The organism is Mycolicibacterium llatzerense (assembly GCF_025331195.1).
Lineage (GTDB): Bacteria > Actinomycetota > Actinomycetes > Mycobacteriales > Mycobacteriaceae > Mycobacterium > Mycobacterium llatzerense.
In genome coordinates this window covers 742,844-797,743 of record NZ_LXOV01000012.1, presented here as the reverse complement: position 1 = coordinate 797,743, position 54,900 = coordinate 742,844, and the positions used below count along the sequence as shown (strand labels likewise).

At 66.4% G+C, this 54,900-nt stretch carries 59 protein-coding genes and 4 tRNA genes (2 of these 63 only partly in view); 35 read left to right on the top strand and 28 right to left on the bottom strand.

Translation table 11 applies throughout. From position 1 onward, the window contains the following. The 3 genes in view from A7G45_RS18745 to A7G45_RS18735 are tightly spaced (at most 36 nt apart) and all read left to right on the top strand, a layout consistent with a single transcriptional unit that may run on beyond the window. Positions 1-2,137, top strand: partial view of a DEAD/DEAH box helicase gene (locus A7G45_RS18745; RefSeq protein ID WP_260939327.1) — the 3' portion only. The gene continues 695 nt to the left of window position 1, outside the view; the window shows 2,137 of its 2,832 coding nt (coding positions 696-2,832); the start codon falls outside the window, past its left edge; it ends in the stop codon at positions 2,135-2,137. Between the two features lie 36 nt (positions 2,138-2,173). Next, on the top strand, positions 2,174-2,491 hold the full coding sequence (locus A7G45_RS18740) for a transposase (RefSeq protein WP_260932170.1): 318 nt from the start codon (positions 2,174-2,176) through the stop codon (positions 2,489-2,491). Continuing rightward, a complete protein-coding gene (locus A7G45_RS18735) occupies positions 2,488-3,381 on the top strand; it encodes an IS3 family transposase (RefSeq protein ID WP_260932168.1) in 894 nt (297 codons plus the stop codon). Before A7G45_RS18740 ends, A7G45_RS18735 begins: the two co-directional genes overlap by 4 nt. A gap of 809 nt (positions 3,382-4,190) precedes the next feature. On the opposite strand, the gene A7G45_RS18730 is transcribed toward A7G45_RS18735, so the two are convergent. Continuing rightward, positions 4,191-4,817 carry a type I restriction-modification system subunit M N-terminal domain-containing protein gene (locus tag A7G45_RS18730; protein WP_407667537.1) on the bottom strand — a complete coding sequence of 209 codons (627 nt, stop codon included), beginning with the start codon at positions 4,815-4,817 and terminating at the stop codon, positions 4,191-4,193. Positions 4,818-4,886: 69 nt separating this feature from the next. Here A7G45_RS18730 and A7G45_RS18725 point away from each other — a divergent pair, with 69 nt between their 5' ends. Continuing rightward, positions 4,887-5,912: a lecithin retinol acyltransferase family protein gene (locus A7G45_RS18725; RefSeq protein WP_260939324.1), complete on the top strand. Its 1,026-nt coding sequence runs from the start codon at positions 4,887-4,889 to the stop codon at positions 5,910-5,912. A 4-nt stretch (positions 5,913-5,916) separates the two neighbouring features. On the opposite strand, the gene A7G45_RS18720 is transcribed toward A7G45_RS18725, so the two are convergent. After that, on the bottom strand, positions 5,917-6,933 hold the full coding sequence (locus A7G45_RS18720; RefSeq protein ID WP_260939322.1) for a hypothetical protein: 1,017 nt from the start codon (positions 6,931-6,933) through the stop codon (positions 5,917-5,919). Between the two features lie 227 nt (positions 6,934-7,160). On the opposite strand from A7G45_RS18720, the gene A7G45_RS18715 reads away from it, so the two are divergent. Then, positions 7,161-7,448, top strand: a complete 288-nt coding sequence (locus A7G45_RS18715) for a type II toxin-antitoxin system Phd/YefM family antitoxin (RefSeq protein WP_260939319.1) — start codon at positions 7,161-7,163, stop codon at positions 7,446-7,448. A 26-nt stretch (positions 7,449-7,474) separates the two neighbouring features. Further along, positions 7,475-7,885 carry a PIN domain-containing protein gene (locus A7G45_RS18710; RefSeq protein WP_260939317.1) on the top strand — a complete coding sequence of 137 codons (411 nt, stop codon included), beginning with the start codon at positions 7,475-7,477 and terminating at the stop codon, positions 7,883-7,885. Between the two features lie 13 nt (positions 7,886-7,898). Here the strand turns inward: A7G45_RS18710 and A7G45_RS18705 are convergent, their stop codons facing one another. Beyond that, on the bottom strand, positions 7,899-8,756 hold the full coding sequence (locus A7G45_RS18705) for a hypothetical protein (protein WP_260939315.1): 858 nt from the start codon (positions 8,754-8,756) through the stop codon (positions 7,899-7,901). A 108-nt stretch (positions 8,757-8,864) separates the two neighbouring features. Here A7G45_RS18705 and A7G45_RS18700 point away from each other — a divergent pair, with 108 nt between their 5' ends. Then, positions 8,865-9,794, top strand: coding sequence for an alpha/beta fold hydrolase (locus tag A7G45_RS18700; RefSeq protein ID WP_260939313.1), 930 nt, complete (start codon positions 8,865-8,867; stop codon positions 9,792-9,794). A 67-nt stretch (positions 9,795-9,861) separates the two neighbouring features. Then, a complete protein-coding gene (locus A7G45_RS18695; RefSeq protein ID WP_260939311.1) occupies positions 9,862-10,314 on the top strand; it encodes a lipoprotein LpqH in 453 nt (150 codons plus the stop codon). Between the two features lie 70 nt (positions 10,315-10,384). Here the strand turns inward: A7G45_RS18695 and A7G45_RS18690 are convergent, their stop codons facing one another. Both A7G45_RS18690 and A7G45_RS18685 read right to left on the bottom strand, forming a co-directional pair. Further along, on the bottom strand, positions 10,385-11,632 hold the full coding sequence (locus tag A7G45_RS18690) for an HRDC domain-containing protein (RefSeq protein WP_260939308.1): 1,248 nt from the start codon (positions 11,630-11,632) through the stop codon (positions 10,385-10,387). A gap of 4 nt (positions 11,633-11,636) precedes the next feature. Then, positions 11,637-12,173: a DUF3000 domain-containing protein gene (locus A7G45_RS18685; protein WP_231575647.1), complete on the bottom strand. Its 537-nt coding sequence runs from the start codon at positions 12,171-12,173 to the stop codon at positions 11,637-11,639. A gap of 161 nt (positions 12,174-12,334) precedes the next feature. Between A7G45_RS18685 and hemE the strand changes: the two genes are divergently transcribed. Genes hemE through hemQ form a run of 3 tightly spaced genes read left to right on the top strand, consistent with a single transcriptional unit; the run spans position 12,335 to position 15,470 of the window. Further along, complete coding sequence (gene hemE / locus A7G45_RS18680; RefSeq protein ID WP_260939304.1) at positions 12,335-13,384, top strand: uroporphyrinogen decarboxylase; 1,050 nt, start codon at positions 12,335-12,337, stop codon at positions 13,382-13,384. An 8-nt stretch (positions 13,385-13,392) separates the two neighbouring features. After that, on the top strand, positions 13,393-14,754 hold the full coding sequence (locus A7G45_RS18675; protein WP_260939301.1) for a protoporphyrinogen oxidase: 1,362 nt from the start codon (positions 13,393-13,395) through the stop codon (positions 14,752-14,754). Between the two features lie 14 nt (positions 14,755-14,768). Further along, on the top strand, positions 14,769-15,470 hold the full coding sequence (hemQ, locus tag A7G45_RS18670) for a hydrogen peroxide-dependent heme synthase (protein WP_043399282.1): 702 nt from the start codon (positions 14,769-14,771) through the stop codon (positions 15,468-15,470). Positions 15,471-15,475: 5 nt separating this feature from the next. Here the strand turns inward: hemQ and A7G45_RS18665 are convergent, their stop codons facing one another. The 6 genes from A7G45_RS18665 to A7G45_RS18640 form a co-directional block, all read right to left on the bottom strand. Beyond that, entirely contained in the window at positions 15,476-15,934 is a 459-nt protein-coding gene (locus tag A7G45_RS18665; RefSeq protein ID WP_260939297.1) for a DUF1003 domain-containing protein, read from the bottom strand. Between the two features lie 65 nt (positions 15,935-15,999). Continuing rightward, positions 16,000-17,079 (bottom strand): VIT1/CCC1 transporter family protein, encoded by a 1,080-nt coding sequence (locus tag A7G45_RS18660; RefSeq protein ID WP_260939295.1) that lies wholly within the window; start codon positions 17,077-17,079, stop codon positions 16,000-16,002. 3 nt (positions 17,080-17,082) lie between these two features. Then, complete coding sequence (gene msrB, locus A7G45_RS18655) at positions 17,083-17,499, bottom strand: peptide-methionine (R)-S-oxide reductase MsrB (RefSeq protein ID WP_043399277.1); 417 nt, start codon at positions 17,497-17,499, stop codon at positions 17,083-17,085. Further along, complete coding sequence (aftC, locus tag A7G45_RS18650) at positions 17,496-18,791, bottom strand: arabinofuranan 3-O-arabinosyltransferase (RefSeq protein WP_071285397.1); 1,296 nt, start codon at positions 18,789-18,791, stop codon at positions 17,496-17,498. The genes msrB and aftC overlap by 4 nt, the downstream gene beginning before the upstream one ends. 35 nt (positions 18,792-18,826) lie before the next feature. Then, the gene (locus A7G45_RS18645; RefSeq protein WP_260939293.1) at positions 18,827-20,395 is read right to left on the bottom strand and encodes an alpha/beta fold hydrolase; all 1,569 of its coding nucleotides are present in this window, start codon (positions 20,393-20,395) and stop codon (positions 18,827-18,829) included. Positions 20,396-20,431: 36 nt separating this feature from the next. Further along, on the bottom strand, positions 20,432-21,232 hold the full coding sequence (locus tag A7G45_RS18640) for a pyrimidine reductase family protein (RefSeq protein ID WP_133761873.1): 801 nt from the start codon (positions 21,230-21,232) through the stop codon (positions 20,432-20,434). A 25-nt stretch (positions 21,233-21,257) separates the two neighbouring features. Here A7G45_RS18640 and zapE point away from each other — a divergent pair, with 25 nt between their 5' ends. Then, positions 21,258-22,301, top strand: coding sequence for a cell division protein ZapE (gene zapE / locus A7G45_RS18635; RefSeq protein ID WP_043399266.1), 1,044 nt, complete (start codon positions 21,258-21,260; stop codon positions 22,299-22,301). A 3-nt stretch (positions 22,302-22,304) separates the two neighbouring features. On the opposite strand, the gene A7G45_RS18630 is transcribed toward zapE, so the two are convergent. The 6 genes from A7G45_RS18630 to A7G45_RS18605 all read right to left on the bottom strand — a co-directional run bounded on the left by A7G45_RS18630 (position 22,305) and on the right by A7G45_RS18605 (position 26,048). Continuing rightward, on the bottom strand, positions 22,305-22,835 hold the full coding sequence (locus tag A7G45_RS18630; RefSeq protein WP_260939292.1) for a GNAT family N-acetyltransferase: 531 nt from the start codon (positions 22,833-22,835) through the stop codon (positions 22,305-22,307). Between the two features lie 77 nt (positions 22,836-22,912). Next, complete coding sequence (locus A7G45_RS18625) at positions 22,913-23,461, bottom strand: hypothetical protein (RefSeq protein WP_133761876.1); 549 nt, start codon at positions 23,459-23,461, stop codon at positions 22,913-22,915. Positions 23,462-23,584: 123 nt separating this feature from the next. Continuing rightward, positions 23,585-24,355, bottom strand: a complete 771-nt coding sequence (locus A7G45_RS18620) for a Clp protease N-terminal domain-containing protein (protein ID WP_260939290.1) — start codon at positions 24,353-24,355, stop codon at positions 23,585-23,587. A 52-nt stretch (positions 24,356-24,407) separates the two neighbouring features. Then, positions 24,408-25,061, bottom strand: coding sequence for a DedA family protein (locus tag A7G45_RS18615; protein ID WP_260939287.1), 654 nt, complete (start codon positions 25,059-25,061; stop codon positions 24,408-24,410). Positions 25,062-25,079: 18 nt separating this feature from the next. Further along, a complete protein-coding gene (locus tag A7G45_RS18610; RefSeq protein ID WP_260939284.1) occupies positions 25,080-25,601 on the bottom strand; it encodes an Rv1352/Rv1906c domain-containing protein in 522 nt (173 codons plus the stop codon). Between the two features lie 111 nt (positions 25,602-25,712). Then, positions 25,713-26,048: a hypothetical protein gene (locus A7G45_RS18605; RefSeq protein ID WP_260939281.1), complete on the bottom strand. Its 336-nt coding sequence runs from the start codon at positions 26,046-26,048 to the stop codon at positions 25,713-25,715. A 531-nt stretch (positions 26,049-26,579) separates the two neighbouring features. On the opposite strand from A7G45_RS18605, the gene A7G45_RS18600 reads away from it, so the two are divergent. Genes A7G45_RS18600 through A7G45_RS18590 form a run of 3 tightly spaced genes read left to right on the top strand, consistent with a single transcriptional unit; the run spans position 26,580 to position 27,922 of the window. After that, positions 26,580-27,176: a TetR/AcrR family transcriptional regulator gene (locus tag A7G45_RS18600; RefSeq protein WP_260939280.1), complete on the top strand. Its 597-nt coding sequence runs from the start codon at positions 26,580-26,582 to the stop codon at positions 27,174-27,176. Next, positions 27,173-27,652, top strand: coding sequence for a DUF6653 family protein (locus tag A7G45_RS18595; RefSeq protein ID WP_260939278.1), 480 nt, complete (start codon positions 27,173-27,175; stop codon positions 27,650-27,652). Before A7G45_RS18600 ends, A7G45_RS18595 begins: the two co-directional genes overlap by 4 nt. A gap of 57 nt (positions 27,653-27,709) precedes the next feature. Beyond that, positions 27,710-27,922, top strand: coding sequence for a three-helix bundle dimerization domain-containing protein (locus A7G45_RS18590; RefSeq protein WP_260939276.1), 213 nt, complete (start codon positions 27,710-27,712; stop codon positions 27,920-27,922). A gap of 22 nt (positions 27,923-27,944) precedes the next feature. On the opposite strand, the gene A7G45_RS18585 is transcribed toward A7G45_RS18590, so the two are convergent. The 4 genes from A7G45_RS18585 to A7G45_RS18570 form a co-directional block, all read right to left on the bottom strand. Continuing rightward, positions 27,945-28,136, bottom strand: coding sequence for an excalibur calcium-binding domain-containing protein (locus A7G45_RS18585; protein WP_043986251.1), 192 nt, complete (start codon positions 28,134-28,136; stop codon positions 27,945-27,947). Between the two features lie 212 nt (positions 28,137-28,348). Next, positions 28,349-28,423, bottom strand: a tRNA-Val gene (locus A7G45_RS18580). A gap of 14 nt (positions 28,424-28,437) precedes the next feature. Beyond that, positions 28,438-28,511, bottom strand: a tRNA-Cys gene (locus A7G45_RS18575). 27 nt (positions 28,512-28,538) lie between these two features. Continuing rightward, positions 28,539-28,611: transfer RNA gene (locus A7G45_RS18570), tRNA-Gly, on the bottom strand. Positions 28,612-28,900: 289 nt separating this feature from the next. Here A7G45_RS18570 and A7G45_RS18565 point away from each other — a divergent pair. Next, a tRNA-Val gene (locus tag A7G45_RS18565) sits at positions 28,901-28,975 on the top strand. A gap of 127 nt (positions 28,976-29,102) precedes the next feature. Here the strand turns inward: A7G45_RS18565 and A7G45_RS18560 are convergent. Continuing rightward, entirely contained in the window at positions 29,103-30,245 is a 1,143-nt protein-coding gene (locus A7G45_RS18560; RefSeq protein WP_260939274.1) for a hypothetical protein, read from the bottom strand. A 67-nt stretch (positions 30,246-30,312) separates the two neighbouring features. Then, the gene (locus A7G45_RS18555; protein WP_260939272.1) at positions 30,313-31,050 is read right to left on the bottom strand and encodes a GNAT family N-acetyltransferase; all 738 of its coding nucleotides are present in this window, start codon (positions 31,048-31,050) and stop codon (positions 30,313-30,315) included. 154 nt (positions 31,051-31,204) lie between these two features. On the opposite strand from A7G45_RS18555, the gene A7G45_RS18550 reads away from it, so the two are divergent. Beyond that, the gene (locus A7G45_RS18550; protein WP_260939269.1) at positions 31,205-32,719 is read left to right on the top strand and encodes a PPE family protein; all 1,515 of its coding nucleotides are present in this window, start codon (positions 31,205-31,207) and stop codon (positions 32,717-32,719) included. An 86-nt stretch (positions 32,720-32,805) separates the two neighbouring features. On the opposite strand, the gene A7G45_RS18545 is transcribed toward A7G45_RS18550, so the two are convergent. Beyond that, complete coding sequence (locus tag A7G45_RS18545) at positions 32,806-34,203, bottom strand: type II NADH:quinone oxidoreductase NdhA (RefSeq protein WP_260939266.1); 1,398 nt, start codon at positions 34,201-34,203, stop codon at positions 32,806-32,808. A gap of 92 nt (positions 34,204-34,295) precedes the next feature. Then, the gene (locus A7G45_RS18540; protein WP_260939265.1) at positions 34,296-34,742 is read right to left on the bottom strand and encodes a hypothetical protein; all 447 of its coding nucleotides are present in this window, start codon (positions 34,740-34,742) and stop codon (positions 34,296-34,298) included. Between the two features lie 45 nt (positions 34,743-34,787). Here A7G45_RS18540 and A7G45_RS18535 point away from each other — a divergent pair, with 45 nt between their 5' ends. Further along, positions 34,788-35,561 (top strand): transporter substrate-binding domain-containing protein, encoded by a 774-nt coding sequence (locus A7G45_RS18535; protein ID WP_260939264.1) that lies wholly within the window; start codon positions 34,788-34,790, stop codon positions 35,559-35,561. 4 nt (positions 35,562-35,565) lie between these two features. On the opposite strand, the gene stpK7 is transcribed toward A7G45_RS18535, so the two are convergent. Further along, entirely contained in the window at positions 35,566-37,344 is a 1,779-nt protein-coding gene (stpK7, locus tag A7G45_RS18530; RefSeq protein ID WP_260939263.1) for a serine/threonine protein kinase StpK7, read from the bottom strand. A 371-nt stretch (positions 37,345-37,715) separates the two neighbouring features. Between stpK7 and A7G45_RS18525 the strand changes: the two genes are divergently transcribed. Beyond that, positions 37,716-38,954 (top strand): HNH endonuclease, encoded by a 1,239-nt coding sequence (locus tag A7G45_RS18525; RefSeq protein ID WP_260939262.1) that lies wholly within the window; start codon positions 37,716-37,718, stop codon positions 38,952-38,954. Between the two features lie 54 nt (positions 38,955-39,008). Here the strand turns inward: A7G45_RS18525 and A7G45_RS18520 are convergent, their stop codons facing one another. Then, positions 39,009-39,506: a DUF1990 domain-containing protein gene (locus tag A7G45_RS18520; RefSeq protein WP_260939261.1), complete on the bottom strand. Its 498-nt coding sequence runs from the start codon at positions 39,504-39,506 to the stop codon at positions 39,009-39,011. Between the two features lie 33 nt (positions 39,507-39,539). Between A7G45_RS18520 and A7G45_RS18515 the strand changes: the two genes are divergently transcribed. From A7G45_RS18515 to pdxT, 10 genes are all read left to right on the top strand, one after another. Continuing rightward, positions 39,540-40,151 carry a PaaI family thioesterase gene (locus A7G45_RS18515; RefSeq protein WP_260939260.1) on the top strand — a complete coding sequence of 204 codons (612 nt, stop codon included), beginning with the start codon at positions 39,540-39,542 and terminating at the stop codon, positions 40,149-40,151. A gap of 78 nt (positions 40,152-40,229) precedes the next feature. Next, complete coding sequence (gene thrS / locus A7G45_RS18510) at positions 40,230-42,290, top strand: threonine--tRNA ligase (RefSeq protein ID WP_260939259.1); 2,061 nt, start codon at positions 40,230-40,232, stop codon at positions 42,288-42,290. Further along, complete coding sequence (locus A7G45_RS18505) at positions 42,287-42,895, top strand: ATP adenylyltransferase (RefSeq protein ID WP_043986261.1); 609 nt, start codon at positions 42,287-42,289, stop codon at positions 42,893-42,895. The genes thrS and A7G45_RS18505 overlap by 4 nt, the downstream gene beginning before the upstream one ends. After that, complete coding sequence (gene pgsA, locus A7G45_RS18500) at positions 42,892-43,551, top strand: phosphatidylinositol phosphate synthase (protein ID WP_260939257.1); 660 nt, start codon at positions 42,892-42,894, stop codon at positions 43,549-43,551. Before A7G45_RS18505 ends, pgsA begins: the two co-directional genes overlap by 4 nt. Beyond that, a complete protein-coding gene (locus A7G45_RS18495; protein WP_260939255.1) occupies positions 43,548-44,501 on the top strand; it encodes a phosphatidylinositol mannoside acyltransferase in 954 nt (317 codons plus the stop codon). The genes pgsA and A7G45_RS18495 overlap by 4 nt, the downstream gene beginning before the upstream one ends. Then, a complete protein-coding gene (locus tag A7G45_RS18490; RefSeq protein ID WP_260939254.1) occupies positions 44,501-45,631 on the top strand; it encodes a glycosyltransferase family 4 protein in 1,131 nt (376 codons plus the stop codon). The genes A7G45_RS18495 and A7G45_RS18490 overlap by 1 nt, the downstream gene beginning before the upstream one ends. Before the next feature lie 22 nt (positions 45,632-45,653). Beyond that, positions 45,654-46,694 (top strand): NUDIX hydrolase, encoded by a 1,041-nt coding sequence (locus tag A7G45_RS18485; protein ID WP_260939252.1) that lies wholly within the window; start codon positions 45,654-45,656, stop codon positions 46,692-46,694. Positions 46,695-46,763: 69 nt separating this feature from the next. After that, on the top strand, positions 46,764-47,669 hold the full coding sequence (pdxS, locus tag A7G45_RS18480; protein WP_260939250.1) for a pyridoxal 5'-phosphate synthase lyase subunit PdxS: 906 nt from the start codon (positions 46,764-46,766) through the stop codon (positions 47,667-47,669). A gap of 9 nt (positions 47,670-47,678) precedes the next feature. Next, the gene (gene tesB, locus A7G45_RS18475; protein ID WP_260939249.1) at positions 47,679-48,524 is read left to right on the top strand and encodes an acyl-CoA thioesterase II; all 846 of its coding nucleotides are present in this window, start codon (positions 47,679-47,681) and stop codon (positions 48,522-48,524) included. After that, on the top strand, positions 48,521-49,105 hold the full coding sequence (gene pdxT / locus A7G45_RS18470; protein ID WP_260939248.1) for a pyridoxal 5'-phosphate synthase glutaminase subunit PdxT: 585 nt from the start codon (positions 48,521-48,523) through the stop codon (positions 49,103-49,105). The genes tesB and pdxT overlap by 4 nt, the downstream gene beginning before the upstream one ends. 45 nt (positions 49,106-49,150) lie before the next feature. Here pdxT and A7G45_RS18465 read toward each other — a convergent pair whose 3' ends face one another. Beyond that, the gene (locus A7G45_RS18465) at positions 49,151-50,356 is read right to left on the bottom strand and encodes an esterase/lipase family protein (protein WP_260939247.1); all 1,206 of its coding nucleotides are present in this window, start codon (positions 50,354-50,356) and stop codon (positions 49,151-49,153) included. Positions 50,357-50,505: 149 nt separating this feature from the next. Here A7G45_RS18465 and A7G45_RS18460 point away from each other — a divergent pair, with 149 nt between their 5' ends. The 6 genes from A7G45_RS18460 to ruvB all read left to right on the top strand — a co-directional run. Then, positions 50,506-52,476 (top strand): ArnT family glycosyltransferase, encoded by a 1,971-nt coding sequence (locus tag A7G45_RS18460; RefSeq protein ID WP_260939246.1) that lies wholly within the window; start codon positions 50,506-50,508, stop codon positions 52,474-52,476. A gap of 95 nt (positions 52,477-52,571) precedes the next feature. Next, positions 52,572-53,327: a YebC/PmpR family DNA-binding transcriptional regulator gene (locus A7G45_RS18455; protein ID WP_043399196.1), complete on the top strand. Its 756-nt coding sequence runs from the start codon at positions 52,572-52,574 to the stop codon at positions 53,325-53,327. 11 nt (positions 53,328-53,338) lie between these two features. Next, the gene (locus tag A7G45_RS18450) at positions 53,339-53,656 is read left to right on the top strand and encodes a hypothetical protein (RefSeq protein ID WP_260939245.1); all 318 of its coding nucleotides are present in this window, start codon (positions 53,339-53,341) and stop codon (positions 53,654-53,656) included. A 77-nt stretch (positions 53,657-53,733) separates the two neighbouring features. Further along, complete coding sequence (gene ruvC, locus A7G45_RS18445; RefSeq protein WP_043399186.1) at positions 53,734-54,291, top strand: crossover junction endodeoxyribonuclease RuvC; 558 nt, start codon at positions 53,734-53,736, stop codon at positions 54,289-54,291. Continuing rightward, positions 54,288-54,875, top strand: a complete 588-nt coding sequence (ruvA, locus tag A7G45_RS18440; protein WP_260939244.1) for a Holliday junction branch migration protein RuvA — start codon at positions 54,288-54,290, stop codon at positions 54,873-54,875. The genes ruvC and ruvA overlap by 4 nt, the downstream gene beginning before the upstream one ends. After that, positions 54,872-54,900, top strand: the 5' portion of a protein-coding gene (ruvB, locus tag A7G45_RS18435) for a Holliday junction branch migration DNA helicase RuvB (protein ID WP_043399180.1). It continues 1,030 nt past the right edge of the window; 29 of the gene's 1,059 nt are visible here — the first part of the coding sequence; it begins with the start codon at positions 54,872-54,874; its stop codon lies beyond the right edge, outside the window. The genes ruvA and ruvB overlap by 4 nt, the downstream gene beginning before the upstream one ends.

The following is a 54,900-nucleotide window of genomic DNA, read 5'->3' as shown; positions in this document are numbered from 1 at the left end:
GGACAAGCTGCTCAGTATCGCTCCTGACGAGCAGCCAGACACGCGAGATATTGAAGAGCCACCCACGATGGGAGTGGATACCGTCGTCGCAAGGTACTTGCGCGTCGCCCCCCGCTTGGTCGCGGCAGAGGGTCTGGCGGAAGCGACGATTGGCTTGGACTTGTTCCCCCATCAACGCCAAGTCGCCGAACGCCTGGCCGGTTTATATCCACGCTCGTGGCTACTAGCCGACGAGGTCGGCCTGGGAAAGACAATTAGCGCGGGCATTTCGTTACGGCGCCTCCTGCTCGAAGGACGGGTCCGTCGAGCTCTGATCCTGGCACCCGCGAACGTCTGTCGGCAGTGGCAAGACGAGCTCTTTGAAAAATTCGGCTTATGGGTTCCGCGACTGGACTCAAACAAGGTCTATGGGGCCCATCCGTCGGATGTTCACAGCGTCGGCGTCAACCCCTACGCTGAACACCCACTCCTGATTGCCTCGAGCCATCTCGCCCGCCGACCAGAGCACCAGCGACTTATTCTTGACGCTGGCACCTATGACCTTATCGTGGTTGACGAAGCGCACCACGCTAGACGAACCCACCTGGCGGAGAACCGATATCGCCCCGGTCGCATGCTGGAGTTACTCGATCAACTGACTGACCAGGGCGCTACCCGAGCGCTATGGCTGTTGACAGCCACGCCAATGCAGATGGACCCGGTCGAGCTCCGAGACTTGCTCGTACACATTGGACTTCAAGGGACGCTATCCGACCGCGATGCCTTTAACCGATTCTTCCGCGAGTTAGCTAAAGACGACGCAGCGCGCATCGCGTGGGACTGGCTCGACCAAGCCTTGCGCGAGACCGGCCACCTGCCGCGCACCGCCGCCGATCAGGCCCTGCTGGACAACATCAGAAGTTCTGTGGGAACCATCGCAACCGCAAGGATCGAGCGTTTCGGCACCGGACAACTCCCGGCGTCAGAAATCGTTAGTGGGCTCGATACCAAGGGAATTGATGCGCTCCGGACTTGGATTCGTAACCTCGGACCGGTTGGTCAGCTCGTCACGCGCCATAGCCGACGCACCCTCAAGATCTATCGCGAGCAGGGACTGTTGTCAGAGAAGCTCGCCGACCGCGAACCCTTGCCGGTCGTCATTCCGTTCGACGGCGACGAGCAGGATCTCTACGACCAGCTCGACGAACTCATTGATCGCCTCATGCTCGCGCACGGCACCACCAAGGGCGCAGGCTTCGTCCTGACTGTCTACCGACGGCGACTGACTTCATCGTGGGCGGCGATTCGTAAGACCTTGACTCGCCGTTTGGACCACGAAGAGCTGTTGCTTGATGACGACCTCTTAGACGAAGCGGACGATGAGGAAATCCCAACAACCACAACGGGAACGATCAACCAAGCACAAGCGCTTCCGCTAACCGCCGAAGAGATCAATGAAATTCGCGGCTACGTCGAGCGTATGAACTTCGTGACTGACTCCAAGTTCAATCGACTGCTCACGGATTTGAACGAGTCCCGCGACGTAGGTCGGTCCACCATCGTGTTCACGCAATTCGCGGACACCCTTGAAGATCTACGCGAACGGCTCAGCGGGGCATACCAGTACCAGATGGCAACATTTACCGGCGCTGGCGGGAGAATCTTCCGCGAACTCGATGGCTGGGTTGACATCTCCAAACGCGATCTCGTTGAAGAAGTCCGCGCTAGACGCATCACCGTCCTACTTGCCACCGACGCAGCCAGCGAGGGTCTAAACCTCCAAACCTGCAGTTATCTAATCAATTACGACATGCCCTGGAACCCAATGCGCGTCGAACAACGCATCGGTCGAATCGACCGACTCGGACAGCAAGCTTCGGTTGTAAAAATCCGAAGTTACTTCATCCCCAACACCGTGGAAGAAGCCGTATACCAAGCTCTCGCCGACCGTATCGACGTATTCAGCGGTCTGCTAGGAAGCCTGCAGCCCATCCTCGGCGCCGCAGAGCAAGCATTCCGCCGAATCTTTCAGGCACCGAGAAGCGAACGCCTCGCAGCGCAACAGCAAGAAGTCAAACAGCTGATTCACCGCCTGGACCACGGCGATAGCCACGGATTGGACACACTGGGAGGTTCCCCAGTTTCAGTGGACACCTGAGATAGCGGGACGGTGTCCTGCTGGAAGGATGTCGATATGTCGCGGACGCGTCGGTCGTTCACACCGGAGTTCAAGGTGGAGGCTGCTCGTCGGGTGATTGACAGGGGCCGGCCGGTCTCGGAGGTGGCCCGCGAACTGAACCTGCACGAGAGTCTGCTGGGCAAGTGGGTGCGTCAGGAGAGGGTCCGCGACGGGGTGGCCAGCGATGCCCGCCATGGGCCGCCAGAAGGCGATCTGACGGCCCGTGAACGCGCCGAATTGGTGCGGCTGCGTGCGGAACTGGCCGAGAAGGACCGAGATATCGCCTTCTTGAAAAAAGTATCGGCGTACTTTGCGGCACAGCAACATCGGTGAGTCGGTTTGAGCTCATCGCCGCGGAGTGCGCCGACCACGACATCGCCACACTGACCGAGCTCCTCGACGTCTCACGCTCGGGCTATTACGCCTGGGAAGCACGGCAGCGACGCACCGAACCCACGCCGCGGCAGCAGTGGCGCCGCGATCTCGAGGTCAAGATCCTGGCCCACTGGCAAGAATCCCGACGCACTTACGGTTCACCACGGATCACCGCCGACCTGCACGCCGCTGGGGTCTCGGTGTCGGTCAACACCGTCGCGGCGATCATGGCCGAGATGGGCATCGAAGGCATCAGCCCGCGCACCTTCAAGGTCAAAACCACAGTCGTCGACCCGGCGGCGTCTTTCCCACCCGACCGGGTGGGCCGGGTCTTCGATCAAGGCCGCCTCGATGCGGTATGGACCTCCGACATCACCTATCTGACCTGCGGTGAAGGCGATGCCTACCTGTGCGCGATCCGCGACGAGCACTCGCGACGGGTGCTGGGCTGGTCGGTGGCTGACCACATGCGCACTGAGCTCGTCGAGCAGGCGGTGGACGCGGCGGTGTTCACCCGCGGCGGGTCGGTGGCCGGCACCATCTTGCACTCGGACCGGGGCAGTCAATACACCAGTCACGACTTGGCCACAGTCTGCTCCGATCACGGCCTGCGCCGCTCTATGGGGGCCACCGGCATATGTTGGGACAACGCCGGGTCCGAATCACTGTGGTCGACGGTCAAGCACGAGTACTACAAGCGGCATGCCTTCACAACGTATGCGAATCTTGCTGCGGGACTTGACAATTACCTTCGCTACTACAACCATGACAGGCGGCATAGTTCACTGGGAATGATCTCACCTATCGACTTCGAGATCACCGCACGGATCAATCAGCAATCAAGCTAACCGTGTCCACTTTTTCAGGGGAACCCCACTGGCAGAAGACCCTCTGCCGCTGCCCGTCTACCCGCCATCGCCAGTCACGCACGCGGATCTGAGGGACGTACTGGTCGATCGGTTCGCCGCGGTCCTCGACGACGTAAACCGGCCTGTCACCTGGACGCCATCCCGCGCGTCTCGCGACCCCCAGTCATGGACTGCCTTGGCCACATACGGTCACCCGCGGCTCAACCCGGTCCTAGACAAACACGCCGGCGAACACCTACCCGACGACAGTGCACTTGTTCTCTCGCCAGGGAACGAGGGCCCCGTAGCAGCGGTTCGAGCGGATCGGACACCGCCAGCGTTAATCACTAGCCTTGCCGACGTCGATCAACTAGGCCCCCCAACAGCTCGTGGTGAAGCCGAAACACTGGCTGCATCAGTGGCTTCCGCGACCAGAGAGTACCGCCGCAGTTATGAGGAGCAACTGGCTGCACTACAACAGAGGCAATCTATCGATAACTTGCGTCAACGGTTCACTTCCTTAGTGCGCGAGACAATCGGCGTCGGCTGCGCGGCCTCGCGGCATGACGGCGGTGGCGGAGCTGACCCCATCACTATCTGGTACAGCCTGGGCTCTGACAGCACCAGCCCTTGGGCATATGCGAGAGCGATGCAAGACCGGCTTGGAGTTCCACTCGGGCAACTCATCTCCGGTGATCTCGGCTCGGATCTTGACCCGATCCCACCTCAACGCTGGACACAAGTAAAGCAGCGCAACGGTGAGAAACTCGGGAAATTGATCAGCGAGTTCACGAAGTGAGCGACCGGAGTCACGCTGCTGCGATTCTGCGACCTAGTTCCAGGAGAGTGTCTCGTGAGACATCCAGATTGCGCATAAAGAACGGGTCGCAGATCTCGTCCGTTGGCCCTGGCGCGGTCATCTTCACCATCAGCTCGATGATGTGGCGCGGTGTGCGGAACTGCCCATTCACGCCGGCCGATGCGATCTTGGACAGCAGGTACTCGTACAGGTCGCCGTTGGTATCGCGGTCGGCCATGGGGATGTCGTCGAGCATGTCGACGACCTTCGACAGCAGCGCCGGGGTCGGGATCGTGAAGCGGGCGTCACGCATGTGCTCCGAATACGTCGACCCGTCACCGCCGAGTGCCCGCAGGAACGGGAACACCCCGTCGGCGATGAGGCCGTACATGACGCCGGGCTCGTCGTTCTTGAACCGCGACCACCGCAGGTCCTGCTGATCGGGCCCGAACCGCAGCCCGTCGGACGTGCCCGTTCGCCGAGCTTTGTTCTCGGCGAGAGTCTCCAGATCGTCGAGACGGCGGATGAACAGCAGGTAGGTGATCTGCTCGATCACCTCGATCGGGTTGGAAATCCCACCAGACCAGAACGCATCCCAGACGCGGTCGACCTTGCTCTTCAACTCACCGGTGATCACGGCGCTCCCTCACTCCCCATTCGAACCTGAACAGGACTGTATATACGAGGCCACCGACAACCGCGGAGCATGGGCACGTGGCGCGAGACTGCCGGGGATGTCTGTTCCCTGTGCGATGATCCCGGCACTACGTCCGTTGACACCAGCGAGGATCGAATGGCTCGAGGCGACCACATTTGGGTGACAAGGCCTTTGGGCTACACACACCACGGCATCGACTGCGGTGATGGGACGGTCATTCATTTCACGGGAGAGCCTGGCAAAAAATCCGACGCCTCGGTGTCGCGCACGACGATGGATGAGTTCGCCCTCGATTCGATTGTTCACCTTCGTGAGTACAGCGACAGCGATACACCTGACGTCGTGATCGAACGTGCCGAGTCGAAGCTCGGCAGCCGGGACTACAACGTCGCCACAAACAACTGCGAGCATTTTTCCACTTGGTGCTGCACGGGGCGCACGGCAAGTCAGCAGGTCCGTATGGTGTCCTCATTGACGACGACGGGCGCAGCTGCAGCGACGTCGCTGGGTGCCACGGCAGGTGTAGTCGGGGCGGTTGGCTCGGTCGCTGGTGTCAGCGGTGCCGGGATCATGTCTGGCCTCGCCTCCGCAGGCGGTCTTATCGGCGGCGGGGCGGCGATGGGTCCGGTCGCCTTGGCGTTGGGCCCCGCGGCGGTTTCGATCGGTGCTGTCCAGGTCGGGCTACGCAAGGACGAGAGTCTGCCCGATGAAGAGAACGATGCGCGTCGCGACGGACGCATCGCGTCGGTAGCGGGTGCCGTGGCGGCCGGTGCCGGCGGACTGGCTGCCGTGTCAGCTGCAGGCGTAGCCGGCACAAGTGCAGTGGGGATTTCCAGCGGCCTGGCGGCGATTGGCGGACTCGTCGGCGGCGGCATGGTTGCGGGCACGGTCGCTGTAGCGGCTGCGCCCGCGGTCATTGCTGCGGCGGCAGGGTTCGGAGCGTACGTGGCATCGCGGAAACTTCGCGGGATCAAGCCCACCAAATGGATGCCTTCGGCTCGCGGGGAGTTGAGTGGTTCCGCAGGCGGGGCGTCGGACTCACCCGACGAAGCGTCCTCGGACCTGACGGAGTAGCCAGCTACTCGGTCAGCCACTTCCACGCGCGGTCGAGAAAGTCGTCGTCCGACTTGGACTTACGTTTGGCCTTGGAGTCCAAAGCTTTCGGCGGAGCATCTGCTTCGTGGAGCGGCTCGGCATGCTCCTGGCTGAGTGAGCCTCTGATCTCTATGTACGCGGCAGCGAGTGCGTTGGTCTTGTCCAGTGACGGCGATGGCTCCTGTGGTCGCGCCGCTTCCACGCCGTACAACTGAGCAGCCAGCCGACTCCGGACATCGTCGCGTTGCTCGGCAATGCGTGCCTGGTCGCGCTCGTCCCGCAGTGATTGGTCAATCTGCTCAGCCTTCTCGGCGCATTCTCGGAGGGCCTTTACCCGCGACCGCGACCGGAACTGCAGCTGCTTGACCTTGGTTCGTGCAACGTCGACCATGTCGATATCGGCTGGAGTGGGATCGGGGAGATTGCTGGATTCTTCGATCAGTCGATTGAGTTCCACAGTGGCTCTGGAGTTTTCGCGGATCATGGCCAGATCCTCCGTGAAGTCGAGGTCCTCTGGGTTGCCGAGCCAGCCAGTTGAGGCAGCTTCGGAACGCTTGATCCGACCGATAGCCGCCTGCGCTCCGTCGAGCATGGCCACGCCATTCGGCCCGAGCTCCTTGGTCAGTGCGGCGCGTTCGAGTTCGTGGCGTGACTGCTTTGTCGCCACTGCGGCCTTAAGTGTGCTCTGGTCGCCATCCCTGGTCCGACGGCTCATCACACCGTGCGTGATCACCAGTCCGATTGCCGACACACCGAGTGTTGGCAGCAGTCCAGCGCCGTCGGTGGCGATCCCGACCCCGATCACCGCGATAAAGGCAACAATCCACACGCCGGCCATGATCTGGAACTGACTCAAAGTTTGCTCGACGTCGAAGTTCTGTCCGCGCTTCTTTCGATCCAGTGCGGACGCGATAGCGGTCAGTGCCGAGGCGCCTGCGATGAAGGCAATGAGCGCTAGGACGACGATCACGACCGCAATCACTACGACGAGGCGAAACATTCCGGCGTCCTTTTCTGGTTGGTTGCTGTGGATGCTAGTTGAGCTGGCCGACATGTCTGGCCGAGCGATGCGCAGCGGGGGAGTTGCGTGGACGCAGACAAGCGACTGGGTCAGTGGTGTGGCCGCGGCAGCGAATCCGGGACTCAAGAGGGTGCGCCGTAGCTGGTGTTTCATTGGCTCAAGCGCAAGCTTATTGCCTGGTGTTGTACGTGTACGTACAATTTGTCATGCCCACGATCAGCGCGAGCACCGCGCGCGAGACCCTTCCGGCGCAGCTCGATCGCGTAGAGAGGGGGGAAGAGGTCGCGATCACCCGGCACGGGCGCGTCGTCGCCGTGCTGGTGAGTCCTGATGTGCTCAAGGCGCGCCGCGCTTCGGGGGTCTGGAATGAAGCCGATCGCATCGATGAGCTGCTCCAGACGGCCCGATCGGAGCCACTCCGCGGTCCGGCGCTTGAACCTGATCGTGCGGACGAACTCGTCAAGGCGGTGCGCCGCGGTCGTAGCGGTCGATGAGACCAAAGACCGCCTTCGACGCCGATGTGTTGATCTACGCGGCGGCCAAAGACCATCCACTTGGCATCAGGGTTGCCGCGCTGTTCGCCGATGCCGATGCCGATGCCGACGAAACGGTAGGTGTCGGCTCCGTTCTGCTGCTTACTGAGGTCCTGGCGAAGCCGATGCGGGATGACCCGGACTCTGATGAATGCGCAGCACTCGTGAGCCTGCTGAGTCGACTGGAGCTACGGCCATTTGACGCGCCCACCGCACGCGTGTCCCTCGCGTTCGCGGTGTCCTATGGTCTGCGCGCTGCGGACGCGGCGCACCTGGCAACCGCAGTCGCAGCGGGGGCTGATCGCTTTCTGACCAACAACCGCAAGGACTTTCCGCAGTCAATCGCGGAGATCGACATCGTGTATCCCGACGAGTTGCCGGCCGACGAACGTACATGACGTTGGACTTGCGCTAGTCCCCGTCCTCACTGTCGACCTTGCCCCTGATCTCCGCGTATGCCTCGGCAAGAGCGGTGATCTTGTCCACCGACGACGACGGCGTCTCCGACGGCGCCGCGTCGATGCCGTACAGCTTGGCGGCCATGCGGCTGCGGACGTCGTCGCGCTTTTCGGCGAGTTGTGCCCGCGCGCGATCGTCGCGCAGCGACTGGTCGATCTCCTCGGCCTTGTCGGCACACATCCGCAGGTCGCTGACCCGCTGCCGGGACCGGGCATCCAGTTGCCGCGCCTTCGTCCGGGCGTCGTCCAGCATCGCGAGATCGTCTGAGTCGGGGTCGGCAAGTTCGCTGAGCTCTTTGATCAGGCCGTTGAGTTCTATTGTGGCTCGGCAATTTTCGCGGATCGCCGTCAGGTCGCTGGTGAAGTCGAGGTCGTTGCCGAGCCAGCCGCCCGTCGCGGCTTCCGAACGCTCGATCCGATCAATGGCTGCCTGCGCGCCGTCGAGCATCGCGACACCGTCGACTCCGAACTCTTCAGCAAGCCGGGCGTGTTCGGTTTCTTGTGGTGACAGTTCGCGCATGGTCGAAGCGCCGGCTCGACCGCCGATCACGATGTGCGTGATCAACAACCCGATGGCCGCGATGCCAAGGGCGGGCACGAGTGCGATGCCCTCCGTCGCGATGCCGACCGCGATCACCACGACGAAAGACACCAGCCAGGCCTTGGTCATCACGGAGCCACGAGATGGCCGGCCCGGCACTTTCCGGTCGGCCGAGGAGGTGAAGGCCGCCCCGAACGCGGCGCCTCCGACAACCATGACGACGGCGAGGATGACAGTCACGACCACGAGCGGTAGGAGGAGCCGAATCATCCCGATGTCCTTCTCTGATTGATGCTGTCAATCGTAGTTCGGCGGGCCAACTTGCCTCGTTGACGCGGTGCAGGGGCGTCACCATCCCGGCACGCCTAGGCTCAACTCATGCATGCCGAACTCGAAGCCTGGAAGTCCGCCGGCCAGTATTTCGACTACCTCGGATTCGACATCTTCTACCGTCAGGACGGCCTGGAGCTCGGCACTGGTCCGGTGCTCCTGCTCATCCACGGCTACCCGTTCAATTCCTGGGACTGGTCCCTGATCTGGCCGACGCTGGTCGACAAGTTCACGGTGATCGCGCCGGACATGATCGGCATGGGCTTCTCAGCCAAGCCGTCGGCGTACCAGTACTCGGTGCACGACCACGCCGATATGCACGAGGCGCTACTGGCCCATCTCGGCGTGCAGACCGCCCACATCCTGGCCCACGACATCGGGGACTCGGTGTGTCAGGAGCTGCTGGCCCGCAACCGGTTCGGCGATCAGTCGTACGGCAGCCTGAACATCGAATCGATCACCTGGCTCAACGGCGGACTGTTCGTCGAGTCGTACACCCCGCGGCTGCTGCAGAAGGCATTGTCGCGAACTCCGTTGGGCGACATCATCAGTCCGTTGCAGGGCACCCCGTTGTCGAGGCGGCTGGCCGACCCGACCATCAACGAGATGTTTGGCGTCAACACGAAACCGTCGAAGGAACTGATGGACAAGTTCCACGAAATCCTCGACTACAACGACGGCAAGAAGGTCATGCACCAGGTCGGACGCTTCATCAACGATCGCTACACCTACCGCAACCGCTGGGTGCGTGCCATGCGTGAGACGACGATCCCGATGCGGCTGATCGACGGCCCGTCCGACCCGAACTCCGGTGCCCACATGGCCAAGCGCTACCGCGAGGTCATCCCGAACCCTGACGTGGTGATGCTGGCCGACGACATCGCGCACTGGCCTCAGATCGAGGCGCCCGAGGCGGTACTCGAGCACTTCCTGGAGTTCGTCACCCCGATGCTGTGGCGGCCGATCGACCACCGTTGACCCGGCGTCCAGGGCGACGACACGCACTTTGCACGCGCACGTAAGAGCCAGCTGGTTCACTTGCCACATGCGCGTCCACCGCCCGGATCTGGTGGCGCTGCTCGCTGTCCTGTTGATCAGTGCGTGCGACGCGGGCACGCCGACCGTCACGTCGATCGTGTTCGACGGCGAGGCGCACACGATCGACACCGGCAAGGTGGTCTGCACCCGGCAACTCGCCGGCGGCGGCTTGGTCATCCTGGCCCAGGGCAAGACGGGTCAGCTGGTTCGGATCCAGCTCACCCAGGTCGGCCGCGTCGTCGTGCAGAAGGTGGGCTTGCGGGACGGCGACGTGACGGGTTTCATCGCCGACCCGCAAGAGGTCACCGGAATCAAAGTCGACGACACCTACACCGTCAGCGGGCGCATGCCGCCGAATCCGGGTGAGTCCCAATGGCATACGTTCAGAATCCAGACCACCTGCCCCGGCTACCAGGACGCGCATCCGCATGACACCGTCCCGGCGATCGGTGCCCCGTGATTGGTTGAGCCTGCGCCAGGGGTGCGACCTTCTTGAACTCTTGCGCCCTGGGTACAGGGTGAACGCACACCTAACCCAACGCAGTAGCCAAGACCGGGCCACAGAGCTCGCGCTGCCACGGGCGGGCGCCGGCGGCAGCCAGGAACTCCTCGACCGCAGCAGGGACGTCAGTCACGGGCTGCCAATCCCAGCACAGCCGCCGCACGGTCTCCGGCGTCACCAAGTTCTCGGAAGGCACCGAAACCTCTTCGGACAGTTCGGAGAGCCCGCCGCGGCACGCTTCCAGCCGCTCGAACGCCTCGGGTTTGCGACGCGACCACCGGGCCGGTGGCGGCAGCCCGTTGTTCGGCTCCGAAGCGGGGGGATCGGCCTCGCGGGCCCGGGCCAGCGCGTCGAGCCACACCTGTGCACTGCGCTTCTGCCGCGAGCCGCCGAAAATCGGTAGCGCCGTGAGCTTTTCGATGGTGTCGGGATTGGCGACGGCGGCCGAGATGATCGCCGAGTCGGGCAGGATGCGGCCGGGCGCGATGTCCCGCCGCTGCGCGATCAAGTCGCGGGTCTGCCACAGCTCGCGCACCGCGGCCAGCGCCTGGCCGTTGCGAACCTTGTGGATGCCCGACGTCCGCCGCCACCGGTCGCGCCGGGTCGGGCTGGGTTCGACGGTCCGCATGTGCTCGAATTCCTGTGCGGCCCATCCGGTCTTGCCCTGCGACTCCAGCTCCGCAGCCACTGCGGCGCGCAACTCCAGCAGCACCTCGACGTCCAGCGCTGCGTAGTTCAGCCAGTCCGCGGGCAACGGGCGCTTGGACCAGTCGGCGGCGCCGTGGCCCTTCTTCAAGCCCAGACCAAGAAGCCGCTGCACCATGGCCGCCAGGTTGACTCGGTCATAGCCGGCCAGCCGGCCGCCCAATTCGGTGTCGTACAGCGACGGCGGCGTCATGCCCAGCTCGGCCAGGCACGGCAGATCCTGGTCGGCCGCGTGCAGAATCCACTCGTCGGAATTCACGACCTCGGCCACCGGCGCCAGCGCCTTCAGCGGGTCGATGCCGTGGCTGACGGGGTCGATCAGCACCGTGCCCGCACCGGCGCGGCGAATCTGGATCAGGTAGGCCCGGTTGGAGTACCGGAAGCCAGATGCCCGCTCGGCGTCGATGGCGAACGCGCCGTGCCCGGACGCCAAAAGCTCGCCGGCACGGGCGATGTCGCTCGCATAGATGGCAACAGCGGGCACGCCGTCGGCGGGCGCCAGCAGGGGAGTGACGTCGGGATCGTCGGCAACTTCGTCGGCGACGGTCCCGTCAGGATCAGGTTCAGTCATGCGGTCACGCGCGCGTGCGCGAACCCAGATCGGTCACGCCGGCAGGCGGCAAGCCGGCGGCGTGTTCGAGCACCTCGCAGAAGGCCTGCACGTGCGGTCCCAGCTCCAGTGACGTCGCGGTCCACGACGCGCGCAGCTCGAGCTGGTGGGCCCGCGGCGGGCCGGAGATGTCGCCGTAGCGCACCGACGTCGTCGCGGTGACGGTGCCGCCCAATGCGGTGACGCCGTCGGCGTGCGACTCGAGCGCATCGACCAGCCAGCTCCACGCCACCTCGGGCAGCAGCGGGTCGACGGCTTCAGTGGAGTCCAGGTCGGCCTGGATGTAGGCGACGAGACGCATGGTGCCGTCCCATGCTTCAGCGCCTTCGGGATCGTGCAGCAGGATCAGACGTCCGAAGGCATCGCCCTCCGAGCTCTCCGGGACGACGGAGGCGTCAGGATGACGTACCTCTGCGCCCAGCGCGTAGCTGAAGGGAGCCAGCCGCTGCGGCGGACGGATCGGGCCGAGTTCGATCTCCTGGCGCACGGTGGCGGCGTTCATTGCCGCAACAGCAGTGCGGAACTGGGCCGGCTCGGCGGAGGTCACATTCTGGGACGCTAGCCCGATCCGGCCGGTCGCGTAAGCAGGCGCGCCGATAGCCCAACATTTGGCTGCACGACAGGGTATAAGCGATCGATCCGGGCATGGCAGCATTAGCAGTGATGAGCACCCGTCGTGAACTGCCGCAATCGCCCTATCTGGCTGCCGCCAACGGCCGCACCCCGGACCGGACCCCGGTGTGGATGATGCGGCAGGCCGGCCGGTCCCTGCCCGAGTACCGCGCCCTGCGCGCCACCCACACCATGCTCTCGGCGTGTTTCAACCCCGAGCTGGTCTGCGAGATCACCATGCAGCCGGTGCGCCGCCACGGCGTCGACGCCGCCATTTTGTTCTCGGACATCGTGGTGCCGCTCAAGGCCGCCGGGATCGATCTGGACATCGTGCCCGACGTCGGCCCGGTGATCGCCAACCCGATCCGCACCCCGGACGACGTCGAGGGCATCAAGCCGCTCGAACCGCATCAGGTGGCGCCGGTCGCGGAGGCCATCGGTCTGCTCACCAAGGAACTGGGTGACGTGCCGCTGATCGGTTTCGCGGGCGCACCGTTCACGCTGGCGTCGTACCTCGTGGAGGGCGGTCCGAGCCGCAACCACGAGAAGACCAAGGCCATGATGCTCGGCGAATCCGCGACGTGGCACGACCTGATGGAGAAGCTGACCGACCTCACCATCGAGTTCCTGCGCGCGCAGCTGGCCGCCGGCGTCGACGCGATCCAGCTGTTCGACTCCTGGGCCGGCACCCTGTCGCTTGCCGACTACCGGGACTACGTGTTCCCGCACAGCTCCCGCATCTTCGCCTCGCTGAAAGACGAAGGCGTCCCGATGACGCACTTCGGCGTCGGCACCGCCGAGCTGCTGGGTGCCATGGGCGAGGCCGGGGCGACGGTCGTCGGCGTCGACTGGCGCACGAACCTCGTCGATGCCGCGGGTCGGGTCGGCCCGGGCAAGGCGCTGCAGGGCAACCTCGATCCGGTCGTGCTGCTGGCCGGCTGGCGCGTGGTCGACGACGCCGTCCGCCAGGTCGTCGCGGACGGGCGCCGGGCCGTGGAGGCTGGTGCCGCCGGGCACATCTTCAACCTGGGTCACGGCGTGCTGCCGTCGACCGATCCCGGTGTGGTCACCGAAGCGGTGGCGCTGGCCCACTCGCTGTGAGTCTGTAGATGAGCAAGACGTATTGCGTTGTCGGCGGCGGCATTTCGGGTCTGGTCGCGGCGTACCGGCTGCGCCAGGCCGACCCGGCGGCACGCATCACCGTCTTCGATCCGGCGGACCGGCTGGGTGGTGTGCTCCGCACCGAACGGCTCGCCGGCCAGTCCATGGACGTCGGCGCCGAGGCCTTCGTGGCCCGTCGGCCCGAGGTCACGTCACTGCTGCAAGAACTGGGCCTGCGGCAGATCGGTACCACCGGTGTCCGTCCGCTGATCTGCAGCGGCGGCCGCCTGCACCCGATGCCCGACGGCACCATGCAGGGCATCCCCGGGCCGGGCGCCAACCTGCGTGGGCTGGTCGACGACGCGACGCTGGCCCAGATCGCGAGCGAGCCGACCCGGCCGCTGCACTGGCAGCTCGACGCCGACCCCAACGTCGCGCAACTGGTCGGTGATCGGTTCGGCACCCAGGTGGTGACCCGGTCCGTCGACCCGCTGTTGGCCGGCGTCTATGCCGGCTCGGCCAAGACCATCGGCATTCGCTCAGCCATCCCGGCACTGGCCGCCGCGCTGGATCGCGGTGCCCCGAGCCTGACCGCCGCCGTCGCCTCGGTGCTGTCGGCGGCCCCACAGACAAGCACGCCGAGCCCTTCGGTCTTCGGTGCCGTCGACGGCGGCTACACCGTCCTGGTCGACGAACTGGTGCGGCGCACCGCGGCCCAGTGGGCGCAGGTCGCCGTCGAAGGGCTGACCCCGGTCGGCCGCGCCTGGCAACTGCGCGACGACGAAGGCAAGTACTGGTCGGCCGACGCGGTGGTGCTGGCGCTGCCGGCACCACGAGTGGCCAAGCTGCTCGCCGACATCGCGCCGGGCAGTGCGGCGATGGCCCGGCTGATCCCGGTCGCTTCGGCGGCAGTCGTCGCCCTGGCGCTGCCGGGTGGCACGCCGCTGCCGCAGCAGTCGGGGGTCCTGATGGCCGCGGGAGAATCGTTGCACGCCAAGGCGATCACCCTCACGTCGCGCAAGTGGGGCCGCGGCGGCAACGTGGAGTTGCTGCGGCTGTCGTTCGGCCGGTTCGGTGACGACCTCGCGCGCAACGTCGGCGACGACCGGCTGCTGGCGTGGTCGCTGGAGGACCTGCGGACGCTGTTCGGCATCACTGCCGAGCCGGTGGATTACCTGGTGCAGCGCTGGATCGACGCCATGCCGCAGTACGGTCCGGGCCACCTCGAGCTGGTCGAGGAGTTGCGGGCCGGCCTGCCCGCGGGGCTGGCCGTCGCGGGTGGGTATCTGGATGGGATCGGGGTGCCGGCGTGCGTCGCGTCGGGAACCCGGGCGGCCCATGAGGTGGTCGGCGGCGGCCTTCCGCGATAAGGCACGATAGAGCCATGGCCAAGCTCGACTACGACGCCCTCAACGCGGTGACCAGGTACATGATGATCTCGGTCTTCGCCGTGCAGCCGGATGAGCTGCCCGCGGACGAGAAGTCGCGGGCCGCCATCGCCGCGGACACCGCCGCGTACCTCAAGAAGCGCGAGGACGCGGGCGTCGTGGTCCGCGGGCTCTACGACGTCGCGGGCTTCCGGGCCGACGCCGACTTCATGATGTGGACCCACGCCGAACGCGTCGAGGACCTGCAGGCCACCTACACCGGCTTCCGTCGTACCGCGCTCGGCGCCGCCACCGAACCGGTGTGGAGCGTCGTCGCGCTGCACCGTCCGGCCGAGTTCAACAAGAGCCACCTGCCGGCGTTCATCGCGGGCGAAGACCCGGGCGACTACGTCTGCGTCTACCCGTTCGTGCGGTCGCTGGACTGGTACCTGCTGGCCGACGAGGACCGCCGCCGGATGCTCGTCGAGCACGGCATGGCCGGCCGCGAATACCCCGACGTGCGCGCCAACACCGTCCCGGCGTTCGCGCTCGGCGACTACGAGTGGATCCTGGCCTTCGAAGGTCCGGACCTGGCCCGCATCGTCGAGCTGATGTGGAAGCTGCGCTACACCGACGCGCGCCGCCACGTCCGCGAGGAGACCCCGTTCTTCACCGGTCCGCGGGTCGGCATCGAGCAGTTGGTCGCCAACCTTCCGTAGCGGCTCTAGCCGGTATCGCCGGCCTTGCCGTCGCTTGCCGCCATGATTCGGCGGTGCAATTCCGTTGTGAGTACGTGGATTTGACGGGTCAGGTCGGTGTTGGTCTTCAGTTCGAGTTCTTGTGTCTCGAAGTCGTGATCGGCCTTGACTCGCTGGAATTCGGCCTGCCGGTTCTGCCCGATCATCACGAACGTCGACAGGAAGATCGCCTCGAGGGAGACCACCAGGGTCAGCGTGGGCCACGGGTTGCGTTCGAAGAAGATCATCCACGCCGCGAACACCACGGCGTGGATGTAGACGAAGCTCATCGACCCGGCGAACGCGGTGATCTGGTCGGCCACCCGTAGTTGCCGGCTCTGACTTCGCTTGATCGCCTGCTGGACCACGACCGGGTGGTGGCTGGTGGTGCCATTCCGCAATCGGTGCTGGATCAGCTGAACAAGGTCGTCGCGGGGCAGGCTCATGTTCGCTCCTGGGTGTGATCAATGGTTACGACGAAAACGTTGCTATCGCGTCACCGCAGCACCGGTCAACCGACTGCGGTGCCGAATAACAGCCCCAGCAGGTAGGTCACCGCGGCGGCGCCGTAGCCGATCATCAACTGGCGCAACGCCCGTCGCAGCGGCGGTCCGCCGGAGAGCAAGCCGACGACCATGCCCGTGGTGAGCAACGCCAGCCCGACCAGCAGGGCGGACACGACGACGGCCGTGATGCCGGTGAGCCCGAACAGGTAGGGCAGCACGGGGATCAGCGCCCCGGACGCGAAGAACATGAAGCTGGACGCGGCCGCCTGCAGCCCGGTGCCGACGGCTTCGTGCTTCTCGGTCGACACCTCGCCCAGTGGCGAGTCGGCCAGTGCGCCCGCCCGCAGGCTCGCGAACACGTCGGAGGCGCGGTCTGCGGCCGCTTCCGGGCTCATCCCGCGGGCGCGGTACACCAGCTCCAATTCGTTGGCGTCGACGTCGAGCGCGCGCACGGCGGTGCCGGCCGTGGCGCTGGGCGTCGAGGCCTCCAGCAGTTCGAGCTGGGAGTTGACGGACACGTACTCGCCGGCGCCCATGGACAGCGCACCCGCGATCAACCCGGCCAGCCCGGTGGCCAGGATCGTGGCGCTCGATACCCCGGTGGCGCCGATACCCAGCACCAGCGCCAGATTGCTGACCAGCCCGTCGTTGGCGCCGAACACCGCGGCGCGGAAGCTGCCGGACAGCTGGTCGCGGCCGCGGCTGGCGAGGGCGCGGACGACCTCCATGTGGATGCGTTCGTCGGCGGCCATGGTGGGTGTGGCGTCGACATCGGTGTCGTACTCCGAGCGTGCTTCGGCCCGTTGCGCCAGGGCCAGCGTGAACACCGATCCGAGATGACGGGCCAGGAACCCGAGGGCCCGGGTCCGCAGATCGGGCCGGTGGGGTTTGCCGACCTGATCGCCGAGCAGTGTCAGCCAGTGCTTCTCGTGTCGGCCTTCCGCGGTGGCCAGTTCCAGCAGGATGTCGCGTTCGGCGCCCTCACGGCGCTGCGCCAGATCCCGGTAGACGGCAGCCTCGGCACGTTCGTTGGCCAGGTGCTGTCGCCACCGACGCAGCTGCGCGTCGGTGGGCTGCGCGACCACGTGTCAGCTCTCGGCCGGGACCAGGCGAAGCGAGATCGAGTTGATGCAGTAGCGCTGGTCGGTCGGCGTGGGGTAGCCCTCGCCCTCGAAGACGTGCCCGAGGTGGCTGTGGCAGTTGGCGCACAGCACCTCGACGCGCCGCATGCCGAGGGTGTTGTCGGCCCGCAGGATCACTGCGTCCGAGTCGGCCGGGTCGAAGAACGACGGCCAGCCGCAATGGGATTCGAACTTCTCGGTGCTGCGGAACAGCTCGGCACCGCAGGCCCGGCATTGGTAGATGCCCTCGGTCTTGGTGTCGGTGTATTCGCCGACGAACGGGCGTTCCGTCCCGGCTTCACGCAGCACGTGGAATTCCTCGGCCGAGAGTTTCTGGCGCCACTGGGAGTCGGAGAGTTCAACCTTCGGCGGCGGGATGCTCATGCGCTCACGCTACCCGCGGCCGGCGCGGTGGGCTCGGACTTGCGCTCGGATTCCGTCAGCCACAACGGGTCGATGCCCTGGTCCAGCCGGCCGTCCTTCTTGGCGTCGAGGTAGCGGAAGTACAGCACGCAGAACACCACGACCAGCATCAGCGACCAGCCGTAGGTGATCTTGATGTATTCGAGGAACCGGCCGGTGGTCGGCCAGCGCCACATGAGCCAGCGGTCCATGGTGAGGAAGCCGTACACCGCGAGCCAGGCCGGCCAGCTGCGGATCGTCGAGCGCGGCAGCACGACCGTCATCAGGAACGGGAACAGCATCATCGAGTAGTAGCCCTGCGCCAGCGACAGCACCAGCCACGAGGCGATCAGCAGGACGCCCGACGACGTCAGCATCCAGAACAGCTGGTCGCGCTCGCGGTAGTAGCGGTACAGCAGCCACAGGCTGGCCGCGGCCAGCAGCACGAAGGCGACGCGCAGCGCCATGATCAGCCACATGGGCAGCCCGTAGTAGATGCCGTTGCCCAGGAGCGAACTGTTGAAGTAGTCGCGGGTCTGGAAGATGTACGGCACGGTGTTGCGCACGAAGCCCATGGGGTCCGCCGACAGCGGCCAGGCCACCGCGTTGAAGACGACGGGCACCGCGAACGCGGCGACCAGCGCCCGCCACTGCCGGTTGAGCAGCGGCAGCAGCAGTAGGACGCCCAGCAGCGGCTTGAGCACCAGCGTCAGGCCGATCGCGGCTCCGGCCAACCACTCGTGGTTCTTCTTGCCGTCCAGCAGCCAGGTGAAGAACAACACCTCGGCCAGCAGGATGCAGCCGTTCACGTTGGTGAAAACCAAAGTGTTGGTGACCGATTCGGTGCAGTACATGGCCAGCAGCAGAGCGGGCAACGCCACCGACGTCAGCGAGAACTTGAACAGCCGTACCAGAAGGCAGGCGGCGATGATGATCGCCACGGAGTTGATCGCGACGAACCAGAACCGCGACGCGAACTCCGGCAGAAAGCCGAACGGCGACAGCAGCAGCGTGCCGCCGGGCGGGTACAGGTAGTGCGGGTCGACGTAGTTGAAGTGCTCGTTGTAGATGGCCCAGTGCCGCCGGAAGTTCGACACCGCGCGGTACACCGGACCGAAGTCGTCGGTGATGTAGCCGTTGGTCGTCAGCACGTAACTGCGGTGGATGATCGACACGATCGCGATGGGCCACAGTGCATTGCGAACGATATCCGCGGTGCTCTGCGGGCCGGTGCGGGGACCGAAGACGCTCAGGAGCGAGAGAGGGCGCGTCACCACCGAACCCTATAACGGGGCGTCGGACCGCCTGGTTAGGCCGGGCAGAACGTGTCGGTCTCCGGCAGCTTGCCGGTGTTCAGGTACGCCTGCACCGGCGGCAGGGCGCATCCCGTGTAGACGATGGTGCCGTGGCCGGTGCCCTGCCACATCACGCGACGGCTGTTGTTGCCCGCGTTGATCGCCATGGCCGCGACAGCCGCGACGCCGTCGCCACCGACGATCGCGTCGTTATGGGTGCCCAGTAACAGGATCGGCACCTTCAGGTCCTTGGGGGGCGCGGGCGCGGGGCTGCTGGGCCAGCTCAGGCACGGTGCCAGGCTGAGCGCCCCGACGGCGCCGAACTGCGGGTATTTCTTGGGCCAGGCCACCAGCAGCTCGCGGACGCGGTCCGGCGTGGGCCGGTTGATGGAGTCGTCGCACCGGTTGACGAACTGACCGTCGGACTGGCGCGTCTCCTCGGCCGTCGTGCTGAGTGCGTTGAGCGCGGTTGCGTCGCCGCTGCGGGCGGCGGCCAGCGCACCGGCGAGGGACAGTGTGTTGGCCAGTCCGTCGCCGCGCGGGTAGCCCAGCGCGGTGGTGATGGACTCGACCAGCCCGGCCGTCGAGGCGCCGCCGGCACCGCGTCCGGCGCGTGCGTCGGCCAGCATGCCGTCGATGGCGCCCTTGGGATCCGGGCCGAGCGGGCAGTTGTTGGCCACGCACTGTGCGGCGAATGCGTCGAGCGCCGCCTGCTGGCCCTTGATCCGCTGTTCGGCGGTGGCTTCCGCCGAGATGCCCAGCGGCAAGGGGGAGTCCAGCACGAGCCGGGCGACCTTGGTGGGATGCGACGCCGCGTAGGCGAGGGCGACCTGGGCACCGTTGCCGATGCCGAGGACGGCCAGCGCGGGCACGTCCCAGGTGCTGCGCAGCCGCTCCAGGTCCTCGGCCGAGTGCGCGTTGTCGTAGGCCGACTCACCCGGCGCGATGCTGTCGGTGCAGTCGGTGGTGGCCGAGGTGGCGACCTTCGCCAGGTTGGCGACCTGGTCGTCACCCGACAGGAACTGGGCCTGGTCCAGCAGGTCCTGGCGGTCATTGGAGGACACACAGCTCAGCGGTCCGGACATGCCCATACCGCGGCGGTCGACGGCCACGACCGGACGTGTCTTGAGCAGGTCGACGCCGCCGCGCTGCAGCCACACCGGCAGCTGATGCGAGGTCGGGATGTCCGAGCCGGTGGTCATGACGATCGGTCCGGCGTCGGCCGGTGTACTGGCCAGGCGGGCACGGACGACACCGATGCTGACGGTCCCGGAGGAGCCGCCCAGGGAGTCGAGGTCGGCGTCGTAGTCGGAGCAGTCCAGGATGACGCCGGGCACGGCGGGCACTGTCGCATCACCGAACACCCGCGACGTGCACTCGTGCCACGTCAGGTCCTTCTTGGGCACGGAGATCGCGGGTGGACCTTCAGGTGCCTTGGACGTGGTGGCCGCACCCTGCGGGCGGGCACCCGAGTCGGTGACGTACCGGGGGTTGGCGGCCAGCAGCGGAGCGCATCCCGCCACGACCGTCGACAGCACCACGGTCGACAGGCTCAGGGCCGGGAGCAGGTGGCGGCGACGCATGGCCACCACAGTAGCGATGCCCGCAGGCCGCACCCGTCAGCGGACGTAGCGCGTGTACAGGTAGCCGGCCGTGTCGGTTAGCACGTGGCTGCGGCGCAGCCGGGTGTGCGCCTCGCCGGGGCCGGACGCGATCCGCCTGGCCTGCCCGCCGACCAGGATCGGGGCGATGGTCACGCACATCTCGTCGATCAGGTCGTCCTCGATCAACATGTTCAGCAGTGACGGGCCGCCTTCGGTCAGCACCCGCAGGAGCCCGCGTTCGGCGAAGATGCGCAGGACGGCGTGCGGGTCGACACGGTCGGGCGCGGCGCCCGAGGCGTCGATGACCTCGGCGAGGCCCGTGAACCGGTGGTACGTGTCGTCGATGCTGTCGCGGCTGGTGAGCAGCAGCGGCGGCACTTCGGTGCGGGTGAACAGCTTGGCGTCGTGCGGAATGTCGGCGCTGTGGGTGATCACCGCGATCGGCGGCACCTCGGCCTGGCCGCGCAGCTGGCGGGCCTGCCGCTGCGCCGCGGACATCTGCGCGCCGGAGTAGTTCTCGATGCGGACCGTGGCTGCACCGACCAGAATGACGTCGGCGTGCTGGCGCATGAGGCCGAACAGCGCCCGGTCACCGGGACCGGCCAGGCCACCGGAACTGCCGTCGTCGGTGGCCCCGCCGTCGAGGCTGGTGATCATGTTGGCCCGCACCCACGGCCGGTCCAGCTGATCGGGGTATGAGTAGAGCGGCGTCAGCAGCGATTCGTCGTTGGTGGCGGAGTCGGTCAGGAAGGCAGCGCCGACCGCACTGAGCTCTGTGAGCTGCGTCGCAGCGTCGGGATCGGACACGTGAATCATTCCAGCACGCCGCTAAGGTGCCTTCATGCCTGGGGCCAGCGAAGTCGCGCACCTGACCGATCGCCATCCGACCGTGACGCCGGAAAGACTGATCGCAGAGCTGGTTCCGCCACCCACCTTCGCCGACGTCAGCTACGACTCGTACCGGCCCGATCCGAATGAGCCGTCGCAGACCGCGGCGGTGGTTTCGGCGCGCAAATTCTGCGAGGACGCGACGCGTCAGCGCGCGGGCAAGAAGAAACTGTTCGGCAAGCGGGAGGCGCTGCCCGGCGTCGGGATGTACCTCGACGGCGGTTTCGGTGTCGGCAAGACCCACCTCCTGGCGTCGACGTACTACACGCTGGCCGGGGCCAACGCCGGCCCAGCCGCGTTCGCCACGTTCGGTGAGCTGACCCAGCTGGCCGGCGTCTTCGGCTTCACCGAGTGCATCGACCTGCTGTCCGAATATGTGGTGGTCTGCATCGACGAGTTCGAGCTCGACGATCCCGGCAACACCACGCTGATCTCCCGGCTGCTGTCGGCATTGGTGGAGCGCGGTGTGTCGATCGCCGCGACGTCGAACACGCTGCCCGAACAGCTCGGTGAGGGCCGCTTCGCCGCCCAGGATTTCCTGCGGGAAATCAACACGCTGTCAAGCATTTTCACCACGGTCCGGGTCGAGGGCCCCGATTACCGGCAGCGCGCCCTGCCGTCGGCTCCGGTGCCGCCGTCCGACGACGAGGTGCGGTCCTGGGCACTCGGCGTCGAAGACGCCACCCTCGACGAGTTCGACGCCTTGTGCGCGCACCTGGCGACCATGCACCCGTCGCGCTATCACGCGTTGATCGAAGGCGTGCAACGGGTTTTCATCACCGGCGTGCACATGGTGTACGACCAGGCCGTCGCGCTGCGGCTGGTGTCGCTGATCGACCGGCTCTACGACGCGGGCATCCCCGTGGTCGCGTCGGGGGAGAAGATGAACACCGTCTTCAGTGAAGAGATGCTGGCCGGTGGCTTCCGCAAGAAGTACCTGCGTGCCACGTCGCGCCTGCTCGCGCTGACCCACGAGGGCACCCAGCTCCACGCCTAGTGGCTACAGAGAGCGCACCAGGACGTAGTCGCTCTCGATCCGCCCGCCGAGCTGAAAGGTCTTGGTGCCGCTGATCTCGAACCCGTGCTTGCGGTAGAACCGTTGGGCGCGTTGGTTTTCCTGATTGACGCCGAGCCACACGCAGCGGGCGCCCAGGTCCCGGGCGAACCCGACCGACGCATCCATGAGCGTCGCGGCAACCTTGCCGCCGTGCACGTCGGGCAGCACGTAGCACTTGGACAGTTCGACGGCCGGCCGTGCCGGCACGGCGCGCTGCACCTCGGCGTCGTCGGCCACGCCACGAATGAGCATGGTGTAGCCCAGGATTCGGGCTTCGTCGTGGGCGACGAACACGGCGCGCTCGGGATCGCGCAGGTACGCGTCGAAGCGATCGGCGGACAGGTTGCCGGCGATGAAGGCGGCGATGTCGTCCGGCGCCGACGACGGCGGGCAGGCCAGCGGGAACGTGGCGGCAGCCACGTCAGCCAGTTCGGCGACATCCGCGGCCTGCGCAGGCCGCACCTGAACCGTCATCGGAATCTCCTTGCCGCAGACACAAAACTGCCCCTGTCCTAGGGGCCAGGGGCAGTTTATGTCGGATCGACGGCGGCTCAGGGGATCGGTGTGCCCGGCTGCCAGAGATTCCACTGCGCGAGGTGCGTGCCGGTGGCCGGGTTGAGCATGACCACGTTGCTGACCAGACCGCGGTAGACGTCCCAGTAGACGACGCCGTCGACGGTGGACCCGGCGGGCGCGCTCAGCAGCTTGAGCTCCAGCGCGTTGGGGTCGTCGGTGTGCTTGGACACATAGGCGTCGGCGAAGGGGGTGACGCCGGTGAAGGTGGCGCCGGACGCCATCCAGTAGGGGTTCGGCGTCGAGATGACGTGGACCGTGACGTCGGACTTCCACGGGCCACCCTGGTTACGCCACCGTGGGGTGCCGTTCCAGGTCCAGCCCGGCGGTTCGTCAGACGGGAGCACGTTGTGCACGGTCACATCGGCGACCAGGCCCTTGTAGTTCACCCGCAAGGTATCGCCGACGTTGCCGATGGTCGTCTCGGCCGCCGCCGACGGCGCCAGCGTGGCGGCCAGCAGGGTCAACGCACCGAGCAACCCCGCCAACCATCGGTAGGTCCTGTTGCCGTTCACGCCCGTGCTCATCGCGTCCTCTCCGTAATGACTGCCTCGCATGATGGCATACCGCCATCACGGCCTCGTCCGAATGGAGTAGATCTGGCCACTTCGTCGAGGTCAGTGGGTCGATTTGTCCCTGTCAGTGGACACTCACGCCGGCCCGGACTGTTCTCCGGCCGCGTGCCCGGCGGCGACGAAGTCGGCGAGCATCTTCTCGAGCTCGTTTTCGAGGTGGCCCTTGTCGACGCCGAGACGGTGCAGCGGTCCGTCGGCGTCCTCGGATTCGAGCAGCGCCAGCAGGATGTGTTCGGTCCCGATGTAGTTGTGCCCCAACCGAAGTGCTTCGCGGAAGGTAAGTTCCAGCACCTTCTTGGCAGCGCCGTCGAACGGGATCAGCGCCTTGGGTTCGGCGGTGCCGACGGCAACGGCTGCGGCCGTGCGGATCTGGTCGGCGGTGATGCCCTGGTTGGCCAGCAGGACCATGGCCAATGATCCCGGATCGGTGAGCAGTCCGAGCAGCAGATGGTCTGGGGTGATCTCGGTGCTGCGCGAGGTGTGCGCGGCTTGCTGGGCCTCGACGACGACGGTGCGGGCGCGCGGGGTGAACCGGCTGAATCCGTCCTTGGGATCCATGGTGTCGAGCCGGGGTTCCTTGGGTACGAAGCGCTTCTGCGCCGCCTGCTTGGTGACGCCCATGCTGCTGCCGATGTCGGTCCACGACGCGCCCGAGCGGCGGGCCTGGTCGACGAAATGGCCGATGAGGTGGTCGGCGATGTCGCCGAGGTGTTCGGCGGCCAGCATCGCATCGGTGAGCTGATCGAGCGGTTCGGTGTGCACCTTCTTGATCGCCACGATCAGGTCATCGAGGCGGATGGTGCCGGCAATCGGATTGGGAGTCGACGTATGCGCGGATTCGGACATGCGTCAACCATAGGTTGACGATAGGGAGTCGTCAACCGGTGGTTGACGAAAATTACGAGTGACGCAGGGTGTCCCAGTCGTGCTCGGTTTCCAGTTGCTCGATGGCCTTCGCGGTGCGCTCTTTCAGTACCAGGGTCACGGTCAAGGCGAGCAGGCCGCCCACCAGCAGGGCCACCCAGGAGAACCGGGCCAGCCACTTCTCGGCGGCCACGCCCAGGTAGTAGACGACGGCCGTGGTGCCGCACGCCCACACGATTCCGCCGGCCGCGTTGGCGGCCAGGAAGCGCGTGTAGTGCATCTTGAGAGCACCTGCCAGCGGCCCGGCGAAGATGCGCAGCAGCGCGACGAAGCGGCCGAAGAACACGGCCCAGACACCCCACCGGCTGAAGAGCCGGCGGGCGAGCGCCACGTGGCCCGGGCCGAAATGTTTGGGGAACCGGCGGCCGAGACGTTCGAACAGTGACATGCCGAAGCGTCGGCCGATGCTGTATCCGATCGAGTCGCCGATGATGGCGCCGGCGGCGGCCGCGAGCCCGACGCCCACCGGGTCGATGTCGAGAGTGTGCCGCGATGACATGACCGCGGCCGTGACGAGAATGATCTCGCCCGGCAACGGGATGCCCAGACTTTCGAGCCCGATCACGAGCCCGACCACGAGGTACACCGCCAGCGGTGGGATCGATTGCAGCAGCGCGTCGACGTCCATGCCGCTAAGGATGCACTACTAAGGCGTAGGTGTCGGCGCAGGCGGTGCCGGTGCGGGCGCTGGGGCGGGAGCACCGCCGCCTCCGCCGAGGGTGCCGAGAATGGCGATCGCGGCGCGGGCCTGCGGGGAGATGTTCGGACCCGGTCCAGGGGAGTCCGGGGCGGCGTCGGTGACGTGCCACGGCTGGCAGCCGCTGGTCTTGAACGCCTTGTCGGTGACATCGATGAGCACGACCTGCGGCTTGGCGGTCATGGCGCTGTCGATGACGTTGTTCTTGGCGTGCGGGTCTGCGTTGTTCATCCGGCGCCAGTAGCAGCGTTTGTCACCGACGGGTCCGGCGGTGGCGTAGGTGCCGGGCGCGATGTCCTTGCCGACGATGAACAGTCCGTCACCGTCGATGCTGGTCTTCGGGCCTGCGGCGTTTGGCGCGGCAGGGCCCGGAGGGGCCGGCGTGGGGTCGGCCACGGCGACGGCCGTCGATGCGCCCCAGCTCACCACGGCCAGTGCCGCGGCAACGGCGATCGACGTCTTTGAGCTCATGAGGTCAAAGTTTAGCTCTTCTAGCTATGTGCGTGGGGCGATGAGTGGCCAAGAAAACAGCGAAGGGCGTGGGCCGTTGTGGCCCACGCCCTTCGCTGTTTGCGCGAGCGATCAGTGCTGGGGTGCGAAAATGCCGCCGACGAGGCCGACGAGCTGGTTGGTGGCGTAGGTGCCGAGCACGCCGGTGTTGTGGTTGTAGTAGGTGCCCGCGGTGCCGGCGGCCTGGTTGTAGTAGGTGCCGGCCTGGCCGAGGGCCTGCTCGTTGTCGGTGCCGAACTGGCCGATGGCGTGGTTGAGCTGGGTGCCGAACTGGCCGATCTGCTGGATCGGGTTCGGCGGCGGGGTCGGGGCGGCCGAGGCGGCGCCGGCACCGGCGAGCGCGACGATCGCGGCGCCTCCGGCGAGCGCGATCGATCCTGCGATACGACGAGTGGTGATGTTAGCCATGATGAGGGTCCCTCCTGGAGCGAAAGTCGCTTACAGCAAACATTTGTAGTCCACGTTCGCGTCTCGCGCAACCATATGAGCGAACTTCTTGGAAATGTTCACTTTGCGATTTCAGATTTGCTGTGGACAAAGAAGACCGTCGTCGACGTGACGACGGGTGGGGCGGGTGTGGTGTCGGGGCTGGATCGTGGGCCGACCTGCAAGAACTCGCATGCAAGGCGTTGAACAGTACTGATGTCTGTCTCGTTGGACCTTTTGAGTGGGCTGCACGCCCACTGGGAACGAGGCTGAGAACATTACGTCAACCAAATTAGCTGCACGGCAGGTCAATTTCGCCGCGTAGCTATTGAATGAGGCGCATCGGTCTAGTTCATCGACGAATAGCAGTAAAGCGTTACACGCTGGGCAATCGCTATCCGAGCGTGTTCACTGTGCCCGCGCCTTCGTGGCCGCGCGGTGGTGTTGGGATGCCCTGGTGGTGGGGCTTTCAAACGGGTAAGCTATGACTGATTGACCAAAGGAGTCATAGCTATGGCGGTGGCGTTTACCCCGGACGAGAAGGACGGCATTGCACGTGTTCTGGTCGAGACGGCGGAGCAGTTGTTCGCCACCCAGGGCCTGAAGAAGACGTCGCTGGACGAGCTCGTGCAGGCGGCGGGGATCAGCAAGGGCAGCTTCTACGTGTTCTTCGACTCGAAGGAGTCGCTCTATCTCGAAGTGATGCTGCGGCGTGCGCCTCTGGTGGCCTCGGGGCTGAGCGAAGCGCTCAGCCGTCCGATCGACGAGGACAACCTGGTCGGCCTCATGCGTGCCATGACCGACGTGCTCGTCGACGATCCGTTCTATCGGCGGCTGCTGATGCGCGCCGACGAGCTGACGGCGGTCACCCGTCGCGTCGGGCCCGAACAGCTCGCCCGGGTCGTGCCGCAGGTCGTCAGCCCGGTGCTCGATTACCTCGCGGCCGGGCAGCGGGCCGGCGTCCTGGTCGACGACATCGCACCGACGGCCCTGCTGGGCGTCATGCGGTCTGTCGGACTGGTGGTGATGAGCCGTGACCGGTTCGGCGCCGAATACGACGACGTGCTCGATGCGACCATCCGGACTCTGGCAAGGGGGATGCTCCGATGAAGCTGCTGGACAAGTACGCCAGCGCCGCCGGCATGAGCGACGAGGCCTGGCGCCGTCACGCCAACCCGTGGAGCGTATGGACCCGATTCGCCGCCATCCCGCTGATGATGCTGGCCATCTGGAGCCGTATTTGGATCGGGTGGTGGGCGCTGGTGCCGGTCGGCGTCGTCATCCTGTGGCTGTGGTGGAATCCGCACGCATTCGCACCCGTCGACAAACCCGTTGCCTGGTCGTCCCGTGGCATCTACGGCGAGCGGCTGTGGCTGCAGGACCGCTCGCGTATGCCGGCGGGTTTTGCTGTGGTGCAAAGGATTTGGATAGTCGGAGCCCTGGTCGGCGCGGGGCTGCTGGTGTGGGGACTCGCCGCGCTGCTCATCTGGCCGACGGTGTTCGGCGCGGTGCTCGTCGTCTACGGACAGCTGTGGCGCATCGACCGGCTCGGCATCTTCTATGACGAGGCGACCGCCGGTCAGTGACCGGACTCTTATCTCGTTTTGGTCGCGCACGGGGGAGTGCTGCGCGAGAATAATTCGATGCGCGAGTTCAGCGAAGAGCGAGCGATCGGCCAAGTCGTGGCACGCCTGACGACTCGATATCCGTCACTCGATCCCGACCGGATCGCCGCCGCAGTTCGACACGCGCACGAGGGTTTCGCGTCGAGCGCGGTGCGGGATTTCGTGCCCCTCCTGGTGGAGCGACACGTCCGCGAGGAACTCGATCAAGGCCTGCGAGCCGCCGCGGTCTGAGCCGTATTCCTGCGGGCTCTGATCAGCCTTCGCAGGCGATGCCGTCGCCGTCGCGGTCTTGGGACGCCTTGTAGTCGGGATCTCCCTGAGGGATGTTGTACCGGCCGTCGGCATGAGCTGCCGAACAGTTCTTGTAACCGGACGCCTGGGCGGCGGGGGCTATGGCGACTCCGCCAGACGTGATCAGGGCAGCAACGATCAACGCACGCAACATTTCGACCTCGGAGAGTTAGCTCGGATCGGCAATATGCCGATATTGCAAGGTGGACGCTACTGCTGTCGCTACTGGTCTGTATGCGAATTGAGAAAAAAGCAGCGCATTGGTACGAATAAATTGTGGATTGCTGGATTCGGTAACCCGTCCACCTGTGCCGCCGCGAAACAAGAGAAAGGCCCGGTTCGAAAACCGGGCCTGTCGTGAAGCGCTGGTGCGCGATACTGGGATTGAACCAGTGACCTCTTCCGTGTCAGGGAAGCGCTCTCCCGCTGAGCTAATCGCGCCGGGTTGAAACTTGTGGAGGTGGAGACGGGAATCGAACCCGTGTGCACGGCTTTGCAGGCCGTTGCCTCACCACTCGGCCACTCCACCACTGGGGCTGATGCCTTCGCACCTTCGAGCGGATGACGGGATTCGAACCCGCGACCCTCACCTTGGCAAGGTGATGCGCTACCAACTGCGCTACATCCGCGTTTCGCTTCGGTTGAACTTTGTTCGTCCGTTGCGATGCAAGACATTAGTGCACGAATGCGAGCAGACACAAATCGCGTGAAAACCGCTGGTAAACAGGCCGGTTCGGGGAGCTGACCGAGTCATGGCCGGTGTTTCAGGCGTTGCGTCCTGTGACTCCTGAGGCGGTGCGGTGGCGGGTTCGGGTGACCCGGGTGGGTGCGGCCGGATGCCGCGGGGCGCGATTCCCGTTCGGGTCACGGGACGTGTTAGTGTCTGTCGTCGCACCGATTCGGTCGGTGAGATTCCCCGGTCTCGTAGCTCAGGGGGAGAGCGTCCGCCTCACACGCGGAAGGTCACTGGTTCGATCCCAGTCGGGACCACCACACAAACTCAGGTAGCCGCCGAGATTTGTATTCGTTGAATTGCCCTGAGCGCTGCGATGCTCAAAGGCATCCTGCGGGCCACCATTCGGGCCAAGTTTCTGTGATTCTCCGTGACGCGGTGGTGCGGCTAGACGATGCGAAGAGTGGCCGCGGCGCCGTCAAGGAGTGCGTTGAATGGCTTCCCGCCTTCATGCTCCAAGTAACCCTGCAGGTCGTGCTTCGGATAATCCGCATACACCGATCGATAGAGCCAGGTGCTGCCCATGTTTGTCGCCCTTTCGGCATCTAGAAAAAAATCTTCGTTGGTCCCGAGGGACGTGTCGCCCAGGGACTGTGCGCCGACGAATGGCTTCTGCAGAGCGGGGTCGCGTTCGTTGAAACCGATTCCGAGCGATGAGTTTTTTGGAAGCGCGGCTCGCACTTTGGGTAACGAGTGACCATTGCCTACAGCGGGCGCGAGGCATACAAGAGCTACTGACGGAGCCGATTGCAGCGTCGATGCTTCATATTCGCCGACCTCGATGTGGTCGTCATAGACCGGGTCGGAAATGCAGCTGAACGCCACGCCCGCGCCGCGGCTGTGCGTGATGAACAGGACTGGCAGGTCAAGGGGTCGCCTGTTCATGAGCGATCGAAGGCCGATCTGTCCGGCGATATTGGAGTACGTCATGGCGTCGAACCAGTACAACAACGGCGCGCGCCAGGTGAGCGGACCGCGGTGCATTCCGTCCCAAAACACCTCCAAATACACCGGTTTGAGTATTGGGTGATGCTGAAGCTGAGCCCTGATGCGAGAGTAATTCTCGGCCGCAGCAGGGAGAGCGTTGTTGTATCCGTGAATCAAGACGACCATGCAATTTGCCGGGACGCTCTTTGCTTTCGTCTTCAAAGATTCCGCGACTTGGGCAGTGGCGGCAGCAATTTGCGACGGGCCATACTCATAGCCGAGGCGATCAAGCTCGTGCCGGAGGGACCACGCGTAGTTGCTGCCTATGCGAGGTTGGCGTATGGCTGGAACATCTACTGATGTGGGATAGATGACTCCGTATTGGTCGAAAGCGACTCGTACCGTGTCGGGTGGCGCTGACGCCAAGTAAGTCGCGCAGGGAACGTTGTGGACGCCTGCCGTGAACGTGACAAGCCGGTAGAGCGCGCTGGTGAATCCTCTGAATCCTCGGTTTTGGATCACCTCGAGATCATCGAAGACTTGCTGGCGAGGGGTTGGCGAACTGCCCAAACTCGACGCGAAATTCACCCGTTCGGCCGACACGTGCTCTGGTGACGGACCGGCCGCAGCTGCTATCCGATGCTTGACCTGGGTTGCGAGCGGAGTTGCTTCACCCTTCCTCTGGAATGACGACTTCCCACTGCCCGAAGATCTGCAAATCCAGGCTCGCGGCCAGCTTGTTCGAGGCGGCATTGTCCAGCTGGCACCGGTACTGCGGCTCGTATCCTTCGGTGAGCGCGTAGCGAAACATACCGCGCACCAAGGTCTTTGCGTGCCCTCGGCCCCGCGCGGCGCTGGTGGTGAGCACGCCGAGATCGGCCAACGGATACTCGTCGTCCCACGGATACATGCTGCCGATGCTGACCAGGTGCTGGCGGTCGTCGAATGCGCCGAACACGGCCCAGTGATCAAGCTCGACGTATGCGCCGTCCCAATCTTCTTCGGAAACGGCCGCTTTGAACGCCGCAAACATGTCGGCGTCCCTTTCGGTGAGGCGGCGGACGTTGATGGATTCGGTGTCGCCGAGGATGTCGTCGGCCGTCGAATCTGAGAGATAAAACACACTATCGGCGCCGTTCAGTACGACGCCTTGGGCGGCCAGCGCGGCCCGGACGTCGGTCTCTGTCGGATTGCCGAGCGCGGCAATGTCTTTGGCCAGTGCATCGGCGACTGCGGGGCTGACGGCAATCGAGACGCGGTCATCGTCGGCAGTCCGCAAGATGGTTACGCGTTCGTTGTCGTCGAGATCGGGGTTGGCGGTGATCGTCAGATATTCGTTGTTGTGCAACGGCTTCCCGCTGAACGCCGCGGCCCAGTAGTCGGTGATGACCGGTGCGAAGTCGGGCACGGAAGTACTCCTGGGGCGCTGGAAGCATTGGGGTGGGCAGGTCGCATCTTCCTGCGGCCCCACTCGATCGGCAACGCATTTTCTCGAGCCGTACCACCCGGCTGCTACCTTAATGAACATAGTTTTCATTATCGTTAGCGGTGGGAGGGGATGCGTGATGGCAATGCCGGTGTGGATGGCGTCGCCGCCAGAGGTGCATTCGGCCTTGCTCAGTAGCGGTCCAGGCCCAGGTCCGTTGCTCGCCGCCGCTGCCGCATGGTCTTTGCTTGGCGCGACCTACGAGGCGGTTGCCGAGGAACTTCGAGCAGTCCTCGCCGCAACGAACGCCGGCTCGTGGCAGGGGCCGAGTGCGGAGATGTACGTGGCCGCACACGTCCCGTACTTGGCGTGGCTGACTCAGAGCGGCCTCGAAAGCAATGCCCGCGCGGTCCAACACGAGGCCATCGCCGGCGCATACAGCGCCGCGCTGGCCACGATGCCCACCCTTGTCGAATTGGCCGCCAACCATGCCACGCAGGCCGCGCTGGTGGCCACGAACTTCTTTGGTATCAACACAATTCCCATCGCGGTGACCGAGGCCGACTACGTCCGCATGTGGGTGCAAGCCGCCACCGCAATGGCGACCTACGAGGCCGTGTCGGACGGTGCGATGACGTCCACGCCGCACTCCACACCCGCGCCGTCGATCGTGGAGCACGACGACCACGACCACGACCACGACCATGATCACGATCACGATCACGATCACGGCCATGATCACGACCACGGCCACGGCGATCTGGACCCGACCCACTGGGAGTGGTGGCTGGACGTGGGCGCCGAGATGGGCGAGCATCTCGAACTCCTCTGGAACAACTTGCTGACCGATCCGGCTGCGCTGCTGACCAACCTGCCGCTGGTGTTGGCGGACGTGACGTTCCATGCCTCCCAATTGGCTTCGGTACTCGGTCAGTTCGCGCCGGCCCTGATCCAGCCGGCATTGGGGTTGGCGATCGCCAACCTGGGCTGGGTGGCCGGGTTCGCGGGGCTGGCCGGAATCCAGGTGTCCCCGGAGGCAGTTGGTGCGCAGCCGCCTCCTGCCTCGCAGGAACCGTCCACGCCTGTCGCCACGTCGGCCCCTGCGCCCAGTCCGTCGTCGACGTCCGCCTCGGCCACCGCTCCGGCAAGTGCCCCCGCGTCGACGGCGGCCGGCTCTGTGCCAGCACCCGCGCCCACCCCCACGTCGCCGCCGCCTATCGGCGACCCGGGTTTCCCGTACGCGGTCGGTGATGGTGCCGGCGTCGGCGCGACCACTTGGCTTCAGCGTCAGGCGCGCGCTGACGCCGGCGCGTCGGCGCGAGGGTCCGCGACCGCTCAGGCAGCCTCGAGCGCCGCGGCTGCGGCGCGGCAAGCACGCCGCCGCCGCGGTCGGAGCAAGCAAGAAGGCCGCGCTGTCGAATACATGGACCTGGACGTCACTCCCGAATGGGACTCGGGCCCAGATCCGGACGACGACGCGTCTGCCGCGCGGGCCTCGAACCACGGCGCGGGGCCGATGGGGTTCACCGGCGCCGTGTCCAGATCGGGTGCGACGCCCGCGGGATTGACGGCGTTGGCCCCTGACCAATTCAGCGACGGCGCGCGGGCGCCCATGCTTCCGGGCACCTGGAACCCCGACACCGAAAACTGACGATCAGACCGGCAGTCAGCCGCCGCACAGTCGTTCCGTATGGCCTGTGTCCCAACGGATTTCCATGCTGTCGCTGCGGCGAACCGCTAGACGGACTCATCCTTCTCGGCCTTGTCGGCCGCGGACAACGCATTCAACTGGTTCTGCAGCAGCTGCATCGAGGTCCGCGCGTAGATCATCTGGCTGGTGATCGCCATCTGGGCACGCCCGCGGCCCAGGAACGTGACGAACCAGGTGAACAGCGTCGTCACCCGGTTCTTGTAGCCGACCAGATAGACCAGGTGCAGCACCAGCCACGACAGCCAGGCGAGCACGCCGGCGAATTCGAGCTTCTTGTTGGTCAACGGAATCGGTACCTGCGCGACGGCATCGAACCGCGACACGGTCGCCATGCTGCCCTTGTCCCAGTACTTGAAGGGCTCACGGTTGGCGGGGTCGTCCTGGCCTGCCAGGTGCTGCTTGATGATGCCGGCGGCGTAGGCGGCGCCCTGGATTGCGCCCTGCGCCATGCCTGGCACGCCCTGGACGGCCATCAGATCGCCGACGACGAACACGTTCGGGTGTCCCTTGACGGTGAGGTCGGGTTCGACCATGACGCGGCCCGCACGGTCGGTCTGGGTGCCGTCGGACTGCTCGGCGATGAGCTTGCCCAGTGGGCTCGCCTGCACACCGGCCGACCAGACCTTGCATGCGCAGTCGATACGGCGCTCGGTGCCGTCCTTGTCCTTGACGGTGATGCCCTTGTAGTCGACGTCACTGACCATCGCGTTGAGTTGAATCTCGACGCCGAGCTTCTCCAGGCGTTTCTGCGCCTTGGCGCCGAGCTTGGCGCCCATCGGCGGCAGCACCGCAGGGGCGGCGTCCAGCAGGATCACCCGGCAGTCCTGCGGCTTGATGCTGCGGAACGCCCCGGCCAGGGTGCGTTCGGCCAGCTCGGCGATCTGCCCGGCCAGCTCGACGCCGGTAGGTCCGGCGCCGACGACGACGAAGGTGAGCCGGCGTTCACGCTCTGCCGGGTCGGTCACCACTTCGGCGGCCTCGAACGCACCCAGGATGCGGCCGCGCAGCTCGAGGGCGTCGTCGATGGTCTTCATGCCCGGTGCGAACGTCGCGAAATGGTCGTTGCCGAAGTAGGACTGCTGGGCGCCGGCGGCGACGATCAGGCTGTCGAACGGGGTGACGGTCTCCTGCGACATGAGCTTGGAGGTGACGGTCTGCGCCTCCAGGTCGATGTGTTCGACCTCGCCGAGGCGGACGGTGACGTTCTGCTGCTTGCGCAGCACCAATCGTGTCGTCGGCGCGATCTCGCCTTCCGACAGGATGCCGGTGGCGACTTGGTAAAGCAGCGGCTGGAAGAGATGGGTGGTCGTGCGCGAGATCAAGGTGATGTCGACGTCGGCGCGCTTGAGGGCCTTGGCGGCCTGTAGGCCACCGAATCCCGATCCGATGACGACGACGCGATGACGCTGGGACGCGAGGGTCATGTTGCTCCTTCGGGGCACAACCGTGAGGACCGAACGACAGGGCAAACATACTGGCAATCTCTCCGCCGCGGGTGACAACTGACGTCCAGACGTCAGCGCCCTGCTGCTGGTAGCTCGATTCCCATCTGCTGCAAGGCTTTTCGCATGGAGCTGTCACCGCGTTCCAGGTAGCCGCTCAGCTGATCGAGTGCCGCGTCCGCGGTGCCCGGCGTCATCATCATGCAAACGCGGGCGAACGAACGGAAGTTGTCGATGCTGTCCTGCAACGATGAATTGACGTCCTGGTCGGGGGTCGGCAGGTTCTTGCCGAGATCGTCCAAAGTCCGTTGCAGCTTCGTGCAGTCCCGCGACATGGCGACGAAGTCGTGCGCGGTCATCCCTTCGCCGACGGTGCCGAGCGTGCCACCCAGGCTGGACACCGCATTGGTGATGGGGCGCTGCCAGGTGAGCTCGGCCGGCGCGCCGGCCTGCCCCGACACGGTCTGCGTGCAGGCACTGAGCAGCGCACCTGCCACTGCCAGTGCCGCGACTCGACGCATAGAGCCAGCGTAGGCGACCTCGTGGTCGCGTGAGAGCCTGGCTGAATGAGGCGCACAGTGATCCGCGGCGCGTTGGCACTGGTCATCGCGGCGGCCGCGGCGTGCGGATCGCCTGACGGGGAGTCGCGTCAGACGCTGAAGGTGTGCAGCACCGGTGACTACCGCCCGTTCACCTACCGCGACGCCGACGGCCAGTGGAGCGGCATGGACATCGATCTGGTCCGGGATTTCGCCCGGAGTACCGGCGCCGATCTGGATTTGGTGCCGACCACCTGGCCGACGCTCATGGCCGACCTGGGCCAGAAATGCGACCTGGCGGTCGGTGGCATCACCGTCACCGCCGAGCGGGCTGCCAGGGCGCTGTTCTCGGACCCGTATCTGCGCGACGGCAAGGCCGCCGTCGTGCGGTGCACCGATGCCGCGAATTACCGTTCCCTGGCCGAAATCGACCGCGGGGGAGTTCGGGTGGTCGTCAATCCCGGTGGCACCAACGAACAATTCGACCGGGCCAACCTGCACCACGCGACCATCGTCGGCTACCCCGACAACAGCACCATTTTCGATCAGGTCATCGACGGCAAGGCCGACGTCATGATCACCGACGGCAGCGAAATCCGTTGGCAGGTCACGCAACATCCGCAACTGTGCGGGGTGTCGACCGACCGGCCATTCACGGACGCACAGAAGGCCTACCTGATGCCCAAGGATGCGACGGCGCTGCAGCGGCGAATCAACCAGTGGCTCAGCGCCATTCAAGGCAATGGCAGCTACGCAACCGTCAGCCGCACGTGGCTGGGCGCGGATATCGGGCCGAAGTGAAGGTCTAACGCAGCGCGCCGTTGATGACGGGCTTGTCGATGACGCCCATCTCCACACCCCATTTGGTGGCGATCTGCCGGTACTCACCGGTCTGCATCAGATGTTTCAGCGCCGCTTGCAGTGCGGAGGCGAGAGACGAGCCCTTGGGCACGGGCCACCCGTAGGGCTGCGCGTCGACGATCCCGCCGGCAGCCTCGAGCTTGCCTCCGCTGAGTTTGATCGCGTAGCCGGTGACGGGCGAGTCGGCGGCCATCGCGTCGACGGTGCCGGCCAGCAGGGCCGCGGTGACGCCGTCCTGGCCGGCGATGGGGACGATCTCGATCGGCGCGACCCCCGCCGCCACACACGCCGCGCTGCGGGCCGGCAGATGGTCGGTCTCCTCGACGGAGCCCAGGTGCACACCCACTCGAAGTCCACACGCCGCACTGGGGTCCACGCTCGATCCGGCCCGCCGCGCCCACAGCACACCGGCTTTGAAGTACGTTACGAAATCGGCTGACTTCTCCCGTTGTTTCGTGTCGGTCGTCGACGACGCCCCGACCGAGATGACGCCGTCACGGACCGAGGCCACGATCTTGGAGATGCCGATCTCCCGGAACTCCGGCTCCAGCCCCAGCACGCGACTCACCGCGGTTATCAGGTCGACGTCGAATCCGGTGAATTTGCCGTCCGGGCCTTTGAATTCGTTTGGCGCATAAGGAATGTTGACCCCGACCACCAGCCGTCCGGAATCCTTGAGATCGGCAGGCACCTTGGCGGCGATCGACGGGACCGAGCCCGACGGCCCGACCTCGTACTGCCGGGACCAGTAGAGCCAGGCTGTTCCGGCGCCGGCGGCCAACACGATGACCGCGCCGACGGCGATGACGACCCGCCGGGTACGGCGCTTCGGTTCGGCGGGCTGCACCGCATGGCGTCCCGATCCCGTTCGCGGGCCCGTCCGGCCCGTTCGGCCCGAGACACGGCCTTGGGCGCTCAGCGCGGCGCGGGCGTCCGCGGCGAGTTCACCGGCGTGCTGATAGCGCTTGCCGGGCTTCTTGGCCATTCCTTCGGAGATCACGTCGTCGAACGCGGCGAGGCGGCGATCGACGTCGGACGGCTTCGGCGCGGGAGCGCTGATGTGCCCGGCGATCTGGTGCTCGAGGCTGTCCGCCGGATACGGCCGCTTGCCGGTCAGGCATTCGTACAGCACGCAGGTCAACGCGTAGATGTCCGAGCGCGGGTCCGCCTGGCCGCCCTCGAACCGCTCGGGCGCCATGTAGGCCAGCGTGCCGAGAGTGCTTCCGGCCGTGGTCAATCCGTGTTCGCCGGCGGTGCGGGCGAGGCCGAAGTCGATCAGGTAGGCGAAGTCATGGTCGGTCACCAGGATGTTGGACGGCTTGATGTCGCGGTGGATCAGCCCCGTCGCGTGCGCCGCGTCCAGGGCCGCGGCGATCTGCTCGATGACCCCGACGGAGAACTCGGGGCTCGGACGGTGTTCGGTGTCGGCCAGGATCTCGGCCAGGGTGCGGCCTTCGATGAGCCGCATGTCCAGGTAGAGCTGATTGTCGATCTCGCCGAAACCGTGAATGGGGACGACGTGCGGCTCGTTCAGACCGGCAGCGGCCTGGGACTCGCGCTTGAACCGTTCCTGGAACACGGGGTCCTTGGCGAGGTGCGGCGGCAGTACCTTGAGCGCCACGGTGCGCTGGGTGTTGGTGTCGTAGGCGACGTACACCTCGCCCATGCCGCCGCGGCCTATCAGTTCGCGCAGCTCGTACTGCCCGAATCGTGTCGGCTCCACGCAGCACTCCTTGGCCGTGTCAGTGTCGTGTGAAAGCTACAACACGTGGTCAGCGGAGTCTGAGTGAATGACGCTCACGTGTCTGGCCGGTGTCGCCGAGTTCCAGGCCAGGGTCGGCAGTTCGCTCTTGCCGATCTGGGTGACCTGGGTGGCGCTGTCGAAGTAGATGCCCTCGTCGATGATCGGCCCTGGAGCGCTTCGCCGATAGGCGGCAGACCGTTGAACCGATCGAAATTCATTCCAATCCAATCCAATTCGATGGTCACCGCGTCGTCGGAAACGTGGAACCGGGTGTCGTCGTGGACATGATTTCGCTGAACTTCGAACACCAGAACCCTTGCTGTTCGAACAGGTGTTCGATAGAATGGGGTATGGGGATCACGGGAGAACTCACCACCAGCCTCAACATCATCCGAGGGGCGTATGTCCCCGACGAGATGGCCGGGGGTGACGCCCTGGCGGTGATGCGGCTGCTGGTGGCGTTGCGGAATGTGGTTGATTATCTGGCGGCCACGGTGGCGGGGGCGCTGGACCGGTGTGGGGTGGCGGCCGCGCAGGGGCGGACCCCGCGTGAGCTGCTGATTGGTCTTGGTTGTGCACCGTCGGTGGCGGAGCGGTTGGTGCGTGTTGGTGCTGCGTTGCCGTTGCTGCCGACCTTGGTGGCGCATGCTGCTGATGGGGCGATTTCTGGTGAGCATGTCGATGCGATCGTGAAGGGCATCAATCACATTCGGGCACGTTCACCTGGTCCGGTGGACGAGGCCAGTCGCTTCGCGCAGGTCACCGATTTGTTGGGGCAGTTCTTCTCGGGGGCGACTCCGGCTGCGATCGGTGACCGGGCTCGTCGTTTGGGGAATCGGGTGGCCGCCGCCGAGGGTGGCGTGCCGGCGGCGGAGGACCGGTCGATCAATACCGTGGACCATCGGGTGACCAGTGACGGCCGGTTGCAGATCCGCGCGGACCTGGATGCTGAAGTCGGTGCCAAATACGTGGCGGCGATGGAGGAGTTGTCGGCGCCGCGGCCCGAACCGGACGGCAGCCCGGATGTGCGGTCGGCGGGGCGGCGGCGTGCTGATGCGTTGGAGGCGGTGTTGGATATCGCCGCCCGGGGCGGGGACATGGCCAGCGCGCCGCGTACGCAACTGCTGCTGACGGTGCCCGCGGACACCCCGGACTTGGCGGAGTTGGAGTTCATGGGGCCGATCACCGCCTTGACCTTGGACCGGCTGACCTGCGACACCACGGTCACCACGGTGCTGGTGGACGGCGAACACGTGCCGCTGGACATGGGGCGGGAGAAACGCCTGTTCCCCGCTCACCTACGCAAGGCCCTGTATCTGCGTGATCAGTGCTGCATCAAATGCGGCGCACCGCCCGGGCGCACCCATGCGCATCACATCGTGCATTGGAGCCACCACGGCGAAACCAGCTTGGGCAATGGGTGCCTGCTGTGCCCGGCGTGCCACGCCAATGTCCATCACGACGGTTGGGACGTGGTCATGGGCATGGACAAGCATCCGTGGCTGATCCCACCGGCCGCCGTCGACCCGCACCGGCGAGCCATCCCCGCCAACAACCGCCGCACGATGCGACTGGATGTGGCCGCCTGACACCCGACCTGCTGTTTGACAACTGAACAGTGTTGGGGCCGAACGGCAAATCGCTCAGACGGCGCGCAGATAGCGCTGGGTGATCACCCGCTGTGCCACTCGTGCGGCAGGTGAGCCGAGGCGGCTCCACCAGGTGGCGGGCCGTGAGAACGCGCTGATCTCGGCATACACCTTGTCGGTCGTCGGGTCGTGGCGCACGCAGAACAGCTCCTCGCCGGACTCCGGATGGCCAGGCAATGTCCCGTACGCGAACCCGCGCCGGTCGGGTTCGTCGACGACGTACACCACGCGGCAGGGGACCCTCATCGGCCCGAGTCGGCCCAGCACGTCGGTTCCGGGAGCTGCGGTCACCGTCGTCGCGTCCACCCGCATGCCCACGCCCCGCTGCATGCCCCAGCGCAGCACCGCGTCGGCCGCCGCATCGAATCGTGCTCGGCCCGTGCCGATCTGGGCCGCCGCACGCACGTGGTGGTAGCCGTCGGGCAGCTCGCCGGCCGTCGCGCCGACGTCGGGGTAGGTGAACGCCAGCCCGGCCAGGTCGCTCAGTCTCATGGGGCCACCTTGCCACCGTGGTAAGAGAAGCAGGTGGATAAGCATGCCGGTGGTGGGTTCAACCCGCCCAAACCCACCACCCAGGGCGGCCCGGACTACGGCCGGTTCGTCGAATCGGTCCGCATGGTCAGCGACCATGCGCGTGGCGCCGACGCACCCGACGACGTCATCGGCCAGGCGGCGAACCTCATCGAGCAGGCCAACGCGCTCCTGGCGCCCTACCGCGCCGACGAATGGCACTCACCGTCAGGCCGTCGCCTCGACCTGCCCAACCGCGGCAACATCCTGAACGTGCCGTCGAACCTCAAGGTCACCGACGACGGCCGGATCGCCGGTCCCGTGCGGTTCCGGCGCTTCCACCTGGGCCGCAACGGGGCCGCGCACGGCGGGGCCATCGGGCTGCTGTTCGACTCGGTGCTGGGGCACGCCGCCTACCGGCTCACGGACAGCCCGTTCCAGCGCACCGCCTACCTGCACATCAACTACCGGCAGATCGTTCCGGTCGAGCGGGACCTGCAGGCGACGGCGACCCTGGAACGTGTCGAGGGCCGCAAGATCTTCATCACCGGCGCGCTGCTGGACGGCGACACCGTCCTCGCCGACGCCGAGGCCCTCTTCGTCAAGCTCAAGCCGGGTCAGCCCTGAGATGGCGCTGGGCCGCGAAGCGATGACCGGTGCCGATAGCATGGTCGCGATCGTCACCTAACCCGTAGGAGTGTCTCGATGACCGCCGTCGCCAGCCCCGCACCAGCAGCCCCGATCCGGGTCGCTGCCGGGACTACCGCCGGCGCCGCGGTCCGCGAGGCCGGGCTCCCGCAGCGCGGCGAGGTCGACGCCATCGTGGTGGTCAAGGACGCCGACGGCCGCCTGCGCGACCTGTCGTGGACCCCGGACGTCGACGTCGAGGTCATTCCGGTGGCCGCCAACACCGAGGACGGCCGCAGCGTCATCCGCCACTCGTGCGCCCACGTGCTGGCCCAGGCCGTCCAGGACCTGTTCCCGGACGCCAAGCTCGGCATCGGACCGCCGATCACCGACGGCTTCTACTACGACTTCGATGTCGCCGAGCCGTTCACGCCCGAGGATCTGGCCAAGCTCGAGAAGCGCATGCAGAAGATCGTCAAGGACGGTCAGCTGTTCGACCGGCGGGTGTACGAGTCCAAGGACCAGGCCCGCGAAGAGCTCTCCAAGGAGCCCTACAAGCTCGAACTGGTCGACGACAAGTCCGGCGACGCGGACATCATGGAGGTCGGCGGCGACGAGCTGACGGCCTACGACAACCTCAATCCGCGTACCCGCGAACGGGTTTGGGGCGACCTGTGCCGTGGCCCGCACATTCCCACCACCAAGTACATCCCGGCGTTCAAGCTCACCCGCAGCAGCGCCGCGTACTGGCGCGGCGACCAGAAGAACGCCAGCCTGCAGCGCGTCTACGGTACCGCCTGGGAGTCGCAGGAGGCGCTCGACAAGCACCTCGAACTGATCGAGGAGGCGCTGCGCCGCGACCACCGCAAGCTGGGCGTGGAGCTGGACCTGTTCAGCTTCCCCGACGAGCTGGGCTCGGGTCTGCCGGTGTTCCATCCCAAGGGCGGCATCATCCGGCGTGAGCTGGAGGACTACTCGCGGCGCAAGCACCAAGAGGCCGGCTACGAGTTCGTCAACACCCCGCACATCACCAAAGAGCAGCTGTACATCACCTCGGGACACCTGGAGTGGTACGCCGACGGCATGTACCCGCCGATGCACATCGACGCGGAGTTCAACGAGGACGGCACGCTGCGCAAGCCGGGGCAGAACTACTACCTCAAGCCCATGAACTGCCCCATGCACCACCTGATCTTCCGGTCGCGGGGGCGGTCGTACCGCGAGCTGCCGCTGCGGCTCTTCGAGTTCGGCAGCGTGTACCGCTACGAGAAGTCGGGCGTTGTCCACGGCCTGACCCGCGTGCGCGGCATGACGCAGGATGACGCGCACATCTACGCCACCCGTGAGCAGATGCGCGACGAGCTGACCACGCTGTTGCAGTTCGTGCTGGATCTCCTCAGCGACTACGGCCTCGACGACTACTACCTGGAGCTGTCCACCAAGGACCCGGACAAGTACGTCGGCTCCGACGAGCTCTGGGATGAGGCCACCGAGACCCTGCGCGAGGTGGCCGAGGCCTCCGGCCTGGACCTGGTGCCGGACCCGGGCGGCGCCGCGTTCTACGGCCCCAAGATCTCCGTCCAGGTCAAGGACGCGCTGGGCCGAAGCTGGCAGATGTCGACCATCCAGCTGGACTTCAACATGCCCGACCGGTTCGAGCTGGAGTACACCGCGGCCGACGGCAGCCGTCAGCGCCCGGTGCTGATCCACCGCGCCCTGTTCGGCTCCATCGAGCGGTTCTTCGGTGTGCTCACCGAGCACTATGCCGGTGCGTTCCCGGCCTGGCTGGCCCCCGTGCAGGTCGTCGGTATCCCGGTTGCCGACGCGCACCTGGACTACCTGTATGACGTTGCGGCGCAACTGAAGTCGCGCGGCGTGCGGGTCGAGGTCGACGGCAGCGACGACCGGATGGCCAAGAAGATCGTCAACCACACCAACCAGAAGGTGCCGTTCATGTTGCTCGCGGGCGACAAGGACATCGAATCCGGCGCGGTGTCGTTCCGCTTCGGTGACCGCACCCAGGTCAACGGCGTCCCGGTGGCCGAGGCCATCGAGATCCTCACGGGGTGGATCGGCCGCCGCGAAAATGCCATCCCGACAGCCGAATTGGTGAACGAAGCGCGGGGCGCGCAGGCGTGACCGAGGATCGGAGCATCGTGGACCGGGGGGTCGGTGACGTGGACCATCTGCAGCGGCTGTGGACGCCGCACCGGATGAGCTACATCGTCGACGCTCCGATGAAGGGCGGTGAGGGCACGTCGGCCGGCTCGAAGCAGCCGTTCATCGACATCCCCACCATGTCCGACGAGGAAGGCCTGATCGTCGCGCGCGGCGAGCAGGTCTACGCGGTGCTCAACCTGTACCCGTACAACCCGGGGCACCTCATGGTGGTGCCCTACCGGAAGGTGTCCGAGCTCGAAGACCTCACCGAGGCCGAGAGCAGCGAGCTGATGGCGTTCACCCAGAAGGCGATTCGGGTGATGAAGTCCATCTCCAACCCGCATGCCTTCAACGTCGGCCTCAACCTGGGCACGTCCGCCGGCGGCTCGCTCGCCGATCACCTGCACATGCACGTGGTGCCGCGCTGGGGCGGCGACGCCAACTTCATCACCGTCATCGGCGGCACCAAGGTGATCCCGCAGCTGCTGCGTGACACCCGCAAGTTGCTGGCCGACGAATGGGCCGCGCAGGACGGGAAAGCCACCCGGGGCGAGCGCAGCGACGGGAAAGCCACCCAGCCGTGAGCGACTTCTACCTGCTGACCCGCGCGGCCTACACCAAGCTGAGCCGCCCGCTGGCCCGGGGAGCGCTGCGCATCGGGCTGACGCCGGATGCCGTCACCGTCATCGGTACCACCGCATCGGTCGTCGGCGCGCTGACACTGTTCCCGACCGGACACCTCTGGTACGGCGCCGTGACGGTCTGGTTCTTCGTGCTGGCCGACATGCTCGATGGCGCCATGGCGCGCGAACGCGGCTACGGCACGCGCCTCGGCGCCGTGCTCGACGCGACGTGCGACCGCATCGGTGACGGCGCGGTGTTCTGCGGCCTGCTGTGGTGGATCGCGTTCGAGATGCACGACAAGCCGCTGGTCATCGCCACGTTGATCTGCCTGGTCACCTCGCAGGTCATCTCGTACATCAAGGCCCGCGCCGAGGCCAGCGGACTGAACGCCGACGGCGGCTTCATCGAACGCCCGGAGCGGCTGATCATCGTCCTGGTGGGCGCCGGGTTCTCGGACCTGCCGATCCATCCGCTGCCGCTGGCGCTGCCCATCGCGATGTGGGTGCTCGCCGTCGCCAGCGTCATCACGCTGGGGCAGCGCGTCGCCTCGGTGCGCCGCTCGCCGGGCGCCGATGCGCCACTCCCGTCGAGCTCGCCCACCAAGGAGCAGCCATGAGCGTTCCCACCGGCGGTGTTCCGTCCTTCGGGGGCTTCGACGTCCCGATGGGCGAGCAGATCAAGGACCTCGGCTACGCAGCCGGGTGGGGCCTGATCCGGACGATGCCGGAGTTCGCCGCCCGCAACATGTTCGACGCGGGTGCGCTGTACGCGGCGCGCGGCGGCGGTCCCGAGCAGCTGCGCAAGAATCTGGCCCGGGTGCTGGGCGTCCGGCCGGCCAAGGTGCCCGGCCGCATGATCCGTGCCTCGCTGGCGTCGTACGGCCGGTACTGGCGGGAGGCGTTCCGGCTGCCGTCGATGAACCAGCGCACCCTCGGTGAGAAGCTGCGGCACTGTCTGGTCGGGACCGAGCACATTGCCCGGGGGCTCGAAAACGGTAAGGGCGTCATCCTGGCGGTGCCGCACAGTGGCAACTGGGACATGGCCGGTGTCTCGGTGGTGCACCAGTACGGAAAGTTCACCACGGTTGCCGAACGGCTGAAACCCGAGTCGCTGTACAACCGTTTCGTCGAGTACCGCGAATCGCTGGGATTCGAGATTCTGCCGCTGACCGGGGGCGTGCGTCCGCCGTTCGAGGTGCTCACCGAACGGCTGCAGGAGGGCCGCGTCGTCTGCCTCATGGCCGATCGTGACCTGTCCCGAAATGGCGTGCAGGTCAACCTCTTCGGCGAGCCGACCCGGCTGCCGGCGGGTCCGGCCAAGCTCGCCGTGACGACGGGTGCGACGCTGCTGACGGTGCAGTGCTGGAACAAACCCAACGACTGGCAGTTCGACGTCTCGTCGCCGCTCGACACGTCCAGCGGCGATGTCGCTGCCATCACTCAGGACCTGGCCACGCGCTTTGAGGCAGGCATCGCCGCGCACCCCACCGACTGGCACATGCTGCAACCGCAGTGGTTGGCCGACTTGTCCGAGGAACGTCGGGCCCGGTTGGCCGGGAACGACTGATGCGCATCGGCATGGTGTGCCCGTACTCGTTCGACGTACCGGGTGGCGTTCAGGCACACGTGCTGCAGTTGGCCGAGGTGATGCGCGGCTACGGCCACGAGGTCAGCGTGCTGGCACCGTCGTCGGCGGAGACGCACGCCGACCTGCCCGACTACGTCGTCTCCGGTGGCAAGGCCGTGCCCATCCCGTACAACGGGTCCGTGGCGCGGCTGCGGTTCGGCCCCGCGACACGCCGGATGGTCAAGCGCTGGATCATCGACGGCGAGTTCGACGTGCTGCACCTGCACGAGCCCAACGCGCCGAGCCTGTCACTGCTGGCGCTGATGGTGGCCAGCGGACCGATCGTCGCGACGTTCCACACCTCGACCACGAAATCGTTGACGCTCAACGTCTTTCAGGGGATTCTGCGGCCCTGGAACGAGAAGATCATGGGCCGCATCGCGGTGTCCGATCTGGCGCGGCGCTGGCAGATGGAGGCCCTCGGCTCGGACGCCGTGGAGATTCCCAACGGCGTCGACGTGTCGGCGTTCGACCACGCCCCGCTGCTGCCCGGCTATCCGCGGCCCGGCCGCACCGTGCTGTTCCTCGGCCGGTTCGACGAGCCGCGCAAGGGCATGCAGGTGCTCGTCGGTGCGCTGCCCAAACTGGTGGCTGCCTGCCCGGACGTCGAGGTGCTGATCGTCGGCCGCGGCGACGAGGACGCGCTCAAGGAGACCGTCGGCGAGCACGCGGGGCACCTGAGGTTCCTCGGCCTGGTCGACGACGCCGAGAAGGCGTCGGCCATGCGTAGCGCCGATGTCTACTGCGCCCCGAACACCGGCGGCGAGAGTTTCGGCATCGTGCTGGTCGAGGCCATGGCCGCGGGCACCCCCGTGGTGGCCAGCGATCTGGATGCCTTCCGGCGCGTGCTCGATCAGGGCGAGGCGGGCCGACTGGTACCGGTCGACGACGCCGAGGCGCTCGGCGATGCGCTGGTCGAGATGTTGTCGAACGACGCGGCCCGCCGCCGATACGCCGAGGCAGCCACCCAGGCAGTGCGCCGCTACGACTGGTCGGTGGTCGCGCAGCAGATCATGCTGGTCTACGAGACGGTGGCCGGGTCGGGGACGAAGGTCCGGGTGGAGGCCTGATGAGCGCTTGCGCGAAGAAGAAATGACCGGCGTGCACTGGTTCCTTTGGATCGCGCTGGTCTGGCTGGCGCTGACGGTCCTGATCACCGTGGTGTGGGCGTATCAGACCGCGCACCGGCTGGACCGCCTGCACGTGCGCTACGACCTGTCGTGGCAGGCCCTGGACGGGGCGCTGGCGCGGCGGGCGGTGGTGGCGCGGGCTGTCGCCGTCGATGCGTACGGGTCCCGCCCGGCGGGACGCCGGCTGGCAGGGCTCGCGGCCGATGCAGAACTGGCACCCCGGGCGGCCCGCGAGGCCGCCGAGAACGAACTGTCGGCGGCCCTGGCGCAGGTCGATCCGGCGTCCATCCCGGTGTCGTTGGTCGCCGAGCTCGCCGACGCCGAGGCCCGCGTGCTGCTGGCCCGCCGCTTCCACAACGACGCCGTGCGCGACACCTTGGCGCTGCGCGAGCGAACCCTGGTGCGCTGGTTGCATCTGGGCGGAACCGCCGCCATGCCAACGTATTTCGAGATCGTCGAACGGGCCTCGCGGCACGAGGCCGGCGCGGGCCGACGTACGTCGGCCCGGGTGGTGCTGCTGGACCAGGATGGGCAGGTGCTCCTGTTCTGCGGCAGTGACCCGGCCGCCGACCCGCTGATGGCGCCGCGGTGGTGGTTCACCGTCGGGGGAGCGGTCGAACCAGACGAGTCGCTGTCCGACGCCGCCGCCCGTGAGATCGCCGAGGAGACCGGGCTGAAGGTCGACCCGGCCGAGCTGACCGGCCCGGTGTGGCGTCGCGAGGCGGTGTTCGAATTCAACGGATCTGTGATCCGCAGCGAGGAGTTCTTCTTCGTGTACCGCACCTCACGGTTCGAACCGGTGACCAGTGGCCACACCACGGTGGAACGGCAGTCGATCCACGCTCATCGCTGGTGCGACGCGGCGGTCATCGCTCGGCTGGCCGCAGATGGTGAGATTGTCTATCCATTGCAGCTCGGTGAATACCTTTCGCTCGCAGGCGAATTGGCGGACGGCAAGCGCGAATTGGGGGCGGCGGGCCCGGAGCCTCAGCCTATCCGCTGACCTGCGCGGATAACCGATTTGGACCGGCCACTAGACTTGCCGTGTACCAAATTCTTGAGGGAGATTGCAGTGGATACCGCAGCGGATAACAGCGGTCAGACGGGCACAGCCCGGGTCAAGCGCGGCATGGCCGAGATGCTGAAGGGCGGCGTCATCATGGACGTCGTCACACCCGAGCAGGCACGTATCGCCGAAGGCTCAGGCGCCGTAGCCGTCATGGCGCTCGAGCGCGTACCCGCCGATATCCGCGCGCAGGGCGGCGTCTCGCGGATGAGCGATCCGGACATGATCGAGGGCATCATCGACGCCGTCACCATCCCAGTGATGGCGAAGGCTCGCATCGGCCACTTCGTCGAGGCGCAGATTCTGCAGAGCCTCGGCGTGGACTACATCGACGAGTCCGAGGTGCTGACCCCGGCCGACTACACCCACCACATCGACAAGTGGAAGTTCACCGTGCCGTTCGTGTGCGGCGCCACCAACCTGGGTGAGGCGCTGCGCCGCATCAACGAGGGCGCGGCCATGATCCGCTCCAAGGGTGAGGCCGGCACCGGTGACGTCTCGAACGCCACCACGCACATGCGCAAGATCGGCGGCGAAATCCGTCGGCTGTCGTCGCTGTCGGAGGACGAACTGTACGTTGCCGCAAAGGAATTGCAGGCGCCGTACGAGCTGGTGGTCGAGGTCGCGCGGGCCGGCAAGCTGCCCGTGACGATGTTCACCGCTGGCGGCATCGCCACCCCGGCCGACGCCGCGATGATGATGCAGCTGGGCGCAGAGGGCGTGTTCGTCGGCTCGGGCATCTTCAAGTCCGGCGACCCGGCGGCCCGCGCCGCGGCCATCGTCAAGGCGACGACGTTCTACGACGACCCCGACACGCTGGCCAAGGTGTCGCGCGGTCTGGGCGAGGCCATGGTCGGTATCAACGTGGAGGATGTGCCGGAGCCGCATCGGCTCGCCGAGCGGGGCTGGTAAAACCAACACGTGGCAATCGAGCAGATACTCGACCTCGAGCAACTCGAGGTCAACATCTATCGCGGCAGTGTCTTCAGCCCGGAATCGGGTTTCCTGCAGCGCACTTTCGGTGGCCACGTAGCCGGTCAGTCGTTGGTGTCCGCGGTGCGCACCGTGGATTCGAAGTACCAGGTGCACTCGCTGCACGGGTACTTCCTGCGTCCCGGTGACGCCCGCGCACCGACGGTGTACATGGTGGAGCGCATTCGGGACGGTGGGTCGTTCTGCACCCGCCGCGTGAGTGCCATCCAGCACGGCGAGACCATTTTCTCGATGTCGGCGTCCTTCCAGACCGATCAGTCCGGCATCGAGCACCAGGACGCCATGCCGGTGCCGCCGCCGCCCGACCTGTCGAAGGGCTTCCGGTCCGCCGGCGCGTTCGACGACGCCGGGTTCGCCCAGTTCGCCGAGTGGGACGTGCGCATCGTGCCGCGCGACCAGGTGGCCCGGGTACCCGGCAAGGCGTCGCAGCAGCAGGTCTGGTTCCGGCATCGCGACCCGCTGCCCGACGACCACGTCCTGCACATCTGCGCCCTGGCCTACATGAGCGACCTGACCCTGCTGGGTTCGGCGCAGGTGAATCATCTTGAGGCACGCAAACATATGAACATCGCCTCGCTGGACCACGCCATGTGGTTCATGCGGCCGTTCCGGGCCGACGAATGGCTGCTGTACGACCAGTCGTCGCCGTCGGCGTGCGGCGGCCGTGCGCTGACCCAGGGCAAGATTTTCAACCAGTACGGCGAGATGGTGGCCGCTGTGATGCAGGAGGGGCTGACTCGCTACCAGCGTGGTTTCGTCCCACCGGCCGAGTGAGCCCGCACGTCGGTGTCCTGGCCTTGCAGGGGGACACCCGAGAGCATCTGGCTGCCCTGCGTGACGCAGGTGCCGAGGTGTCCACGGTCCGGCGCCTCACCGAGCTGAATAGCGTTGACGCCCTGGTGATTCCGGGTGGTGAATCCACCGCGATGAGTCATCTGCTGCGCGAGCTGGAACTGCTGGAGCCGTTGCGCGCCCGGCTGGCGGCGGGCATGCCCTGCTACGGGTCCTGCGCCGGAATGATCCTGCTGGCCACCGAGATCAACGACGCGGGCGTACCGGGGCGCGAGGCTCTGCCGCTGCGTGGGATCGATATGACGGTGCGGCGCAACGCTTTCGGCCGTCAGGTCGATTCATTCGAAGGCGACCTCGACTTCGTCGGGCTGGACGAGCCGGTGCACGCGGTGTTCATCCGGGCGCCGTGGGTCGAGCGCGTCGGCCCCGAAGTCGAGGTCTTGGCCCGCGCAGCCGGCCATCCCGTCGCGGTCCGTCAGGGCCGCATGCTGGCCACATCGTTCCATCCCGAGGTTACCGGCGACCGCCGCATTCACAAGCTCTTCGTCGACTCCCTCGAGTGATTTGTGCACGATTTTCCGCGCTGACCGCGGATTTTCGTGCACAAATCACGCCAACCAGACGCGCAACCGGTCGTAGATCCGTTCGTCGTTGAGCAGGGTGAAGTGGTTCGCCTCCGGTAGGTGCAGGCGGTTGTCGCGCTCAAATCCCATGTCGCGCTTCTTGCTTCGGCCTTGCGCGCTGCGCACCTGCACCAGCCCGTCGCCGAGCACCCAGCCGATCGGGTTGGCCGGCGTCCGGGCGAGGGTCGCGCTCACGCAGTAGTACTCGACCCCGTCGAGCAGCGGGACGTCGGTTTGCGCCTCGGCACGCAGGGCATCGGCATCGCGGTCGCGCCAGTCGCGTTCGTCGAGGGAGCCGAACCGCAGGTCGCGGATCCCGGTGCTGCGCCGCCGCAACAGGCTGCCGAACGGCCGGGTCTCGGGCAGCGCGCTGAGCGCCGCCGACCCGAAGTGCGCGAGCTTCTCCAGCGGCGCACCGGTATGCGGGGTGCCGAGCGTGACGACGGTGCGCACCCGGTCCACCCACGACCGGTCGGGCACCGCGCAGGCCGACCGGATCACCAGGCCGCCCATCGAGTGGCCGACCAGCGAGATCGTCGTCACCGGGACCGGCCACGCGGCCACCAGTTGGTCCAGCAGTTCGGCGAGCAGACGGCCGTTGTCGGAGATGTGCAGCCCGGTGTTGTAGCGGATCTCGACGCCGGTGATGCCGATGTCGGCCCCGAGCCGCTGGCTGTACGTCGGTCGCTTGCCGAGCGCCCAGAACGCCTCGGTCTCGATCAAACCGTGGAGAAACACCACGACGTCACCTGTTGCGGCGGGATAGGCAGCTCGCAGGCTGTCGGGCTCCAGAGCCACCGGCCGGCCCTCGACGCGCACCGACATGGTGGTCGCCAGTACCGAGCCCTGCTCGTGGAGCTTGTCGCCGATCAACCCTTGCAGCGCGCCGAGCACCCGGGCGCCACCGGCGTGTTCAGACAGTTTTCCGGCGGCCTGTCCGTGGACTGCCTTGCCGGCGATGGGCGCGGCGGTCGTCATCGTGTGACTGATGGTGGAGTAGACGCCGTCGGTGATGGCGTCGTAGACGATCTTCACGGGCTTGGCGGCCGGGCCGACGCCGAAGCCCACCAGCCGGAACACCCGCTCGGAGATGGCGCGCTGGATCTTGTGGATGCCATCGACGGCCGTGCCCAGCTCATTGAGGCCGAGCTCGGCGAGGGCGCCGGCTTCGCTGGCAGTGGGGTCGTCCATGCGGTGAGTGTACGAGTGTTCACTGGATATGCTGGCGATGAATCTGCTGATTGTGAGCAGATTCATCTACTGCGGGGCTATCCCCAAGTCATAGCGGTGGCTCGCCCGCTTCACAGCTCGGCCATAGCTGGGGCTGCCTTAATGGTCGGGTGAGTACGACATCCGCTGCCGTTCTGGACGCCCCGACGGACGAGCCGCAGACCCCGGCGCCGCGCCGCTGGAGTCTCGCCACCAAGACCGGTGAGCGCTCGGCGCTGGCCCTGCTCCTGATCGTCACCGCGATCGGCTACCTGTGGAACATCACCGTCAACGGCATGGGCAACCAGTTCTACGCCGCCGCGGTGTGGGCCGGTTCGCGGAACTGGGAGGCGCTGCTGTTCGGGTCCATCGACCCGAACAACGTCATCACCGTCGACAAGCCGCCGCTGTCGCAGTGGGTGATGGCCTTGTCCGGCCAGATCTTCGGCTTCAGTAGCGCGAGCATGCTGATCCCCGAGGCGCTGATGGCGGTCGGCTCGGTCTGGCTGCTCTACGCCGCGGTACGACGGATCAGTGGTCCGGCCGCCGGCCTGCTCGCCGGCGCGGTTCTCGCGCTAACCCCGGTGTCCGCGATGATGTTCCGCTTCAACAATCCGGACGCGGCCATGGTGCTGCTGATGACGCTGGCCGCCTGCTTCACCGTTCGGGCGTTGAAAGACAGTGTCGACGGCGCGGCTCGCCGCGGTGGCGCCAAGTGGATGGCGCTGGCCGGTGTCGCACTCGGGTTCGCGTTCCTGGCCAAGATGCTCGAAGGCGTGATGGTGGCGCCGGCCCTCGGTCTGACTTACCTGATCGCCGCGCCGGTCGCGCTGCGCAGCCGGCTATGGCACCTGCTGGGTGCGTTGGGTGCGCTGCTCGTCTCCGCCGGCTGGTTTGTGGTGCTGACGATCCTGTGGCCTGCGTCGTCGCGCCCGTACATGGCGGGCTCGACCGACAACAGCTTCATGAATCTGGTGTTGGGCTACAACGGCTTTGGTCGCGTGCTCGGCAAGAACCACATGGGCAAGACCGACCCCGACAAGCCGTCGACCGTGCACACGCTCACCGGTGAGCACGCCGGGCATGCCGCCGGCGAGGCGATGAAGACGGCAGGGCACCACGGCGGCGGCTTCGGCGATCAGACCCAGGGCCTGCCGCGGTTGTTCACCGGCGAGTTCGGCTTCGAGATCGGCTGGCTGGTGCCGGCCGCGCTACTGGCCACCGTGCTGGTGCTGATTTCTCGCGGGCGGGCGCCCCGCACCGATCGGGTCCGCGCCGGCGCCATCCTGTTCGGAGGCTGGCTGGTGAGCGTCGGCCTGGTGCTGAGCTTCATGAAGACCAACGTGCACCCGTACTACTGCCTCGCGCTGGCTCCGGCGATGGCCGCGATGTTCGCGATCTTCGTCATCGAGTTCTGGCGCCGCCGGGATTCCCTGTTCCACCGGATCGGTTTGACGACAGTCCTTTTGGCCAGCGGGGTGTGGGGCTTCGTGATCCTGGGCCGTAACGCCGACTGGCTGCCCGCATTGCGCTGGGTGCTCCTGGTCGCCGCCATTGTCGGCGCCGTGGCACTGGTGTGGGCCGGTGCCGGGGACAACCGCAAGCGCATCGCGACGCTGGCGCTGGGTCTCGCGATGTTCGGCGCGGCCGGGGGATCGGTGGCCTACTCGCTTGCGACCTTCGGTCAGCCGCACCTCGGTGGCGGCCCATCCGTCGGCCCGGCGGACAAGGACGACAAGGGACATGGCGGCTTCGGTCAGCGTGACGACAACCCCCAACTGAACGCGCTGCTCAAGGCCACCACCACGAAGTGGTCCGCCGCGATCGACCGGTCGTCGCCGGCTGCCGGTCTGGAGCTCGACACCCGCACGCCCGTCATCGCGATCGGCGGGTTCGGCGGCAGCGACCCGGCGCCGACGCTGCAGCAATTCCAGTCCTACGTGGCCAATCACGAAGTGGCGTACTACATCGTGTCCGACAGCAAGGGGCACTGGGGCGCCGATGCGCACAGTGACATCGCGGACTGGGTGAGCGCCAACTTCGCGCCGCTGAAGGTCGGTTCCGACACCGTCTACAACCTGACGCAACCGGTCAAGAAATAGCCTCCGATTCTGCGATCGACCAGGCCGGTCAGGGCGCGTCACCCGTCCACGTAAACTGGTCAGCTGACGTTTGATCAGAAAGAGGGCGGACACGCATGAGCGGCCATTCCAAGTGGGCGACAACCAAGCACCAGAAGGCCGTCAAGGACGCGCGCCGAGGTAAAGAGTTCGCCAAGCTGATCAAGAACATCGAGGTCGCTGCGCGCACCGGCGGTGGTGACCCCGGTGGCAACCCGACCCTGTACGACGCCATCCAGAAGGCCAAGAAGACCTCGGTCCCGAACGACAACATCGAGCGCGCGCGCAAGCGCGGTGCCGGCGAAGAAGCCGGCGGCGCCGACTGGCAGACCATCATGTACGAGGGCTACGGCCCCAACGGTGTCGCGGTGCTCATCGAGTGCCTGAGCGACAACCGCAACCGCGCCGCCGGTGAGGTCCGCGTCGCCATGACCCGCAACGGCGGCAACATGGCCGACCCCGGTTCGGTGTCCTACCTGTTCTCCCGCAAGGGCATCATCACCCTGGAGAAGAACGGCCAGACCGAGGACGACGTGCTGATGGCCGTCCTGGACGCCGGTGCCGAAGAGGTCAACGACCTTGGTGAGGCGTTCGAAGTGATCTGCGAGCCGACCGACCTGGTCGCCGTGCGCACCGCACTGCAGGACGCCGGCATCGACTACGACTCGGCCGAGTCCGGTTTCCAGCCGTCGGTGTCGGTCACGGTCGACATCGAGGGTGCCCGCAAAGTGTTCAAACTGGTCGACGCCCTCGAGGACAGTGACGACGTGCAGAACGTCTACACCAACGTCGACATCCCGGACGACGTCGCCGCACAGCTCGACGAGGAGTAGTCGGCTTCGGCATGCCGGTAGTCAAGGACCCCGACGGGACGCAGTGGCGCGTGCGTCGGCGCTGGTGGCCGTACTCGGACACGCTCGACGCGCTCGACTTCGCGTTGCTGGATTGGTTGGCAGTCGCGCTGGTGCTGCCATTCCTGTTGGTCTGGCCGTTCTGGCTGCTGGCCAAGCTGTTCGGGGCCCGCTGGTCGATCATCGTCGAACGCGAGGGCGTCCAGGCGGACCGTGAACTGGTCCGCTGGTGGGGAGCGTCCGAAGCGCGCATCGCCGAGCTGGCTCAGGAGATTCAGCGGGGCTCGCGGTCCGGCTACTTCCAGATCTGAGCGTGTCCCTGGCGCGTCCTGTCGCCGCTGCCCGCTAAGCTATCGAACAGCTGTTCGGGATCTAGTGAGGAGTAGGCGTGCGGGTGATGGGCGTCGACCCCGGTCTGACGCGCTGTGGCCTCTCGATGGTCGAGGGAGGCACAGGGCGCAAGGTCACCGCGCTCGATGTCGACGTGGTGCGTACCCCGTCCGACGTCGAGTTGCACCGCCGGCTGCTGACCATCAGCGACACCGTCGAGCACTGGATGGACACGCATCGTCCCGACGTGATCGCCATCGAGCGGGTGTTCGCCAACCAGAACGCGAATACCGCCATGGGCACCGCGCAGGCCGGCGGCGTCATCGCGCTGGCGGCCGCCCGGCGGGGGATCGACGTGCATTTCCACACGCCCAGTGAGGTGAAGGCCGCGGTCACCGGCAACGGTCGCGCGGACAAGGCTCAGGTCACCACCATGGTGACCAAAATTCTTGGACTGCAACAGAAACCAACTCCGGCCGACGCCGCTGACGCCCTGGCCCTGGCCATCTGCCACTGCTGGCGGGCGCCCATGATCGCCCGGATGGCCGAGGCGGAGGCCAAGGCCGCCGAATTCAAGAAGCAGTACGCAGCGAAGGTGAAGGCGGCACGCGCATGATCGCATCGGTCCGTGGCGAGGTCATCGACATCGCACTCGATCACGCGGTGATCGAGGCCGCCGGCGTCGGCTACAAGATCATGGCCACCCCGGCGACCCTGTCCACCCTGCGCCGCGGCGCCGAGTCCCGACTGATCACCGCGATGATCGTGCGAGAGGACTCCCAGACGCTGTACGGCTTCGCCGACTCCGACGCCCGGGACCTGTTCAACGTCCTGCTCGGGGTGTCCGGCGTCGGTCCGAAGATCGCGCTGGCGACGTTGGCGGTCTATGACGCCCCGACGTTGCGGCAGGCCCTGGCCGATGGTGACGTCACGGCGCTGACCCGCGTGCCGGGCATCGGCAAGCGCGGCGCCGAGCGCATGGTCCTGGAACTGCGCGACAAGATCGGCGCGACGGCCGGTGCCGGCGTCGGTGTTGCCGGCGGGCATTCCATTCGCGGTCCCGTCGTGGAAGCCCTTATCGGACTTGGCTTTCCGGCCAAGCAGGCCGAAGAGGCCACCGACAAGGTGCTGGCCAACGATCCCGAGGCCAACACCGCGACCGCGTTGCGGTCGGCCCTGTCGATGTTGGGTAAGAAGTGAGCCGGTTCGAGGACGACGGCGTCGA

Bases quoted from the DNA above. Each gene is read 5' to 3' on its own strand.
- A7G45_RS18540 (WP_260939265.1), bottom strand. From the start codon at position 34,742: ATGCGTCGAGTCGCGGCACTGGCAGTGGCAGGTGCGCTGCTCAGTGCC.
- A7G45_RS18520 (WP_260939261.1), bottom strand. From the start codon at position 39,506: ATGAGACTGAGCGACCTGGCCGGGCTGGCGTTCACCTACCCCGACGTC.
- A7G45_RS18465 (WP_260939247.1), bottom strand. From the start codon at position 50,356: ATGGACGACCCCACTGCCAGCGAAGCCGGCGCCCTCGCCGAGCTCGGC.
- A7G45_RS18495 (WP_260939255.1), top strand. From the start codon at position 43,548: ATGAGCGTTCCCACCGGCGGTGTTCCGTCCTTCGGGGGCTTCGACGTC.
- A7G45_RS18605 (WP_260939281.1), bottom strand. From the start codon at position 26,048: ATGGCTAACATCACCACTCGTCGTATCGCAGGATCGATCGCGCTCGCC.
- A7G45_RS18630 (WP_260939292.1), bottom strand. From the start codon at position 22,835: ATGACGGTTCAGGTGCGGCCTGCGCAGGCCGCGGATGTCGCCGAACTG.
- A7G45_RS18715 (WP_260939319.1), top strand. From the start codon at position 7,161: ATGCCCACGATCAGCGCGAGCACCGCGCGCGAGACCCTTCCGGCGCAG.
- A7G45_RS18665 (WP_260939297.1), bottom strand. From the start codon at position 15,934: ATGAGCCTGCCCCGCGACGACCTTGTTCAGCTGATCCAGCACCGATTG.
- A7G45_RS18485 (WP_260939252.1), top strand. From the start codon at position 45,654: ATGACCGGCGTGCACTGGTTCCTTTGGATCGCGCTGGTCTGGCTGGCG.
- A7G45_RS18725 (WP_260939324.1), top strand. From the start codon at position 4,887: ATGGGCACGTGGCGCGAGACTGCCGGGGATGTCTGTTCCCTGTGCGAT.
- A7G45_RS18620 (WP_260939290.1), bottom strand. From the start codon at position 24,355: ATGTCCGAATCCGCGCATACGTCGACTCCCAATCCGATTGCCGGCACC.
- A7G45_RS18455 (WP_043399196.1), top strand. From the start codon at position 52,572: ATGAGCGGCCATTCCAAGTGGGCGACAACCAAGCACCAGAAGGCCGTC.
- msrB (WP_043399277.1), bottom strand. From the start codon at position 17,499: ATGAGCATCCCGCCGCCGAAGGTTGAACTCTCCGACTCCCAGTGGCGC.
- A7G45_RS18690 (WP_260939308.1), bottom strand. From the start codon at position 11,632: ATGACTGAACCTGATCCTGACGGGACCGTCGCCGACGAAGTTGCCGAC.
- A7G45_RS18685 (WP_231575647.1), bottom strand. From the start codon at position 12,173: ATGAACGCCGCCACCGTGCGCCAGGAGATCGAACTCGGCCCGATCCGT.
- A7G45_RS18675 (WP_260939301.1), top strand. From the start codon at position 13,393: ATGAGCAAGACGTATTGCGTTGTCGGCGGCGGCATTTCGGGTCTGGTC.
- A7G45_RS18740 (WP_260932170.1), top strand. From the start codon at position 2,174: ATGTCGCGGACGCGTCGGTCGTTCACACCGGAGTTCAAGGTGGAGGCT.
- A7G45_RS18535 (WP_260939264.1), top strand. From the start codon at position 34,788: ATGAGGCGCACAGTGATCCGCGGCGCGTTGGCACTGGTCATCGCGGCG.
- zapE (WP_043399266.1), top strand. From the start codon at position 21,258: ATGCCTGGGGCCAGCGAAGTCGCGCACCTGACCGATCGCCATCCGACC.
- A7G45_RS18525 (WP_260939262.1), top strand. From the start codon at position 37,716: ATGGGGATCACGGGAGAACTCACCACCAGCCTCAACATCATCCGAGGG.
- A7G45_RS18595 (WP_260939278.1), top strand. From the start codon at position 27,173: ATGAAGCTGCTGGACAAGTACGCCAGCGCCGCCGGCATGAGCGACGAG.
- A7G45_RS18600 (WP_260939280.1), top strand. From the start codon at position 26,580: ATGGCGGTGGCGTTTACCCCGGACGAGAAGGACGGCATTGCACGTGTT.
- ruvA (WP_260939244.1), top strand. From the start codon at position 54,288: ATGATCGCATCGGTCCGTGGCGAGGTCATCGACATCGCACTCGATCAC.
- A7G45_RS18450 (WP_260939245.1), top strand. From the start codon at position 53,339: ATGCCGGTAGTCAAGGACCCCGACGGGACGCAGTGGCGCGTGCGTCGG.
- A7G45_RS18545 (WP_260939266.1), bottom strand. From the start codon at position 34,203: ATGACCCTCGCGTCCCAGCGTCATCGCGTCGTCGTCATCGGATCGGGA.
- A7G45_RS18645 (WP_260939293.1), bottom strand. From the start codon at position 20,395: ATGCGTCGCCGCCACCTGCTCCCGGCCCTGAGCCTGTCGACCGTGGTG.
- A7G45_RS18700 (WP_260939313.1), top strand. From the start codon at position 8,865: ATGCATGCCGAACTCGAAGCCTGGAAGTCCGCCGGCCAGTATTTCGAC.
- A7G45_RS18585 (WP_043986251.1), bottom strand. From the start codon at position 28,136: ATGTTGCGTGCGTTGATCGTTGCTGCCCTGATCACGTCTGGCGGAGTC.
- A7G45_RS18705 (WP_260939315.1), bottom strand. From the start codon at position 8,756: ATGATTCGGCTCCTCCTACCGCTCGTGGTCGTGACTGTCATCCTCGCC.
- A7G45_RS18695 (WP_260939311.1), top strand. From the start codon at position 9,862: ATGCGCGTCCACCGCCCGGATCTGGTGGCGCTGCTCGCTGTCCTGTTG.
- hemQ (WP_043399282.1), top strand. From the start codon at position 14,769: ATGGCCAAGCTCGACTACGACGCCCTCAACGCGGTGACCAGGTACATG.
- A7G45_RS18720 (WP_260939322.1), bottom strand. From the start codon at position 6,933: ATGTTTCGCCTCGTCGTAGTGATTGCGGTCGTGATCGTCGTCCTAGCG.
- hemE (WP_260939304.1), top strand. From the start codon at position 12,335: ATGAGCACCCGTCGTGAACTGCCGCAATCGCCCTATCTGGCTGCCGCC.
- A7G45_RS18490 (WP_260939254.1), top strand. From the start codon at position 44,501: ATGCGCATCGGCATGGTGTGCCCGTACTCGTTCGACGTACCGGGTGGC.
- A7G45_RS18615 (WP_260939287.1), bottom strand. From the start codon at position 25,061: ATGGACGTCGACGCGCTGCTGCAATCGATCCCACCGCTGGCGGTGTAC.
- A7G45_RS18590 (WP_260939276.1), top strand. From the start codon at position 27,710: ATGCGCGAGTTCAGCGAAGAGCGAGCGATCGGCCAAGTCGTGGCACGC.
- A7G45_RS18625 (WP_133761876.1), bottom strand. From the start codon at position 23,461: ATGAGCACGGGCGTGAACGGCAACAGGACCTACCGATGGTTGGCGGGG.
- thrS (WP_260939259.1), top strand. From the start codon at position 40,230: ATGACCGCCGTCGCCAGCCCCGCACCAGCAGCCCCGATCCGGGTCGCT.
- A7G45_RS18640 (WP_133761873.1), bottom strand. From the start codon at position 21,232: ATGATTCACGTGTCCGATCCCGACGCTGCGACGCAGCTCACAGAGCTC.
- A7G45_RS18610 (WP_260939284.1), bottom strand. From the start codon at position 25,601: ATGAGCTCAAAGACGTCGATCGCCGTTGCCGCGGCACTGGCCGTGGTG.